Origin of the sequence: Mycobacterium sp. URHB0044, assembly GCF_000620625.1 — a bacterium.
GTDB lineage: Bacteria > Actinomycetota > Actinomycetes > Mycobacteriales > Mycobacteriaceae > Mycobacterium.
Window position 1 is genome coordinate 271,809 of record NZ_JIAW01000004.1, and the last position, 56,955, is coordinate 328,763.

Here is a 56,955-nt window from a genome sequence, read left to right on the forward strand (position 1 = left end):
AACCCAGCTCGGGCTCGGACATCGAGAAGGCACCGCGGACCTCGCCGGTCGCCATGCGCGGCAGGAACCGTTGCTTCTGCTCCTCGGTGCCGTGCTGGCGCAGCATGTACGCCACGATGAAATGGGTGTTGATGACACCGGACACGCTCATCCAACCGCGGGCCAGCTCCTCCACGCACAACGCGTAGGTGAGCAACGATTCGCCGAGCCCGCCGTACGCTTCGGGGATCATCAGCCCGAACAGCCCCATCTCGCGCATCTGGTCGACGATGTGCTGCGGGTAGGTGTCGGAGTGCTCCAGCTCCTGGGCGTTGGGGATGACCTCCTTGTCGACGAATTGCCGTACGGTGGCCACGATTTCGGTCTGGAACTCCGTCAATCCGACGGTCTGTGCGAGGCGTGTCATGCGCTCACCCGTTCGAAGATCGCGGCGAGTCCCTGGCCGCCTCCGATGCACATGGTCTCCAGCCCGTAGCGGGCTCCGCGGCGGTCGAGTTCGCGTGCCAACGTCGCCAGCATCCGCCCGCCCGTGGCGCCCACGGGATGCCCGAGCGAGATGCCCGAACCGTGCACGTTGGTGCGCTCAGCGTCGGCGTCGGTGAAGCCCCACTCGCGCATCACGGCCAGGGCCTGCGCGGCGAATGCCTCGTTGAGCTCGATCAGGTCGACGTCGGACATCGTCAAGCCCGCCTTGGCCAACGCCAGCGCGGTCGCCGGGACGGGGCCGATCCCCATGACGTTCGGCGCCACTCCCGCCACGCCCCAGGACACCAGCCGGACATAGGGTCGCAGGCCCAGTTCGGCCGCCTTCTCCGGCGTGGTGACGATGCACATCGATGCCGCGTCGTTCTGACCACTGGAGTTGCCTGCGGTGACCGTGGCCTCTGGATCGTCGCGCAGCAGTACGGGTTTGAGTCGGCTCAACGACTCGACAGAGGTGTCGGCGCGGGGATGTTCATCGGTGTCGACGACCTCTTCGCCCTGACGGGTGGGCACGGTGACCGGGACGATCTCCTCGGCCAGGATCCCGTTCTTCTGCGCCGCCACCGCGCGCTGATGCGAGGCCACCGCGAGCTCGTCTTGTTCAGCGCGCGGGATGGCGTACTGGCGGCGCAGATTCTCGGCGGTCTCCAGCATGCCGCCGGGCACCGGGTAGTTGCGCCCGCCCGCAGTGGTGCGGCCGCGAGCCAGGCCGTCGTGCACCGTGATGCCGCCGCGCGACCCACCCCAGCGCATGTCGGTGGAGTGAAAAGCGACGTTGCTCATGCTCTCCGCGCCGCCGGCGATGACGAGATCGTTTGCGCCGGTGCCCACCTGGAGGCAGGCCTGGATCACGGCCTGTAGGCCTGATCCGCATCGACGGTCGAGTTGCATGCCGGGAACGGTCACGGGCAGGCCGGCATCCAGCGCCACCACCCGCCCGATCGCGGGCGCCTCACTCGACGGGTAGCAGTGGCCAAGGATGACGTCACCGACCTCGTCGGGTGCCACGCGCGTGCGCTCGAGCAGACCCCTCAGCGCCGCGACGCCCAGATCAACTGCCGTCAGGGACTTGAACATTCCGCCGTACCGGCCGATGGGCGTACGAACGGGTTCGCAGATCACGGCTTCGCGCATCAGATATGCCTTCCCCCAGTCACTTCCAGCACGGTCCCGGTCATGTACGACGACAGGTCCGAGGCGAGGAACAGCGCGACGTTGGCGACCTCGTCGGGCTCGCCCGCGCGCGCCATCGGGATCTCGGCCAGCTTGGCATCCCAGATCCGTTGCGGCATGGCCTCGGTCATCGCCGACCGGATGAGGCCAGGTTGGATGGCGTTGATCCGAACACCTAGATGGGCAACCTCCTTGGCCGCGGCCTTGGTTAGCCCGACGATGCCGGCCTTCGCCGCCGAGTAGTTGGTCTGGCCGACGAGGCCCACCTTGCCCGAGATCGACGAGATGTTGACGATCGCGCCACGCTTGTTCTCCCGCATGACGTCGGCCGCCTTGCGCGTGCCGTTCCAGGTGCCCTTCAGGTGCACCGAGATGACCTGATCGAACTGCTCCTCGGTCATCTTCCGCATCGTGGCGTCCCGCGTGATGCCCGCGTTGTTCACCATCACGTCCAGTCCGCCGAACGTATCGACCGCCGCGACCACCAAGGCTTCGACGTCGGCAGCGTTCGTCACGTCGCAGCGCACCCCTATCGCGACGCCGCTGCCGCCCAACTTCTCCACCGCCGCCGCGGTGGCATCGGGATCGAGATCGCCGAGCACCACCCGGGCCCCCTCGGTGACATAGCGTGCGGCGATCGCGAAGCCGATCCCCTGCGCTCCCCCCGTGACCACCGCGGTCCGTCCGTCGAGCAATGACATGTGGCGCCCCGTCCAATCTGAGAGGTTTACGGAATCCAACATAAAATATGATATTTGTAGCCAGCAAGTCCAACCAGCCTCAGGAGAGCGCCCCCATGGCAGACCCTGCTGTCTCAGAAGCCGACTTCCGGGACATCCTCGACGCGACGCGGCACTTCATCCGGTCGGTGGTGATGCCTCGTGAGCTGGAGATCATGACCGGCAACCGGGTGCCCGACGACCTCCGCGACCAGGCCAAGCAGATGGGCCTGTTCGGCTACGCGATACCGCAGGAGTGGGGCGGGCTCGGCCTGAACATCGCCCAGGACGTCGAATTGGCAATGGAGTTCGGCTACACCACGTTCGCCCTGCGGTCGATGTTCGGCACCAACAACGGCATCGCCGGCCAGGTACTCGTCGGATTCGGCACGGACGAACAAAAGACGCGCTGGCTTGACGGCATCGCCTCCGGCGAGGTCGTGGCGTCGTTTGCGCTGACCGAGCCGGGCGCAGGTTCGAATCCGGCCGGCCTGCGGACCAAGGCCGTTCGCGATGGCTCCGGGGACGACGCAGGCTGGGTGATCACCGGCCAGAAGCGGTTCATCACCAACGCGCCGAACGCGGACCTGTTCGTGGTCTTCGCGCGCAGCAGGCCCGCAGACGCCGACGGCCCTGGCATCGCGGTGTTCCTGGTGCCCGCCGACAGCGCCGGCGTGGTGATCGGCGCGAAGGACGCGAAGATGGGCCAGGAGGGCGCCTGGACCGCCGACGTCAGCTTCGACGACGTCCGAGTGGGTGCCGAGGCGCTCGTCGGCGGCGCCGAGGACATCGGCTACCGGGCGGCCATGACGTCACTGGCCCGCGGTCGCATCCACATCGCCGGGCTCGCCGTTGGCGCCGCGCAGCGCGCACTCGACGAGTCGGTGAGCTACGCCGCCACCGCCACCCAGGGAGGCACGCCGATCGGCGACTTCCAGCTGGTGCAGGCGATGATCGCCGATCAGCAGACCGGGGTGATGGCCGGGCGCGCGCTGGTGCGCGACGCCGCACGCCTCTGGCTCTCGGGCGAAGATCGTCGCATCGCCCCGTCCGCCGCGAAGCTGTTCTGCACCGAAATGGTCGGCAAGGTCGCCGATCTCGCCGTTCAGGTGCACGGCGGCAGTGGATACATGCGGGAGGTGCCCGTCGAACGCATCTACCGCGACGTCCGACTGCTCCGCCTGTACGAGGGCACCAGTGAGATCCAGCGGCTCATCATCGGTGGCGGGTTGGTCAGGGCCGCGCAGCGGTCGTCCTGACCCCTGCAGAGCCGCTCAGCCGATGTAGCGGACGATCGACTCCGCCACCGCAGCGGGCTTCTCGGATCCCTCGATCTCCACGGTGATCGTCGTGGTCGCCTGGACGGAACCGTTCAGCTGATTGACGGCCGTGAGCTCACCGCGCGCCCGCACCTTCGCGCCAACCTTGACTGGCGTAATGAAGCGCACCTTGTTGTAGCCGTAGTTGATGGCCATGGCGATGTTGTCCACCCGGTACAACTGGTGCGAGAAGTGCGGCAGCAGCGACAAGGTCAGCAGGCCGTGGGCGATGGTGCCACCGAACGGGCCGTTGGCCGCCTTCTCGGGGTCGACGTGGATCCACTGATGGTCGTCGGTGGCGTCGGCAAACAGGTTGACGCGGTCTTGAGTGATCTCCAGCCATTCGGTGGGACCGAATTGACTGCCTCTTGCCGCCGCGAACTCAACCAGACCCTCGAAGACCTTCACCGCACTCCTTAGAAATGATGCCGTTTCACTATGTGTAGCGCGTGGGGTATCCGGGACACCAGGGGGTACCCCGCTCCGGCATCCGTAGGCAGCGAAACGTGGGCGGAATCGAGCTTCCGACGCGGTCTGCAGGCCCACTTGCAGAAGCGCGTGGGAAACTCATTGCCTCGATTCCCGCCACCCACCAACCCCTGCGCGACGTTTGCCATCATCTCGCGATGACTACCGGACTGCAGGCATACCGGAAACTGTGGTAAGAAACTAATTCGCTAGGCTCAAGTTCCGATGCTTTAACGAGCAAACAACGGTCAATACTAGATCAACGCAATGGCTCGAAACGGCCACGAACAAGCGATACTTAGCGGGTATTTGCTACCCGTTGGATGCGCATATGCAGCGGCGCGTACGACAGCTGGGCCGCAGGGAGAACGGACACGTATGAGTGTTTCCACGCTGGATGCCAGCGATGCCGCTCCCCTTTGCCTAGACGGCAGCATCGAGTGGTCCGACCCGGACACGGAGTGCACGCTCGTGGTGTCCGAGCCGAAGTCCGAGCCGACACTGTGGGCCGAATACGTACGCGGAGCGCAGGACAGCTACCGCAAGCACGGCGTGGAACGCGCACTTGACCAGGCGTCATTGCGCCATCCCAGCGAAACTTCGCTGTTCCTCGGCGCCGTCGACCAGTCCGGCCGAATGGTCGCAGGCGTCCGCGCGAAGGGTCCCTACCTGGATGCCGACGAATCACACGCCACCATCGAGTGGGCCGGACAACCCGGTTTGCCCACGGTGAGAAAGTTGATCGCCGATCGAATACCGTTCGGCGTCGTGGAAATTAAAACGGCGTGGGTTGGCGATGATCCGGATCGAAATCGTTCGCTCACCAACGCCCTCGCCCGCTTTCCTTTGCATTCGACGATGTTGCTCGATGCGAAATTCGCCTTGGCCACTAGTGGGGACCACGTACTGGCTCGATGGCGCTCCTCGGGCGGGGTGGTGGCGTCGCAGGTTCCAGCCACGCCGTATCCGGACGAGCGATACCAGACCAAGATGATGTGGTGGGATCGGAGCACGTTCTCCCAGCATGCGGTGCCTCGGCAGATCTCGCGGATCGCAGCGGAGTTCCGGCTCCTGGCACGGCACCTGGACCGATCCGGGGAGTCCGTGCCGGTGGCCGGAGGGCAGCAATGACGGTCCATGCGGACCGGGATCAGGATCAACACCGAGCAATCATTCTCGACCCCCTCGATGCCGCTCAGAACACGTTGCTGGCCGAGCTGCGAGGCGATGCAGGCGTCGTCTTCACCGAGCACCTGGACCAACAGCGTGCCGCCCTGCGGGGGTTGATCCCGCCTCCCGGCCAGGAGCTGATCGACGAACCGACTCGCTGGGCCTACTACCCGTGGCGCCGGGCGGTCGTCGGCATCCTCGGTTCTGCTGCCTACCGACGGCTGCGACTGGACCGGAATCGTCACCTCATCACCGCGGAGGAACAGGAGCGGCTCGGCACGCTGAGAGTCGGCGTCATCGGACTGAGCGTCGGGCACGCCGTCGCACATACCCTCGCGGCGCAAGGCCTGTGCGGCGAACTGCGGCTTGCCGACTTCGACGAGATCGAGTTGACGAATCTCAACCGGGTCCCGGCTTCGGTGTTCGACCAGGGCCTCAACAAGGCAATCGTCGCGGCCAGGCGCATCGCCGAGCTGGATCCCTACCTTTCGGTGACGGTAGACACGACCGGCGTCACGCCGGAGTCCGTCGACGAATTCCTGGACGGTTTGGACGTCGTCGTCGAGGAGTGCGATTCCCTAGACGCCAAGGTTCTGGTGCGCGAAAGGGCCCGGGCCAAGCGCATTCCCGTGTTGATGGCCACCAGCGACAGGGGGCTGATGGACGTGGAGCGCTTCGACCTCGACCCGACGCGTCCGGTCCTGCACGGCCTGCTCGGCGGTCTCGCCGCCGCCGACCTCGCGAACCTGTCCGCCGAGGACAAGGTCCCGCACGTGCTGCGGCTCCTCGACGCGGATGGACTTTCGCCGCGCATGGCGGCGTCGCTGTTCGAGGTGGGCAAGACGCTGTCCACCTGGCCACAGCTGTCGGGCGAAGTGTCGCTCGGGGCTGCCGTGGTTGCCGAGGCCGTGCGGCGGATCGGACTGCGCGAACACCTGCCCTCCGGCCGGGTACGGATCGACGCGGGTGCCGTGCTCGATCGAATCGACGACCCGCTCACCCATCCCGATCCCCCATCGGCCACCCCGGTCGACGACGATCCGGAGCCGCCCGCTGAGTTGTCCGGCGCCGTTGCCGCCGCAGCCCTGCGCGCCCCCTCCGGTGGAAACGCTCAGCCGTGGCACGTCGAGGTGGCCGACAGCTCCGTGACGCTTCGCCTCGCCACCGAGTACACGTCGACCATGGACGTGGGGTTCCGCGCCAGCGCCGTCGCGATGGGCGCGGCAACCTTCAACGCCCGCGTCGCCGTCGCGGCTCGTGGACACCGCGGCGAAGTCACCCTCGCACCGGGCGGCGAGCACACACCGCTGATCGCCACCGTGCGGTGGGCAAGCGGCGAGGAACCCGAACTGGCCGACCTCCACGAACCCATGCTGGCGCGGGAGACCAACCGCCACCACGGGACATCCGTTCCAATCGGCGACGACCTCGCGACCGCGCTGAGGACGGCCGCCGAACGAGAAGGGGCCAGCCTGCGACTCCTGACGTCGCGCAACGAAATCCAGTCCAGCGCCGCGCTTCTTGCCGCAGCCGACCGGATTCGGTATCTCACACCGCACCTGCACGCCGAGATGTTCGCCGAGATTCGCTGGCCACTCGACCCAGCACCCGAGTCCGGCATCGACGTACGCAGCCTGGAGCTGTCCCCTGCGGACTTCGCCGTGCTGAACGTGCTCCGGCGCCCCGAGGTGGTGGCCCAGCTCGCCGAGTGGGACGCCGGCGAGGTGCTCGGCGAAGACACCCGCGACAGGGTGAATGCCGGTGCCGCAGTCGGCGTCGTCTCGATGCGCGGCGACACACTGGCCGACTATGCGCGGGCCGGATCGGCAGTGGAGGCCGTCTGGATCACCGCGGGGCGGTACGGCTTGGCCGTACAACCGGTTTCACCGGTCTTCCTCTACGCCCATGGCCGCCGCGACATGGCGGAGTTGTCGCCGGCCTTCCAGCACGAGCTCGAGCGACTGCAATACAATTTCCGAGAATTGGCGAGCACACCACCGGACGAGTCGCAGGCACTGGTGCTCAGGTTTACCAGGGCCCCGCGACCGTCGGTACGCAGCCGCCGCCGCGCGAATCGCCAGTGCCTTCCTCCGCAAGGCTGACGAGATACCGGAGGAACGGGTGCCAAGCAGCCTCGACGTCGTCGTCACCGAAGTCGCAACGCGACTCATGGCGGTCGATGCCGCGACCTCGCCGGCGGTGAGCCAGCAGGTGCTGGGCGAGCTCGTCGCCCACTTCGACGTCAATGTCAGCTTTCTGCGCCACAATGACCACCGCATTCATGCCACCAGGCTGATCGCCGAGTGGCCGCCGCGGCCAGCGATCTCGGAAGTCGATCCGCTCGAACTGATCTACTTCGCCGACGCCGACCCGGTTTTCGCGCTCGCGGAGAACCTCCGCGAGCCGACGGTGTTTCGCGCCGAGTCGACCGAGGACTACCAACGCACCATCGAAGAGGGCAGGCAGGTGCCCACCACCTCCATGGCATGCGTGCCGTTGTTGTCCGGTGAGGTCACGACGGGGGTGCTCGGTTTCGTCAAATTTGGCATCCGCGAATGGAGTACGGCAGAACTCAATGCGTTGATGGCGATCGCGTCACTATTCGCACAGGTGCAGGCGCGTGTGGAAGCCGAAGACCAACTTCGGTACCTGGCCGAGCATGACGACCTGACGGGGCTACACAATCGCCGCGCGCTGCTGAGACACCTCGAGGCGCGACTGATGCCGGGGCAGCCTGGTCCCGTTTCGGCGCTGTTCATAGATCTGGACAGGCTGAAGGCCATCAACGACTACCTCGGCCACACGGCAGGCGACCGCTTCATCCGGGCGCTGGCCGACCGACTGGAGGAGGCGACCAGAGGCCAGGACATGATCGCGCGTCTCGGAGGCGATGAGTTCGTGGTGGTACCCGCATCGCCCCTGTCGACGGAGGCGGCTGAAGCGCTGGGCTCCCGACTGCAATCGATCCTGCGCGAACGGGTCACGATCGACGGCGAAATGCTCACGCGGACGGTGAGCATCGGCGTCGCCCTCGGCATGCCGGGGCGAGACACCACCTCGGATTTGATTCGCCGCGCCGACCAGGCCGTGCTCACGGCGAAGGGCGCGGGCGGGAACCAGGTTGCGGTGTTCTCCGCCGAGATGTCGCTGAAGTCGGAGTTCCGCAACGACATCGAGTTGCATCTGCAGAGCGTCATCGAAAACGGCGCGCTGTTCCTGCGATATCTACCCGAGATCGACATGCGCACGGGTGAGGTGCTCGCCACGGAGGCGTTGGTCCGATGGCAGCATCCGACCCGCGGACTGCTCTCGCCTGCCTCCTTCATCGCGGTCGCCGAATCCATCAATCTCGCAGGGGAACTCGGGCGGTGGGTAATGCGCACCGCATGTGCAGAGTTCGCCAGGTGGCGTTCCCGCGGCTTCGGCCTCGACACCGTCTTGCGGTTGAACGTCTCTCCGGTGCAACTGGTTTCGGATGGCTTCGTCGAGTCCGTGGCCAGCACCCTGCGCGAGTTCGATCTCGAGCCGGGTTCGGTGTGTCTGGAGATCACCGAGAGCGTGGTGGTCCAGGACCTGGAGACCACCAGCATCACGTTGGCAGGTCTCAAGCGGGCGGGCGTCCAGCTCGCTATCGACGACTTCGGCACCGGCTACAGCGTGTTCTCACATCTCAAGGCCTTGCCCGTCGACCTGCTGAAGATCGACCGGGGATTCGTCGCGGACCTTGGCGCCAATCCCGACGACCTTGCGATCGTTCGGGCCATCATCGCGCTTGCAGAGGCGTTCGGACTTCAGCTGGTCGCCGAGGGTGTCGAGACAGAGGCCGCCGCGGTCACGCTGCTGCGCCATGGCTGCCACCGCGCGCAGGGGTTCCTGCTGTCGCATCCCCTCAGCGGGGAGGACATGGAGGCGCTATTGGCCAAAGGACGGGTGCCCGTGCACTTTTCGGTAACGCCAAGCGTCTGACGGCACTTGCCGGGACTCGTGCAGATGGCCGCGCAGCTGGCGGCCCGACGCCGCGCAAACCGGCCGATCGACGACCGGCGCTGCCACGGTGGTGACCAGCTCGACGCGCGCGAAGCGGCTGGCGGTCCGCCCGACGAGGCACACCTGCTTGCAGTCATCCGAGGACGGGTCGTCGTTCAGGCGCACGCTCGGAGCCTGTTCGTGCTCGGGGGGTGACAACGTCACGCCGCGGCGGGTGCGCACGGCGAATGGGCCGTCGGGCGTGTCGAGCACGACGCCGACGATGATGTCCTCATCCCAGACCAGCCGTTGCAGCGGACTGGCCGCGAGCACCTCGACATCGCGCTCACCTGCCTGCGCGGCCATCCAGCCGAGCAACTCGTGTTCGCCGAGACCGTCGTACCAGTCCAGTTCGCCGAGCGGCGTGACCGCGACGAACTCACCATCGGACGAGCGCATCCTCGGGTGTTTCACATCGACGACGAATGAGGACAACAGTCCGTACGGCGAACCGAGGCATTGGCCATCCCACGTCCGGATCGCGGCACCGAAGAAGGGCTCGACGGTGCGCTCGTCGGCCGTCCACTCGCTTGCCACCCGCGTCGGCACCCGTGCGGTGTCCGCGCCGTGAGCCAGCGGGACGAGGCCCTCGGTGAGGGCCGAGAAGTACTCATTGGTGTCGACGTCGACCGTCTCGTGCTGCAGCCACCCGCCTAGGGATCCGACACGCCGACGGGTGACCAGCGACGATCCGTCATGGTCGCGACCGGGTGCCGTGCTCGCGACGATCACGTCCGCACCGGCGTCGACGGCGGCAATGGCGCTTGCCAGGCCACCGACCCCGGCACCGATGCAAACCAGGTCGACTTCTGTGTCCCACATCTGCGTTGACTACCTCGTCTCTGCTGGAGCGGAGCGGTGATTCTGGTGTGGGCGCAGCCGCAGACCGAGAGTCATCACAACGCGTACTTTACATACCTTTGGAATGTTCTGCTGCCCTGGTGATGACTTAAAGTCTGGAGCAAAATTGGTCACCGTCCCCCGGGGCGTCAAACAGGAGAAATGCCGGGAATCGAGTAATCATCGGTCGGCTGGAGATTGGGAAGGCGTAGTGGTGACCGAGCAGGTCGACGGACGGGGCGGGACGACGCGGCTGCAGATCCTGCATGCCGCGGCTCACCAGTTCGCCGCCCGTCCCTACAGCGAGGTAAACCTCGATGACATCCTGGCCAGTGCGGACGTGACCAAGGGCGCCCTCTACTCCCACTTCCGGTCGAAACACGCGCTGGCCGCCGCGATCGTCGAACACCGCGGCGAACTGGACAAGGTGGCGTTCGAACAATCGTCGAATCGCGGACTCCGAGGATTCGAGACCATGATCGATGTCGCCTACATGATCGCCGTGGCCGACATCTCCGAGGACATGTGCCGCGCCGGTCTCAATCTGCTCGAGTCCATCGGCCGCTTCGACGGGCTTCAGGCAAAGGTTCTCGACAACTGGGTAGTCGCCTTCGCGGCGATGACACGCCGTGCCATCGCCGAAGGAGACGTGGTCGCCGGAAGCGACCCAGAGCACGTGGCACGGTTGATGGTCGCGTTGTATCTCGGCCTGCGTCAGACGAGCAATCTCGACGAACCCGACACGTACATCGGTCATTTCGAGTCGGCCTGGCTAATGGTCCTGTCCGGCTTCGCGAACCCTGAAAGCATCGCTTACTTCGCGGGGTTCATCCGACGCCGCTCGGCACTCGCGATCAAGAATACCGTCCCTTTGCACGCCGACAATCTATGATCCGATGGACGCCGAAGGCGCGGTCGATATCAGCTGATGGAGGTGCACGAAGATGGTGCGCCAGGCCAGATCCGAAGCCACCCGGCGAAGGATCATCGATTCAGCCGTAGAGCTCATCAACGAGATTGGTTATCCCGCTAGCGGACTGGCCGACATCATCGAGCGTGCGGAACTCACGAAGGGCGCCCTCTACTACCACTTCGACTCGAAGGAGGCGGTGGCCACCGCCATCATCGAGGAAGGCACCGCCACGGTGGTCGGCGCCTACCGCTCCGCCGCCAGAACGAGTTCCCCCGCGCTGGAGAACATCGTGCACGGCATCTTCACGGTTGCCGATGCCATCAACGCCGACAGCGTCGCTGAGGCGGCGTGTCGGCTGCTGCGCACCTTCGGCGGATTCAATCCGGTCGCCAAGGCGACGTACGGCATCCTCCAAGACGAGCTCGCCGTCGGCGTGACGTCCGCCCTCGAGGAGGGCGACCTCCGGTCCGACATCGAGGCCGACACGATCGTCGCCGCGGTCCTCGCCTCGATGCTGGGAGCAGAAATGGTCTCGAGCGCGTTGGCCGACGGCCGCGATCTGCGCCGGCGTTTCGCACTCAACTTGGAGGTCCTGCTGCCTGCGATCGTCCGTGCCGACTCGCTGAACTACTACCGGGAGTTCCTCGCTCGTCAGTCGATGCGCAACTCGCCGTCGAGCCGATAGCCGGCCGTCAGAGCCCGTCGGACCACAGCTTCTCGGTGAGATCCTGGAACGTGGCGAGCGCGACGGGATCATTGCCCCGAAGCAGCGCCGACTTGCTCATCCGAGCGCGCACGATCGAACCGTCCCGATGGCGCAACGCGACGACCAGGCCGGCGTGGGCGCGCAGAACGGACAACACCGATTCGTCGGTCGGCATCGTGTGAAACAGTCGTCGGAACGTCGAGTTCGTCACTTCGTCGACGTCCCTGCCCACCATCTCGCCGAAGGCGCCGTTGGCGAAGAGCACCGAGCCGTCCTCGGCGATCGCCAGGACGGGCACCGGAAATCGCTCCAACACCACCAACGCGGGCAATTCGGTCAGGAGTGCCATCGGCGACTTCGCGGTCTCCCCTTCTCGACGCCTCTCCACGAGTCGATTATCGCCCCCGGCCCACGACGCGGGTCTGAGTTGGGTAACTAGGTTTACTCTGTCCGTACCAAGTTTCGACAGACGGGGAACCCATGGACCTGACGTGGTCGGCGGCCGACATCGCCTTTCGCGACGAGGTGCGCGCATTTCTGGACGACAAGCTGACTCCTGATCTACGGCGGGCCGGTCGGCTGATGACGAGCGTCTACAGCGACCACGACGCGAGCCTGGAGTGGCAGCGAATTCTGCACGATCGCGGCTGGGCGGCGCCGGCGTGGCCCGTGGAATACGGCGGCTGCGACTGGAGCCTGACGCAGCACTACGTCTTCAGCCGAGAGTCGACGCTGGCGGGCGCACCGGCGTTGTCTCCGATGGGAATCCGCATGGTGGCGCACGCGATCATCGCCTACGGCACGCAGGAGCAGAAGGACTTCTTCCTGCCCCGCATCCTGACCGGCGAAGTGTTCTTCTGTCAGGGCTACTCCGAGCCGGAGTCGGGTTCGGACCTGGCATCGCTATCGATGGCCGCCGTCTCAGATGGTGATGACCTCATTTGCACCGGCAGCAAGATCTGGACCACCCACGCCCGCGAAGCCAACTGGATGTTCGGTCTGGTGCGCACGTCGCGCACCGGCAAGAAGCAGCAGGGCATCACGTTCGTGTTGATCGACATGGCTTCGCCCGGCATCCAGATCCGGCCGCTCGTCATGACGTCGGGCGAGGAGATCCAGAATCAGGTCTTCTTCGACGAGGTGCGCGTGCCGAAGACCAACGTGATCGGCGAGATCGACGACGGGTGGACCGTCGCCAAGTATCTGCTCGAGTTCGAGCGCGGCGGCGGTGCGCATGCACCCGCGTTGCAGGTGATGGCCGAACACGTGGCGACCGCCGCGGCAGGCCAGCCGGGTCCCGGCGGCGGCCCGCTGCTCGACGACCCGGCGTTCGCCACCAAGCTCGCCGACACACGAATCCGTACCGACGTATTGGAGATCCTCGAGTACCGGGTGCTGGCCGCGATGGCCGGCGGCGGGCACCCCGGCTCGGCGTCGTCGATGCTCAAGATCCTGTCGACCGAGCTCAGTCAGGCGCTCACCGAACTGGCGATGGAGGCGGCGGGGCCACGCGGCCGCGCCTACCAACCGCACGCGACGTGTCCGGGCGGGCCGGTATCCGAATTCGAGCCACCGCCGGACGGTTACGTCAGCGGTGAGCCGTGGCAGGCGGCGGCACCGCTGCGGTACTTCAACGACCGAGCGGGCTCGATCTACGCGGGTAGCAACGAAATTCAGCGCAACATTCTGGCGAAGGCAGCTCTGGGACTCTAAATGGACTTCACCCTCTCCCACGAACAGGAACTCCTGCGCGACGGCCTGACCCGGTTTCTGGCGACGCGCTACGACCTCGAGAAGAGCCGGTCGGCGGCGAAGACGGGCGCAGGTTGGCAGCCCGACGTCTGGCGTGCGCTCGCCGAGGAGCTCGGCGTCCTCGGCGCCGCCCTTCCGGAGGACGTCGGCGGAATCGGCGGCGGGCCGGTCGAGATGATGATCATCGCGGAGGCACTTGGCCATGCCTTGGTCGTCGAGCCGTACGTGGACACCGCGGTGGTGGCCGCGGGTCTGCTCCGCCGCGCGGGCGGCGACACCGCCACCGCCCTGCTCGCGCGGATCGCCGACGGCCAGGCAATCGTGGTGCTGGCCGCCGCCGAAGCGGAATCCGGGGACCGCTGGCAGGACGCCGCGACCACCGCACGCCGGGACGGAGCCGACTGGGTCCTCGACGGCGCCAAGATCATGGTCTGCCACGCCCCGCTGGCCACGCATCTGCTGGTCACCGCCCGCACCGGCGCAGGTCTGTCGCTGTTCTGCGTCGAAACCGGCACGGCCGGCATCGAGGTCCACGGCTTCCGCACGGTCGACGACCGTCGGGCCGCCGACCTGGTCTTCAGCGGGGTGCGGCTGCCCGCCGACGCGCTGCTCGGCGGGGACGGGCAGGCGTGGCCGTCGGTCGATCATGCCCGTGACGAAGGTGCGGCCGCCGTGTGCGCGGAGGCGGTCGGTAACATGCGAAAGGTGTTGGCCGACACCGTCGAATACTGCAAGCAGCGGCAACAGTTCGGGCAGCCGATCGGCAGCTTCCAGGTGCTGCAGCATCGGATGGTCGACATGCACATGGAGCTCGAGCAATCCATCGCCGCCACGTACCTGGCAGTGCTGAACCTCGAAGCCGAGGCCGCGGTCCGAGCGCGTGCGGTGTCGGCGGCCAAGGCCACGATCGGCAGAGCGGCACGGTTCGTCGGCCAGAACGCCGTGCAATTGCACGGGGGCATGGGAATGACCGAGGAACTGGCGATCGGGCACTACTTCAAGCGGCTGACGGCCGTGCAGTACGAGTTCGGGTCGACCGATCAGCACGTCGCGCGGTATGTGGAGCTGACCAGGGCGTGAGTCTTCGCGGATGGGTGTTGTTCGCTGCGATGAGCGTGATCTGGGGTATCCCCTATCTGCTGATCAAGGTTGCGGTGGAGGGTGTTTCGCCGCCCGTTCTGGTGCTGGCGCGGACCGCGATCGGTGCGGCCGTGCTGTTGCCGCTGGCCCTGTCGCGGGCCGCGTGGGCTCCGGTGCTGCGGCACTGGCGCCCGGTTTTGGTCTTCGCGTTCTTCGAGATCATCGCCGCCTGGTTGCTGCTGACCGACGCCGAGCGCCGCATCTCCAGTTCGTTGACCGGTCTCCTTATCGCAGCGGCACCGATCATCGCCGCGGTGCTCGACCGGTTCACCGGTGGCGAAACGACATTCGGGATCAAACGGATCGCCGGTCTGGCGCTCGGGATCGTCGGTGTCGCCGTGCTGGCGGGCCCCGAACTCACGGGCGGCAGCGCCTGGCCGGTGACGGAGGTGTTGTTGGTCGCGGTCTGCTACGCGATCGCTCCCCTGGTCGCCGCGCGCTATCTGGGCGACGTGCCGACACTGCCGATGACGGCCGCGTGCCTCGGCTTTGCCGCGCTGGTGTACGCCGGGCCGGCGGCGGCGACGTGGCCCGACCAGATGCCAAGCACGCGAGTTCTATTGGCACTCGCCGCACTTGCCGTGATTTGCACCGCACTGGCGTTCATCGTCTTCTTCGCGCTGATCCGCGAGGTCGGTGCCGCCCGCGCACTGGTGTTCACCTACGTCAATCCCGCGGTGGCACTCGCGGCAGGAGTGATCGTCCTGAACGAGCCCTTGACTCCGTGGAACGTCGCGGGACTGGGCCTGATCCTCGCCGGGTTGGTGTTGGCTACCCGGCGGGCCGACGCGGAGCCGGTTGTGTCGGAACCGACTCAAGCCGGGCCACGCTGAACCGGTCGGCGACCGTCAACGCACCCGGAGGGCAACGCCTTCGGTGACGGCGAGCAGCTGCTCGTAGGTGAGCGGCATGACCGAGTCCGCAGTCCCGGCCGCGGTCCAGATGACGGCGTACTGAGCGAGTGACTCGTCGACGACGGTGCGCAGCCGGCTCGGATGACCCAGAGGTGCGACGCCGCCGATGACTTGGCCCGTCGCGTTGCGGACCATCCGCGGATTCGCCTTGGCGATCGTCTCGGCGCCCAGTGTCTTGGCCAGCAGCTCGGTATCGACGCGCTGCGCGCCGCTGGCCATGACCAGCAGGGGTCCGCCGTCGCAGTCGAAGACCAGGCTATTGGCGATCGCCCCGACCTCACAGCCGAGCTGCGCGGCAGCGGCGGCCGCGGTCTTCGCGTCGGCGTCGAGAATGCGGATGGCCGGCTGCACGCCCGCCTCAGCGAGTGCTTGCGCGACGCGCGAGTTCCGTTCGTTCACTTCGGATCCCGGGAGTTCCTCATTGGCACACCTCGTCATCGACGTACAGAGTCGGTCACAAGCTACTTCAGTGCCGACAATAACCGAGGCGCTGGCGCGTCACAGCGCGCCACGCTTCGCGACCCATCGGTGCTGAAAGTCCAAGACCGTTGCCGCCGTGTCGAAATCAGCATCGTAGTGTAGAACCGTCAGCCTGTGGGCCGCGGCCATGGCCGCGGTGAGGAGGTCTGCCACACCCACAGATCTATGTTTGCCCGACATCGCCAGCTGGAACTGAGCTTCGAGCGCCGTTTGCCAATGTTGGTCATTGGTTGGCAGATACTCGTAAACGGCCCTGCGTCGGTCTCTCACGCGAGCGAACTCTCGGGCGGATCGGACACTGTAAAAGGCCTCGGCATCGAGGACCGGCGTGGTAGCTACCAGGCCGGAGTCGATGACGGGAGCCAACAGTTCGGCGACGGCTGGAATCCCCATTCGTGCGGCGGCACTGGTGTCGACCAAGTACCGCGCCGTCACCGCCACACGTCGTCCCGTGCGCCGCGGTCTGTCATCTCGGCCATACCACCCGACATGAGCCACTCGATTTCACGTGCCCGTGCGGCGCGGGTTGCGGCCAACTGCAATGCAGACCGTACGGTGTCGGCGATTCCGGTCGTGCCGAGTTCCCGCTTCGCGGCCTCAAGGAGCTCGTCCTCGATGTCGATGAGTCGCTTGGTCACCCGAATGCCTCCTATATACATCACGCACTCCGCGTATATAGTAGCCGCAGCTGCGCGCAGGCATCCTGGAAGCGGTTCCAAGAAGCACCATCGGGCTGCAAAGGCGTACTCATGGGGCCCTTCGTGCGCATGCGAATCCAGTCAATCGCATTGTGGACGCCCTTGGCGAGGTCGAGCTCCGGCACCTGCAAAGCGCCCCGACACCTCAATAACTGCTCCTCGTAGCGATCGTCCCAGCAATCCGTCCGCCACCCAGGCCATCGATCATCGATCGCATCGAACAGACCCCGCGCCTCAGAGGTGGTCCACACACCTACCGACCGGGCTGGCACGTCGACATGGACGCCGCTCTCTGGAATCGCAAGACGGCGCATCCTGGTAAACCCCTTGCCCGGAAGGGTTTTCAGCATCGACGGCCCCTGCCATCCGGCGCTGTAACCCCACCACAGCGGCCACAGCCGCAGGGCTCCATCTTCGCCCACGACTGATACGACATGGCAGAGTCCGTCTCGTCCGCGGGCGCGCTGCAATGGTTGGCCGACCCTGCCGGTCTCCCATCTCCGCTCGGCTTCGACGTACGCGGCCAGCTCATCTGTCCCTCCGTACGCCCAGCCGACCGAGTAGTCGGGCCAGGTGATTCCGAGTGCGGCCAGCATCGCCCGCCGCTCCGGCATGGTCGTCATGAGCTCGTCGCCGAAGAACAAGAGCCGGCGTGCGTCGAGGTCGACCAGCGCTCCGCCTTCCGCCCACGTGGGACTGGTCCACTCGTCCCGTGGGCACCGCCGGTGCAACGTGATGTAGCTCAAGGCAAATTCCGGCCCGAACGCGAGCGCATCGAGCATGCAACAGCCAGCCGTATTCGAATAGTGCAGCTGCCACTGACCGTTCTCCACGATCACCAGGTTGGCTCGATTGCCCATCGTGATCACTCCTCGTCGCAGTTGTTGCGACGACCATCACTCGGAGCGACGACAAGCCAGGAGCGCTAGTGGCGACTCATCCACAGAGCGCGTTTCATCCACAACCGGACGCATCAGGCCTTGGCGAGTTGCTTCTGCTCGTACAGCCGCGCCCACTCCTTGCGCGGCCGGATCGACACGTCGACGTCGGTCGCCTTCGCCCGCAGCGCCTTCACGGTGGCCTGCTCGCGAGGGGTGCGCGCGAACGGATCCCAACCGAAGAAGCGGCAGGAGTTCTCCCACGTGATCTTGTTGATGTCCGAGTCGTCGGCGCCCGCTGCGTTCAACTCGGCGAGCACCTGTTCGGGCGCGTCGGGCCAGAAGCAGTCGGAGTGCGGGTAGTCGCACTCCCATGCGATGTTGTCGATGCCGATCTCGTGGCGCAGCTTCAGCGAGGTCTTGTCGGTGACGTAGCAGGCCAGCGAATGGTCGCGGAACACGTCGCTGGGCAGCTTGTCCCCGAAGTCGCGGCGCAGCCACTTCTGGTTCGTGTAGTGCCGGTCGCTGCGATCGAGATAGAACGGGATCCAGCCGATGCCGCCTTCCGAGAAGGCGAACTTCAGGTCGGGATAGTTGCGCATCGCGGGGCCCCACAACAGATCCTGCGCGCACATCGCCGACACCTGGGTGGCCAGGATGATGAGGTTGTCGATCGGCGCGTTGGGCGCCATGCTGATCGCCCCGAAGCCGGTGCCGATGTGCAGGCACATCACCACGTTCTCCTCCGAGAGCGTCCGGAACACCGGGCCCCAGTAGTCCTCGTCGTGATAGCTGGGCAGCCCCTCCAGGTGCGGAAGCTCGGGCATCGTCACGGCCCGGCAGCCCTTCGCCGCCACCCGGCGGATCTCGTTGCACATCCCCTCGGGCGTCCACGTCGGCAGGATCGCGATGGGGATGAAGCGGTCCGGGTAGGAACCGGCCCACTCGTCGATGTGCCAGTCGTTGTACGCCGACACCATCACCAGCGTGACGTCCTCCCGCGTCATGTTCAGGTGCCGGGCGGAGAAGCCGGTGAACGTCGGGAAGCACATCGAGGCGAGGATGCCGTTGCGGTTCATGTCGCGAACGCGTTCGTGGACGTCGTAGACGCCGGGCCGCATCTCGGCGAAACCCGCGGGATCACGGCCCCACTCCTCTGCCGGCCAGGACACGACCGCGTTGAGCCCGCTGACGCCCTGCGGCCGGCCCTGGTACATCCACTGGTCGACGCCCTTGTCGTCGGTGACGACGATGGGTGCCTCGGATTTGTACTTGGCAGGGACGTGGTTGAGGAACATGTCCGGCGGCTCCACGACGTGGTCGTCGATGCTCACCAGGATCAGGTCTTCGGTCTGCATACCCAAGTAGTACCGTCTAGCGGTGTGACCGTCTCTGCGCTTTCGGACAGAGGTTTATCCGAATCGGCCAAGATTCCCCGGCCCGTGATCGAACTTCGCCGAGGTGGCCGTGCGCTCGCCGGTAGCTACCTCTACGAGGGCGACGGGCTCATCACCGGCTGGCACTCCCACGAGGTGCACCAGATCGAGTACGCGGTGCACGGCGTGGTCGAGGTGGAGACCGACTCCGCGCACTATCTGCTGCCTCCGCAGCAGGCGGCCTGGATCCCGGTCGGGCTGGAACACCAGGCCGTGATGAATCCCGACGTCAAGACCGTCGCGGTGATGTTCGACCCGCAACTCATTCCCGACGGCGGTGACCGGGCGCGGATCATCGCGGTGTCGCCGCTGATCCGCGAGATGATGATCTACGGGCTGCGGTGGCCGATCGACCGTGCGCATGGCGATGACGTCTCGGACGGCTTCTTCCGCACCCTGGCCGATCTCGTCTCCGAGGCCCTCGACCACGAGGCGCCGTTGAGCCTGCCGACGTCGGACCATCCAATCGTCGCGGCGGCCCTGGCCCATACCAAGCAGCACCTCGACTCCGTGACCGCCGACGAGGTATGCCGCGCCGTCTCGGTGTCCGAGCGGACGTTGCGCCGCCTGTTCGCCGACACGCTCGGACTGTCGTGGCGCACTTACCTGCTGCACGCGCGCATGTTGCGGGCCATGGCGCTGCTCGCGGCGCCCGAACAGTCGGTGCAGGAGACCGCGACGGCGGTCGGGTTCGACAGCTTGAGCTCGTTCACCAGGGCGTTCACGCTGTTCAGCGGAGAGACGCCATCGACGTACCGCAAAAGAGTTGGCGGAGCAGGGATTTGACGGAACCTCGGCCTACGACTCGATCGCTTGGTCGTTGCCGCTGCGTCGAGTCAGTCCGTCCCGCAGGAGTGTGTTGACGGAGTTTTGCCATCGTTGCAGCTGCTCGGACGTGTTGAAGGGTTCGGGGAGATGGCGTTCGATGTGACCACGCAGGATGAGCGCGCCGAGGGCCAACACGAGGGAGTTGAGGGCGGCCCACGTCAGGTCGAGGTCCGGGCCCGTCTCACCGTGTTCGCTGCGCCGGACCCAGCGGGCGGTCCCCTGCGCCACCAGGGTGTCGAACACCGCGATTCCCAGCGGGGTCCCTTCGACGATCGCGTGACCGATGTAGTCGGCCACGTCTGGCTGCTCGGCGATGAACTGGGTCACCTTCTTCCCGACGTCGGCGATCGAATCGGCGGGCGGCTCGGGGATGGGTTCGGACAACGTCGCGCTCACCACAGCCAGCACATGTTCGTCGACGGCTTTGATGAGGCCGGCCTTCGTCACGAAGTGGTGCTGTACCAGTCCCAGGGACACCCCGGCCGCAGAGGCAACGCTGCGCAACGTCGTGGCCGACGTGCCGACGGTCGCGAAGCTCGTCAGAGCGGCATCGCGTATCCGCTCGAACGTCGAGGGCTCGTCCTGACCGACTCGATCAGTCTCCGACTGCCCGGTCACACCACCAGAGTAGACAATACGCGTGTATCGTTTTCCGATACAAACGTATTGTCGACCCGCCGGGTGATGTGGAGGCCATCGCAGTGCACGACGGAATGCGGCCCGCCGACACGGCCATCCAGACCAGATCGCGTGAAACACGAAGTTCGATGTCGTTCGAGGGGTCGTCGAACTTCGCGTGCACACGAGATCCCGACCGGTGGACGACGACTGCTGACGAGGGCGCCAAGGCGCTCTGCCGCGCCTGTCCCCGCCGTTGGCTCTGCGCGCAGGACGCCTGCCGGACACCCGGGGCGGAAGGCCTGTGGGCCGGCATCTTCATCCCCGAAGCAGGTCGGGGTCGCCAGTTCGCATTGAGGCAATTGCGCTCCCTGGCCGAGAGCAACGGTTACCCGGTTCGCAGGGCGGCGTCGTAGCGCGAATCGTCTGCACCACGGCCGTCGACCGGTCCCGCCCCAGTACCCTGTCGACGGGATGACTGCCGAACGGATCGACCTGATTCACGAGCTGGTGTCGTCGGCCGCCGCCGCCGTGCCCGACCGGGCCGCGATCATCTCCTCCGATGGCACGGCGACGACCTTCGCCGAGTTCGACCGTCAGGTGTGCTCGGTCGCGGCCTGGGTCGGCCGACGTACGCGCCGCGGCGACCGCGTAGCCGTCATCGCGGACAACAGCGCCGCGTACGCCCTGCTGTATTACGCCGTTCCACGCAGCGGCCGCATCCTGGCGCTGATCAACCAACGGCTCAGCCCCGGGGAGCAGGCTGCCCAGCTGGCATCGGCCCAGCCCACCGTCCTCTTTGGTGATGCGCGCTATCTGAAGGCGCTGCCGAAGGACACCTCGATCACGCACGTCGTGGCGTTCGACGAGCCGGATTGGCAACGCGCGAACGATGATTGGGAGGGTTGCGCCGAGACCGTCGCGCCCGACGACCCCGCCTGGCTGTTGTTCACCAGTGGATCCACTGGGCCGGCGAAGGGCGTGCTGCACACCCATCGCTCGATCACGGCCGCGGTACGGGGCACGATCGCCGGGCGTTCGGTGCAGTCCGGTGGCATCTACCTATTGCCGTTTCCGATGTGCCACGTCGCCGGTTACAACATGTTGGTGCACCACGGCGCGGGCTCCACGGTGCTGCCCGTCGCGGCGTTCCGTCCCGACACCTTCGCCGCGGCAATCAACAGCCACGGCGTGACGTCCTGCTCGCTGGCACCGACGATGCTGCACGCACTGCTCACTCATCTCGAGGAAACAGGAATCGAGCTGCACACGCTGCGCGACATCGCGTACGGCTCCGCCGCGATTCCCGCCGATCTGCTCCGACGTGCGCTGGGGCGTCTCGACGTGAACTTTCATCAGGGTTACGGAATGACCGAAACCGGCGGCAACGTCACGTTTCTCGGTCCCGCCGAGCACCGTGCCGGAGCGCGTGGCGACACCTCGATCCTGTCCACCGCGGGGCGCCCACACGGTGGCGTCGAGATCCGCATCGACTCCGAGAAGGACGGTGTCGGTGAAATTCTCGTTCGCGGTGCGCAAGTCGCGGCCGGTTACTGGCCGGGTGACGTGCCGGCGACGGTCGACGGTTGGTTGCGCACCGGCGACGTCGGCCGCATCGACGGCGATGGTCGTCTCGTCGTGGTCGATCGCCGCAAGGACGTGATCATCACCGGCGGCGAGAACGTGTCGTCACGGGAAGTGGAGGACGTGCTGTCGAGTCACCCGGACGTCGATCAGGTGGCCGTCGTCGGCGTGCCCGACGAGTATTGGGGCGAGGCGATCTGCGCCGTCGTCGTGACCCCTCCGAACCGGCGACCGTCGACCGAGGACCTCACCGCGCACGTCCGGTCGCGGATCGCCGCCTTCAAGCGCCCACGGCACGTGTTGTTCGTCGATGCTCTCCCGTTGACCAGTAACGGCAAGGTCGCGAAAGAGGCTGTGCGGCAATATGCCAGGGCCGAGCTGAGCTAAAGGAGGCGTCCGCTTACGCCTCGTGGCCCGGTTCGACGTCGCGCAGGTCGGAGAACGACAGCCAATCCTCGAAGCCCTCGGGCGACATGCCCGCCACGGGGTCGAGGAGATGTCCGACGTGATCGCCGACGTCGAAGCGGTTCAGGACAAGACCGACGAACCACGCCGACGCGTCCTCGAGGATGGGTAGCCCCTCCGGTCCGGGCCGCCACGCGCACCGTTCGAACTTGTCGATCCGATCGCCCGTCTGCCCACCGAACAACTCGGCCACGTCTCGATGGCGCCGAGATAGGACGTGGACGGCCAGATGCGTCGCGTGCTCAGCGACCCGGTAGGTGCGGTTGCGGCGCGAAAGCCCGATCAAGAACAGCGGCGGGTGAATGCTGGTCTGACTCGCGAACCCGACCAGGCACCCCGCCTGCGCTCCGTCGGCAGCTCGGGTCGTCACCACGAACATCGGGTAGTCCAGCGTGGCCACCAGCCGTTCGAACGCCTGAGTGCTTGGTTCGGTCGTCATCGTCGAGATTCCGCTGCAGCCGATTCAGTTGGCGAGATCGAATGCCTTGACGACCTTGGTGGGCCGGACTCGGACGGTGATCTCGCCGGGAACGGCGTTGCGGCGGCCGAACTCGTCGGCGCGTTCGGCGCCCATGTAACGCGCGCCCGTCCTCGTCGCGATGTCGAGCGCCTCGTCGAGATCGTCGCTGGTGGTCGCCTCGCCCTGGATCTGCACGAAGCCATACGGTGGGTGCGGGTCGTCGACGCACAGGACCACGCGCGGATCACGTGCCAGCGCACGGCCTTTCGCCGTGTCCTTGCCGGTGTTGAATACCAGGTCGCCGCCGTCCACCACGAACCACACCGGCGCCACCAACGGTCGGCCGTCGGCGGCCAGGAATCCGAGCATTCCGGTACGCGTACCGGAGGAAAGGAAGGCGATCACGTCTTCGGAGAGTTCGGCCACCCGACCCACACTAGTCCGGCGACTGCGGATCCGGACGGCGGCGGTTTACGTCTGGCCGTGCTGCTCGCGAAAGGCGATGGTGAGCTGCACACGCGACTTCACGTCCAACTTTCGGAACACGGCCCGAAGATGGGTATTGACCGTGTTCGGGGAGACACCCAACTCCGCCGCGGCGGAGCGGTTGGTGTGCCCTGCGCTGATCAGCTCCACGACACGCAACTCCGTTGGGGTCAGGGCCGCCCAACCCGTCTGCGGCCGGGGCGCCGGATCGAGAATCCGGACTCCGCGGATGCCTTGGCTACGAAGAAGTTTCGCGACGGCGCGACCGCTCGACAGGGCTCCCACCCGTCGATAGATCTCTCCCGCCTCGACGAGCGCCGGGACACCCGCGTCGGGCCGGCCATGGCTCAGCAGCGCCGACCCGAGGTCCTTCAGCGCGTCGGCGAGGACGAGCGGGCGGGGTGATTCCCGAAGGACCCCGACCGCGTCGGCGAGCACACCCGGGTCGTCGGCCAGCAATCCACGGACGTGCAGTGCCGTTCCCGCCAAGGTCGGTACACCCGGATTGCGTTGTGCGACAAGCTCGGCGATATGGGCGGCCTTGCGGGCGAACTCCCGGTTCGCGGCGTCGAGGCCGATGCGGGCCAGCATCCGCATCCACGGGGGTGACCAGGGCCAGGGATCGCGGGACTCCTCTGCCCCGTCGAGAAGCGGCGCCAAAATCGCCAGGCCGCCGTCGTAGTCTCCGGAGGTGGCCTTCAGCCAGCCCTGCATCAGGCGCAGGCGCGGGACACCGCGTCCATCCGTGCCGTCGTCGTCGTCCTCGGCGGAGGCGAACAGCTCCGCCGCCTTCGGAAGGTCGCCGCGGTAGGTCGCCACGGCGGCCAGCACCATGCGTGCGTTGAGCCGAAACCCGTAGTTTCCGGTCTCGTCCGCGAGCCTCAGCAGCGTGCGGGCACCCGCCTCGGCGGCGTCGAAACGGGCCAGGTTGTGGTCCTGCCACATCTGCGCGTAGAGCATCGAGGGCAGCAGGCCGTCGTCATCGTGGGCGTCGCGGATCTTGGCCAGCATCGCCTCGGCGTCGTCGTAGCGGTCGAGATGCTGAAGCGTCCTGATCTCCTCGTCCTGGTACGCCGAATCCGACAACCGCCGCAGGTGGGTGAAGTGGTCAAGGGCTAGTTGGTGTCGACCCTCATTGCGCGCGGCCTCGATCAAGGCCACGACGGCGAGCCGCTGAGAGTAGGCGTCCTGGAGTCGGTGACCCTCGCCGAGCGCTACCCGTGCCATCGCCTCGGCGCTCGCCGCCGACCGTGTCCGGGATGCCGCAAGTGCCTGCGCCGCCGAGAGTTGAGCGCGCAGCACCGCCGAGACACCGTCTCGAACCAAGGCACCGCCGGCGCGCCTCTCCATCTGGACGCAGTCACCGGCGCACCAGAGCGCCCGGCACGCCTGCAGTTCGATCCTGGCGATGGTCTCGGGTTCGACCGCGACTGCGAGCAGCCGGTCCGCCACGGCCAGCGCCTCCCCTTCCCGCTGCACGTTGACCAAGGTCTCGACCGTGCGCTCGCCGGCGAGCAACCACGACGGATGGGTATCGGACGTCAGCGCGAACGCCTGCTGCGCCAGTTCGGCTGCCTGATCGGGCATCGAGGCCATGCACTCGCGGGCCGCCTGTTCCAGCGCGAGGACCGCTTCTTCGTCGTCCTGCACGGCGCTCGCCCGGAAGTGCGGCGCCGCCACCAACACCGACTCTCCAGCGCCGACGACGTAGCGGGCGCAGGCACGGTGTAGCGCCCGGCGATCGTCCGGCCGGATGTCTGCGTATACGGCTTCACGAACCAGGTCGTGGGGGAAGAACACCTCGCCATCGGCGCTGCCGAGCAGCCCGTTGTCGACGCCTTCCCGCACCAACGTTGCCACCTGTGCCTCCGAAACACCGCCGAGCAGATGCGCCGCATCGGTGGTGCTCAAAGCGCGGCCCCACACGGCGGTCAGCCGGATCAGGGCGCCCGCCTGCTCCGAGAGTCCATCGAGTCGACCCCTGACGCCGACCGACAACTCGGCGTGCAGATCGCCGACGCGTTGCCCCCGCTCGTGCCGACGCGCGAGACCGTCGATCACCTGCGCCGCCCAGAAGGGGTTTCCGCCGACCCCGCCGAGTAGACACCGAATGTCCGCCGACGGTTCGGCGCCCAACCGGTCGGAGGCAAGGCCGTCGATGTCGTCGAAGGTGAGTGGACCTAGCGCGATGCGCGTGATGGTCGTGGCACCGTCGGTGCCCGCAATCATCTCTTCGAGTGGATCGCTGGGGACCCACCGGCTGGCGACCGCCCACACCACGGGCGACCCGGCCAGCCGCGCCGGCAGGACGCGCAGCGCGAACCTGGTCAGCCGGTCGGCCCACTGGACGTCGTCGATGGCGATGAGCACCGGAGTGTGCACGGCCAGCTCCTCCAGCACCGCGCTGATCCGGTCGATCAACCACAGCGGTTTGTCGTACAGCGGTGCGAGGCTGGCGAATGCGTCGCCTGACAGCAGCGGTTGAGGGCCGGATCGCAGGGACACCAACAGCGGTGCGCCAGGAGCAATCTGGTCGCCTTGTTCGGCCTTGCCGCCACCCACCTTGAATCCCGCCCGGGATGCCTGTTCGACGACGGCGCGAAGAACCGCGGACTTGCCGATGCCCGGCTCACCACTGATCACCACCAGCGCGCCCTGCCCGGTCCTGGCCGCGCGACGCAACGCGTCGAGCGCGCGCGACATCGCGTCGCTGCGTCCTCGGAGCGCGAACCGAGCCATCAGCCGTCCATCCCATCACGCCCCGTTACGACACCGTCGACGCCGCTCAGCCGGGCGATCCGGCCACTGATCCGCAGCACGGGGATGCTTTGGAGAACGCGGTTGCGCACGAAAGATTCCCCTGGCAATTGCCTGACAGCGGACCGTTCGACCACCTCATCGTCTGCGGCCGCCAAAGATCATCAATTCATGCGATGGGCAGGACGAGCCATCGGTGATTGAGTCATCGCTGCTTGCGAAGTTACTCGCAAGTAAGTTGCGCCGAGTACGCGCTCACACCACCCAAGGGGTTCGCATGCAAGTTGCCGTCCGTCCACACGTCACCGCGGGCGTCGCGCTCGTCGGGGCCAGTCTGATCGCCGCCTCGACCATCTCACCGATGCCGGACATCCACCTGCCGGAAGTGCACCTACCGGCGATCCACACCGCGAACGTCCATCTCGCCGCGCTGGTGAATCCGCTCGAGGTGTACGCCCAGGTCTTCCAGGATGCGCTCGCCAACGCCGGCACCCTGGCCGACAACGCACTGCCGGGGCAGTTGCTCAAGCAGCTGATTGCGAATCAGGTCAGCAGTGCCGCCACGCTCGCCGCGGCCGTGCAGACCACGGGTGGGGACATCGCCACCGCGTTGACCACTCAGGTGCCGCAACTGCTGCAGACCGCCGTCACACAGCTCGCGGCGGGCAACGTCTCGGGCGCGGTGAACAGCCTGCTGCAGGGTCCGCTGGCGGTCGTGCTGCCCGCGGTGGATCTCCTTCCCGCGCTGCAGACGATCCTCACCAAGCCGCTCCAGAATCTGGTCAACGTCGTCAACTCGTTCACCTCCGACCCACTGGCCACCGAACTGCTGCTCAGTGGTTTCATCGCTCCACTGATCAGCACGCCCGCGGCCGCGGCAGTCGCCTTCCAGAACGTCCTGAGCGCGGTCGGCACGCTCAACCCCGTGGCGGTTGCGAGTGCGATCCTCGCCGCCCCCGCCGTGGTCGCCGACGGACTACTCAACGGCGGCTACGGCCCCGATCTCGGCGCCCTGGTGTCGCCGGGATTGACGGTCAAGGCCGGCGGTCTGCTCAGCTCCCCCGGCCTCGTCTTCAACGACGACGGCAGCTTCTTCGTCAACACCGGCGGCCCCCTCGCCGCGTTGCAGCAGGTGCTGCAGAAGATCGCCACGGCGATCGCGCCGCCCGCACCGGCGACTGCCCAGGTCGCGAAGACCGACATCGCCAGCGTTCCCTCGGCGGGCGCTGCGACGCTCACCCTGTCGACGCCCAGCATCCCGGCGAAAGCGACCCCGTCCACCGAGACGCCGTCCACTGAGACCGCCGGCGCCGCAGAGCCTTCCGCGCAGAATCCTGAGGCACCCGCGCCTGCTGCCGATACGACGAAGGCCCCGACAACCGAATCCTCTGGCACCACAGCGGGTTCGGCAACCAAGACCGAATCAACGGATGCTGCCGGCGGCAAGACGCCGACGGACAAGGGCGCCGACGAGACGACCGGCAACAAGGTGGAGCCGCACACCACCGCCGGCTCGGCCACGACCAAGTCAGGCGACACCGCCGCCGCTGGTGGCGAGACCGCGACAGAGCACGCGGGTACGAAGACCGCGACATCCGAGAGCAGCGCGGACAAGGGTGCGGACTCCGCGACGAAGAAGGCGAGCACTTCCAAGTAACGCGAGCGACAGGCCTCCTCCATCAGGGCGATGGAGGAGGCCTTTCGTCGTCGTATGACCCTTGCACGGACGATTGATACGAATCAGTAGATCCGCCCATTAATAACCAATATTGCAGTCCGACAGGAGGTGATACGATTCACCAAACACGACGTCGAACATGAATCGAGGCACCACCATGGGTCAGCTAGATGGCAAGGTCGCATTCATTACGGGTGTCGCCCGTGGCCAGGGCCGTTCGCATGCGCAGACCCTTGCCCGCGAGGGCGCCAACATCATCGGCCTCGACATGTGCGCGAAACCGTCGACCACGGCGTATGACGGCGCCACCGAGGAAGACCTGCAGGACACCGTGCGATTGGTGAAGGAGGCCGGCGGCGACATCGTCGCGGAGGTCGCCGACACCCGTGACTATGACCAGGTCAAGGCCGTGTTCGACAGGGGCATCGAACAATTCGGCCGTGTCGACATCGTCATCCCCAATGCGGGTATCTGCTCGGGCGCCAAGACGTGGGAGATCAGCCCGCAGGATTGGCGCGAGATGATCGACATCAATCTCAACGGCGTCTTCCACACGGTCAAGGCCGCGGTGCCGACACTGATCTCTCAGGGCGACGGCGGAAGCGTCGTCTTCATCGGCTCGACCGAAGCGCTCAAGGGTGCCGAGAACATCTCGTCCTATGCGGCGTCCAAGCACGGCGTGACCGGATTGATGACGTCACTGGCGCGCGAGTTGGGCCAGTACGGCATTCGGGTCAACTCCGTGAACCCCACGTGCGTCGACACCCACATGATCAACAACGACTTCGTCTACGGCCTCTTCCGTCCCGACCTCGACAAGCCCACCCGCGAGGACGTCGTCGACACCTTCTCCGGCACGCACATCCTGCCGGTTCCGTGGATCGAGCCCGGCGACGTCAGCAACGCGATTCTCTACCTGGTGACCGAACCAGGCCGCTTCATCACGGCCACCACGCTGGTGATCGACGCGGGGTTCATCGTCAAGTCCTGATCGCCGAAGGGCTACTCTGCGGCATGGTCACCATGAAGGACGTCGCCGCAGCCGCCGGCGTTTCGCAGGCATCGGTGTCCTACGCCTACAGCGGCTCACCGCGCGTGTCGGCGGCTCAGCGCGAGCACATCCTGACGGTGGCTGCGGCGATCGGCTACACCGGGCCGAACGTCGCCGGAAGCAGTCTGCGCCTTGGCCGTATCGGTGCTGTGGGCGTCCTGATTCCCGGCTCACTGTCGCTGGCCGTGGAGGATCCATCCACGATGCTGCTGCTGAAGGGCATCGTCGAAGTCGGCGAACTCGCCGACGTCGCACTGACCCTGTTGCCCGTCGACGCACCGCAGGCCGACGGTGGCCCGATCAAACCGGCGATGCTGCGTGGGCTGGTCGACGGCGTCGTGATGCACGCCCTCGTGGCCGATCATCCGGTGGTGCAGGCCGTACTGGCCCGCGGAATCCCCGCGGTGGCCATCGACTCGCCGCGCATCGCCCATCTCCCGTACGTCACAGTCGATCACGAGCTCGCGGGAATCCAGCAGATGGACCACGTGCTCGACCTGGGCCACGAACGCATCGGTGTGATCACCGACCGGCTCGCTCCCGGATCGTCGTCCGGCTTCCGGTACTGGTCCGACGCCGCGGTGTCCAAGGAGCTCTACCTCCGTGAGCGGTTGAGCGGCTATCGGCGGGCGATGGACGATCGCGGCATCCGCGTCACCGACGTTGCACTGGTGGAGGCGGCGAACATCGACATGGCCAGCGGCATGGCCGCAGCCGAGCTACTCCTTCGAGAGTTCGCCCCGACGGCGATCGTCGCGACGTCCGACGTGCACGCCGTCGCTGCCCTGAAGGTGTTGGCCGCCAACGGTGTTGCCGTACCGGCGCAGGTCTCGGTGATCGGATTCGACGATGCACCGATCGCCGACTTGATGGGCCTGACGACGGTGCACCAACCGCTGCAGGACAAGGGCCGAACGGCGGCGAGAATTCTCCTCGACCTGATCGCGGGGCACACGCGCCGGCGTTCGATCAAGAAGACCGACGTGGTGGTGCGGTCCACGACGGCATCGCCACCTCGATAGCACCCTGGTCCCCACCCGAGACCACGGCCCCACACAAGACAAGGCCGCCGGGACGTTGCGTCCCGGCGGCCCCGTTATGGTCGGCCGACCCGTCAGTCGGCTGTTCCGACCGGCTCACGAGGTGGCGTGCGGTGGGGGTGCCGCGGCTCGGCCACCGGCGGAGTCGGCTCGGCCAACGGCACGTCACCCGCGAACGATGCCATGTCGTGACGAGCGCGGTGCTCGCGCAGCAGATCCGCGATCGCGATGGCATCGCCTTCCGGCGCAGTGGATTTGCGGTAGGGCTTGGCGATCCACATGTACAGCAGACCGGCGGCGGCGACGATCAGGAACCCGATGAGGGCGATCCAGCGGTCGAAGAACGGCAAGCTCGGGTCACCGTTGGGCCTGGCGAGAACGATCATCGAGAACACGCCGTAGACGAGCGCCCCGATTCCGACCGGCCAGCCCCACTTGCCAAGCGACCACTGTCCGCCCGGCTTCCAGCCCTTGGCGCGGGCGCGCAGCGAGGCGAACACCACCATCTGGAAGGCGAAGTAGCCAGCCAACATCTGGAACGCCGCCACCCGGAACAACGCGTCGGGCAGGAAGTACAGCAGCACGAAGAGACAGATGGGCAGGAAGGCCACCAGAATCGTCGAGTTCACCGGAACCTTGCGGCTCGAGATCTTCTTGAAGATCGCGGCGCCGGGGAACATGTCGTCGCGGGCGAAGGAGAAGATCAACCGGCTGCCCGCGGCTTGCTGACCCATTACGCACGCCAGGAACGACGTCAGCGCGATGACGAGGAAGATCTTCGTCCCGACTTCGCCGAACGTTGCGGTGAGTATCGCCGTAATCGGGTTGGCCACTTCGCCATTGACGATGGCCGCCAGGTTCGGTGCGGCCAGGATGTAGCCGACGAAGGCGAAGAGGGCGGCACCACCGCCGAGAACGACGGTCAGGACCATCGACCGTGGGATGGCGCGGCCGGGATTGGGCGTCTCCTCGGCAACCTCGCCACACGCCTCGAAGCCGTAGTAGAGCACCAGGCCGATGATGGCCGCCGTCATGAAGGCACTGAGGTAGTCGCCGTCACCGCCGGTGCCGAAGGTGTTGAACAGAACCGAGAAGTCGTTCTTGCGCGCGAAGATGAGCAGGTAGAGCCCGACCACGACGATGCCCGCGACTTCGGCGGCGAGGCCGATCTTGGCGATGGTGGCCAGCGTCTTGGATCCAGTTGAGTTGAGCCCCAAGCAGATCAGAACGACGATGGTCGCGATGACGAGCTTCTCGAGCGGTGTCGACGAGATGTTGGAATCGGCGTTGAACAGCGCAAGGACGAAGTCGGCGCTGAACATGGCCGTGGTGGTGCAGCCGACGATGACGCCTGCGATGTAGATCCACGACATGATCCAGGCGTACTGGCCGTTCCACAGTCGCCGCGCCCACTGGTAGAGACCGCCGGCAATGGGGAACTGCGACACGATCTCACCGAAGACCATCGCCACCAGCAGTTGGCCGAACGCGGCGATCACCAGCCAGAGGATGGACGGTGGACCGGCGGTGGTGAGCGCCTGGGTGAACATCGACAGCACGCCCACCATGGGTGACAGGTAGAGGAATCCGAGCGCGAAGTTCGACCATTGGCCGATCTTGCGATCGAACTTCTCTTCGTACCCCAGCACGCGCAGATGGGCGTCGTCGCCGGAGAGCGACGTCCTCCCACCGTTGGTTTCTGACATTTCGATTCCCTTCAAGACTGGGTCTTCTCGTGATCGCTACGGGCCGCGTGTGATTGCCGCCACAGTTGAATTGTGGTTGAACGGAAGGGACCGAGGCAGACCCATTGTGTGCAAGGGATGTTCACGTGATTTCACGCAGTGACTAACGGACTGGAGCCGGTCACGGCGCGGTAATGCGGCCGAAACGTGCAGGTCAATGCCATTGCGGCGGACCTCCTTACGCTTCGACATGCTCTGCCAGCCGAACGCTACTGCCTGGCCGCCCACGCGATGCCCTGCTTGGTCAGGCGGCGGACGTCCTCGCCTGCCAAGTCTTGCGGTGCATGTCCGATCGAGTGGTAGAACACCCGACCCGCACCCCACTGCCGCACCCATGCCACCGGGCTCTTGAGGCCGTCGAGCCACGCGAAGTGCTCACCGGTGAAGGTCGTTTCGGCGAGGACGGTGTTGTTGGGGTCGGTGCTCATGTAGTACTGCTCCGACGCCACCGCGAAGTCGTTCACCCCACGGCTCACGGGGTGGTCGTGATCGATCACGTTGACGTCGTAGGGCTGCGGATAGCCCTCCCCCGCCGGGTGCGCGAGGAAGTCCCCTCCGAGCATCAGGTGGTAGCGCAGGCTGGACCTGAATGCCGCCGCCGCCCCGTGCCACGCCACGACGCCGGTCCCCGCCTCCACGGCGGCCAGCAGGTGATCTTCCTGGGAGTCGGAGAGGTCCTCCGTGGTGAGCGCGTTGTTCCACCCGAGAATGATGAGGTCGTAGGCGGTCAGGTCGCGGTCCAGCGTGAAGATGTCCTGCGACTCCTCGACGTCGAACCCCAACTCCCCCACCAGTTCTCGGGTCCACTCGGCGATGTTGTATGGCCGGTGCCCCGGCCAGCCGCCGTAGAGGTACAAGACGTTGGTCATCGAAATGCGTCCTTCCCGTGCGTGAGGTCAGCGACCGTGCTCGACGACACCATTTCTCTGGGCTTGAGCAACGATTCTGGCAGCAGAAGTTCGGCGACGCGATCAGCGGTCATCAGCCCCTCTTCCACGACGAGGTCGGGGATCGACCTGCCGGTGTGCAACGCCGTCTTGGCGACCCGCGCCGACGCGGCATAGCCGATGTATGGGCTGAGCGCGGTGATCACGCCGATCGAGTTCGTCACCGAGTCGTGCAGCCGCTGCTCGTTGGCGCTGATCCCGGTGATGCACCGGTCGATCAGCGTGCGGCAGGCGCTGTCGAGGTGGGTCAGAGACTGAAACAGGCTGTGCGCGATGATGGGCTCGAAGGCGTTGAGCTGTAGCTGGCCCGCCTCGGCGGCCATGCTGATGGTGACGTCGTTGCCGACGACCTCGAATGCGACCTGGTTGACGACTTCGGGGATGACCGGATTGACCTTGCCCGGCATGATGCTCGAACCCGACTGCACCGCAGGGAGATTGATCTCGTTGAAGCCCGACCGCGGCCCGGACGAGAGCAGGCGAAGATCGTTGCAGATCTTCGACAGCTTCAACGCGGTGCGTTTGAGCACGCCGGACATCTGCACGAACGCGCCGACGTCCTGCGTGGCCTCGACGAGGTCGGGCGCGGTCGACATCACGAGCCCGGTGATGGCGTTCAGCTTGGCGCACACCAGGGCGGCATACCGGGGATGGGCGTTGAGTCCGGTCCCGATGGCGGTGCCGCCGAGATTGATCTCCGAGACCAGCCGCGCCGCCTCCAGCAGCCGCTCGGCGTCCTCGGCGACCATGACCGCGTAGGTGCCGAATTCCTGGCCGAGTGTCATGGGCACGGCGTCCTGCAGTTGCGTGCGACCCATCTTTAGGACGGATTCGAACTCTGCGGCCTTGGCACCGAATGCCGCAGCGACGTCGAGCAGCGTTGCGTGCAGCGCGGCGATGTGGACTTGCAGCGCCACCTTGATCGCCGTCGGGTAGACGTCGTTGGTGCTCTGACTGCGGTTGACGTGCTCGAGGGGATGCAGCACGTCGTAGTCGCCGCGGGCGGCGCCGAGGATTTCCAGCGCGCGGTTGGCGATGACCTCGTTGGCGTTCATGTTCGTCGACGTACCCGCGCCGCCTTGGATGACGTCGACGACGAACTCGTCGTGCAAGGCGCCGGAACGGATCTCGACGCAGGCGGCGACGATCGCGTCACCGCGCCGCGCGTCCAGCAGGCCGAGCTCGCAGTTGGCCATGGCCGCCGCCTGTTTCACCGCTGCGAGGGCGGATACGAACTCCGGGTAGGTGGACAGCGCGATGCCCGAGATGGGGAAGTTGTGCAAGGCGCGCGCGGTGTGGACGCCGAAGTAGGCGATGGCCGGCACCGCGTACTCGCCGAGCGAGTCGCGCTCCTGACGTGTCGAACCGTCGACGTCGAACGCGAGTGACACGCTCACCGCCAGGTACGGGTCGGCGCCACCATCGCAGCGCCCGGCAGACCGGTGTAGAAGCCGTCGGTGCTGCACGTGGTCAACTCCATCTGCATGCCCCACGGCGTTTGGAAGTAGAACCAGCGTTGGCCGGCGACCGGCGCCTGCGGGTCGACCCCGTTCGGGCCCTCCTGCACCGTAACGCCGGGAATCGACCGGACGTAGGCGTACCCCGCGTTGATGTCGTCGACGTAGAACGCCAGATGGTGGCCACCGACGTCACTGTTGCCGGGCGGCACCGACTGTTGCTGCGGCGCAACGTACTCGAAGAGTTCCACGTTGTGGTGTTGACCGAGGCGCAGCATGGCCAGCGAACACTTCGCCAACGGGTCGACGTTGAGGCGCCGGCGCATCCCGTCGGACTTCTCGTCGGCGAACGGTCCGTCGGTGAAGATCAGTTCCGCTCCCAGATGGTCGACGAAGAACCGGACGGCCTCCTGGAGGTCGGGCACCGTGAAGGCCACGTGGTCAACGGCACGCATCGTCGGTATCCGCGGTTGCACACTCGATGTCATGGATCGTTCTCCTCGATGAGTGCGGCTACGAGACCGTGGCGCTGAACTGGTGATCGGACCACGGCAGCGGGTCCCCGCCGTACTTCGCGGCGCGAACGTCGGCCGACCGCGCGTGTCCTTCGAAGTTCTCCAGTCGGGCGGCGCGTCCGGCGATCCGACCGAGTTCGGCGCTCGAGTCCACGTTGTCGATCTCCTGGTAGGTGACGGTCTTGAGGTACTTGCCCACCCACAATCCTCCGGTGTAACGCGCCGCGCCCAACGTTGGCAGAACGTGGTTGGTGCCGATCGCCTTGTCGCCGTACGACACGCACGTCTGCTCACCGAGGAAGAGCGCGCCGTAGTCGTGCATGCCGGTCAGCGCGGCACGCGGCTCGGCGGTCAGAATCTGGACGTGCTCGCTGGCGTAACGATCGGCCATCGCGAACGCCTCGTCCAGGGTGTCGACCAGGTGCACCTCGCCGTGCTGGTCCCATGACACCGCTGCCACGCCTGCGGTCGGCAGGTTCTGCAGCTGTCGCGACACCTGCTCGATCGTCTCGCGCCCCACCCGCTCGGACGTCGTGATCAACACACACGGCGAGTCGGGCCCATGCTCGGCTTGGCTCAGCAGATCCGCGGCGACGACGAAGGGATCGGCCGTATCGTCGGCGACGATCAGCACCTCGGTCGGACCGGCGAACAGGTCGATGCCGACTTCGCCGAACAGTTGCCGTTTCGCTTCCGCGACGTAGGCGTTGCCGGGGCCGGTCAGCAGGTTGACCGGGGCAATCGTCTCGGTGCCCAGGGCAAGGGCGCCGATGGCCTGGACACCGCCGAGCACGTAGATCTCGTCTGCGCCGGCCAGGTGCATGGCGGCCACGCTGATCGGCGGTGCGCTGCCGTTGTTGGGCGGCGTGGTGGCCGCGACGCGCTCGACGCCGGCCACCTTCGCGGTGACGACCGTCATGTGCGCGGACGCGGTCAGCGGGTATCGCCCACCCGGTACGTATGCGCCGGAGGCCGACACCGGCACGTGCTTGTGCCCGAGCCGCACACCGGGAAGCGTCTCGATTTCGACGTCGAGCATCGAATCGCGCTGAGCGCGAGCGAAATTGCGCACCTGGCGCTGCACGAACTCGAGGTCGTCGATGACGGTGGTCGGCAGGCTCGACACGATGGCCGCCACCGCCGCCTCGTCGAGGCGGAACGTCTCGGGGCTCCAGCCGTCGAAAACCTGGGAGTACTTGCGTACCGCCTCGTCGCCGTTGGTGCGGATGTCATCGAGCACTTCTGCCACGGTCTCCACGACCCGAGGGTTGCTCTTGCTCGGCGCGTGCACGTTGGCGGTCGGCGCCTTGAGTGTCTCCGGCACTGTGTATCTCCTTGCGCTACTGGACTTCGAACGTCGCTGGCGTCTAAGCGCTGCCGACGTAATTCCAGTCTCGGCGACGCCCACACCCGCGGACAGACGCATCATGTGCAGCGGATCGGCGATCCGGTGCACACTTCAGACCCGTGCCGCGGCGCGGGCGGTCGCCGGAATCCGGCGGGCGGCCCGCTCGCCCTCGTGCACGGCTTCCATCATCGTTCGGCTGGCGATCGCATCGCCGATACGCTCCACCCGGACTCCGCGGTTCTTCAGCGCGAAGTACAGGTCGGCGACCGGGCGGTGCCACCCGGCCAGGATGACGGTGTCGACGTCGGCGATGGTGGCGGGTCGGCCCTTCTCGGTGAGGTGCACGGTGCTGCCGTCCACCGCCGTCATCGTCGTGAACGGATGAGTGGTCAAGCCGGACTGGTGAATTCGCGGAACGGCGAGGTTCGCGCTGAACGGTCCCAGCTTGGCGCCGACGTAGGGCAACGGCGTCAGGATCTCGACCTGGTGGCGTTGGACTTGCAGTTGCAGCGCCAGGCCGATGCCCTTCCACCCGCCTTCGCCGTCGTCGACGATCACCACGTGCCGACCGACGGGCCGGTCGTGTTCGAGGACGTCCCATACGGACAGGACGTGTTCCTGGTCCAGGCCGGGCGTGAACGTGATGCCCTGGGCGAGGTTGCCGACGATGTCGTCGCCAGGCGCCGAGCCGGTGGCCACGATGACGTGGTCGGGGTCGAGCGCGAGGATCTCCTCAGCCGTCGGCGACCAGCCCAGCCGCAGGTCCACGCCGTACTTCCGCGATCATCACGTCGAGATGATCGACGACACCGGCGATCTCACCGCGGCCCTCGATCTTTGAAGCGATCCGCAGTTGGCCGCCGGTGCGCGTGCGCCGCTCGACGAGGATCACCTCGTGGCCCTGGCGCGCAGCGGTTTCCGCGGCCTTCATGCCCGCAGGCCCGGCGCCGACGATCACGACGCGACGGCGGAAGGTCGCCTGCACCAACGTGCCGATGCCGAGCTCCTGCTCGTAGCCGGCCGCCGGATTGTGCACGCACGACGAGTGGGTGACGTCGAAGAGCCGATCGATGCAGCCCTGATTGCATCCGATGCAGCGTCGGATCTCGTCGACTCGGCCGTCCCTCATCTTGTTGACGGTCTCCGGGTCGGCGATCTGCTGGCGCGTCATCGCCACCATGTCGGCGTGCCCGAGGCGCAGGATGTCGGCGGCGTCCAGCGGCTCGATGATGCGCCCGACCGCGATGACGGGAACGTCGACGACCGACTTGACCGCTGCGGCGAGACCCTCCCAGATGCGCTTGGGATGCTGCATGTCCGGCACGTTCTGGTGCGCTTCGTTGTAGGTGGCCGCCTTCACGCAGATGTAGTCGATCTTGCCGGTGGCCGCGCACGCCCGCGCGATCTGCTGGGCGTCCGTGACCTCCAGTCCGCGGGGGCTGAAGTCGTGGCCCTGCAGGTTCATTCCGATGAGGAAGTCCGGTCCGGTTTCCTCCCGTACCGCGTCGATGACGCGCAGGACGATGCGCATCCGATTCTCCAGGCTGCCGCCGTACTCGTCGGTGCGGTGGTTGGAGAAGTTCGACAGAAACGAAGCCAGCAGATATCCCCCGTAGCCGGAGTGGATCTCGACGCCGTCCATCCCGCCCTGCTTGGCGTGCCGTGCACTGACGGCGTGCGCCTCGACGATCTCGTCGATGTCCTCGGGTTCCATCTCCTTGGGCATCTCGAGGTTGAACGGGCACGGCGTATTCGACGGAGCCCACAGTGCACGTTCGGTGAACGTCGAATGCCCCTGTCGGCCACCGTGTCCCAGCTGCATGACGATTCGGGCGCCGTACCCGTGGACGGCGTCGCTGATCTTGCGCAGGCCCGGCACGATCTCCGGCAGCCACGCACGCGGCTCCCCCGGCACGTCCTGTGAGGTCGGATGGATCTGCGGGAAGGCCATCCCGATCAGGCCGACGCCGCCCATCGCCCGCTCGCGGTAGTAGGCGACGTGCTGATCGGTGGGCAGGTAGTCCTTGGCCATGCCGGTCCCGTGCCCGGTCATGACCACCCGGTTGCGAATCTCGGTCCTGCCCAGCGTGATCGGCTCGAAGAGCGGGGCCAGAACCGGGTCGACGCCGAGCGTCGACGTCACGTGAGCACGCCTGACTGGCCCAGCCGCAGGGCGAGCGCCGCAACGGTGATCGCGGGATTGACGGCGGCCGACGAGGGGAACGTCGAACTGTCGGCGATCCAGAGGTTCTCGACGTCGTGGGTCCGTAGGTCCGCGTCGACGACACTGGTGGCCGGGTCGTCGCCCATGCGGGCGGTGCCGCACTGATGCGACGTCGCTTCGACGCCGAGGCTGCGGGTCAGCGCGATGGGGAAGCCTGCCTTGCGCACCACCTTCTTCATCCGCTTGATCAGCTCGCGGTGGGCGGCGAGGTTGGTCTCGCGCCGCGTCAGGCAGATCTGGTTCGACGAGCTGAGGAAGACGCGGTTTTCCGGCAGCGGGAGGTCCTCGGTCTGCAGGAACAGGTCGAGGGTGTACTCGGTGACCGTGTCGAGGATCGGCATGGGCACCCAGGGCTTGCCCATCTTGGCTTGTGGTCCGCGCAACTTGCCGAGGCCCTGCACGTTCCCCAGCGGGAACTCGGTCGTCGGCCCAGCGGTGTACCAGTCGTTGATGCCGACCGTCTTCTGATAGACCGCCTCGTTCTTGCGGCGCGGGTCGATCGCCAGCAGGAAGGTGGTGACGTGTGCCATGTAGTTGCGGCCGACTTGATCCGAGGAGTTCGCCAGGCCCCGAGGGTGCGCCTGTGAGGCCGACCGCAGCAGCAGCGCCGCGGTGTTGACCGCCCCGCACGCCACCACGAAACGCTTGGCGCGGACCTGTATTTCGCGGCCGTGGTGCCGAATCCGGGCAGCCGTGACTTGCTTGCCGCTGGCGTCGGTGTCCAACCGCAGCACCTCGGCGTTGGTCATCAGCCGTACGTTCTTCGAGCGCGCGCTCAGGGCCGGACGCACGGCGGCGACGTCCGCGTCGCCCTTGGCGTCCACCATGCAGGCGAACGAGTCGCAGGTGTAGCACAGCACGCATGACCCACCCAGGTGTCGGTCGAGGGCTTGCGGTGCCGAAAACGGATGTAGCCCTTGCTTTCTCGCGCTTTCGACCAGCCGTGCCATCGCCCCCTCGTGCGGGACGCCGGGAAAGGGATAGTCGGCGGTGCGCCAGGGGTCGGTCGGATCCTCCCCCTTGTTGCTGTGCACCCAGAACATGTGTTCCGCCTGGCCGTAGAACGGCTCCAGCGCGGCGTAGTCGATCGGCCAGGCCGGCGACGTGCCGTCGACGTGCTCGATGGGGCCGAAATCGCATTCCCGGAAGCGCGGCAGCGTTGCGCCGTACAACTTGGTGCTGCCACCGACGTAGTGATAGTTCCCGGGGACGAAGTCCTTGCCGGTCGTGGCGTCGCGCCACGCCGCGGAGTTCTTGTAGCGGCCCTGGGTGTGAACGGCGTCGAAGGACCAGTTCTCCCGCTCAGTCGGGAGGAAGTCGCCCTGCTCGATGATCAGGACGTCGGCACCGCTGTCCCGCAGGGCATACGCGAGAGTGCCACCTCCCATGCCGGAGCCGACGATGGCGATGTCGGTCTCGAGGATGTCGGGTGGATCGGTGACGATCTGCGAACGCAACGCCGCGACTGCGGTGGACATGATGGCTCCCTGGACTGAGGGCTCACGGATCAGACCGTGACAAAGAACTTCAAGACTCAACCTAGAGGCGTGCAGGCCGCCGGGCGAGGCGCAGAGTGTGCAGCCGTCGCCGAGCGCCTGCACACTCTGTGCAGGCTCCGAAGTGGAAGAAGCTCAGCCGTTCTTGCGCTGGAGTAGGTCGTGCCCGCGCACCGCGAAGATCAACGCTTGGCGGGTGTCCGGTTCGTCCAGGGAGCGCCCGAGCAGGGCGGTGATGCGTTCGAGGCGGTAGTACAGCGTGCGGCGCTGGACGAACAGCTCTTGAGCGGTCTGACTCTTGTTTCCGTCGCAGGCGAGATAGGTCCGCAGCGTGGGCAGCAGCGGATTGGTCGCCTTCGCATCGTGCTTCAGGATCGGCCCCAACTCGTCTTCGATGTAGCGGGCCAGTTCGGGGCCTCCTGCCAATGAGGCCAGCAGTCGCAGCACCCCGAGATCGTCGAACCGGTGCACGCCCTTGTCCGGGCGGGCCGCGGCGACCGACGCCGCGTTGCGCGCCTGCTCGATGGCGGTGACGAGTTGGTCCGCGCCGACCGGGCGGCTGATCCCGGCGCGCACGTCGAGGGTGGCGAGCCGCTCGACCACGCGCTTCTCCGAGCTGGTCCGCGACAGGCCCATGATCGCCAGGGTGTGGTCGCCGAGGTCCGCGACGACGGCCGGGACGTGGAGCGCCCGGCACAGCTCCTCCATCGCTTCGTCGCTGGTGGGACCGGTCGGTTCCTCCTTGACCACGAAGACGGCGACCAACGCCCGGTCGCGCAGGTCGCGGCCGATGCGCAGTGCACGGGCGACGAACGCGTCGCCGGAGATGTCGCCCAGCAGCAGCCTGCTCACCAGGGCGTTCTGGCGTTGCGCCGACTTGGCGCCGCTCTCTCGCGCACCCAACAGCGCGATCGCGATGCCGTCCGTTGCCCGGTCGAGGGCGTACCCGGCGGTGCCGACCATCGCGCCGCCGCCGTGCAGCACGTGCAACCAGCCCCAGCGCTCGCCACGAAGCACGACGGCCCGCCTGGTGCAGTTGTGCGCTTCGTGCCCGTTGGCGCCGTCGGTGCTCGCGGCGTCGTGATCGATGCGGGAGTGGTGCTCCCACTGGGTGAGCACCTCATCGCCGGCGGGTGAACCCCCGGAATAGGCGACGACCTGACGGGTGGCGTCCTCGAGGACCACCGGAAAGCCCACCTCGGCGGCGAGCGCATCGGTGAACAACACGTGGTCGCGGCCGGCGAGCAGCAGCTGCATGAAGGTCGCGTTGAGCCGCTCGTAGGCGCTGAGGTCCAGGACGCGCTGATCGACGATCGACTCGTGCACCTGTGCCGACACCTCGACGAAGGGAAGTTCCCCATCGAGTCCCACGACCGGGAAGCCCCGCTCCTGGGCGGCCTCGACGAGGGCAGGCGGCATGGTGTCGAAGGCGCGTCCGCTGAGCTCGATGATCAGCACGGCGGCCTCTGCGTCGGCGATCTCCGCGATGTACTGGCGTTGGCGTTCAGGGGTTGAGCCGATGCCGAGCCCGGCGGTCAGCAGCATCTCACCGCCCCTGAGAAACTGGGCGATGTCGGGTATCTCGGTGGGGTGCACCCACCGGATGGCTCGGCTCAGACTCTCCTCGCCGGAGTACACCTTCCAGGGGATGCGATCGAACACCTCGAGCCGAAGCGCTGCCTCAACAGTCATCGCCACAGACGCGTCTCCGTTCACCCTGTGCATGCGATGTGGAATCGGCTGCACATCGTGAGTCTAACGCCGAGCGACCGGGGACCGTCACACTGGACGTGACGGTCGTCGCAACTCCATTGCCGGTGCGCCGGCCAAAGGTCATGACAGAGAGGACATCCGATGCCAAAGCTCAACGGCGGGCAGGTCATCGCCCGCATCCTGAAGGAGTACGGGGTGCCGTATGTGGCCGGCATTCCCGGACACGGCATCTGGGGCCTGATGGACGCGTTCAACGAGGACGAATCCAAGATCCCGTTCATTCAGACCTATCACGAGCAGAGCGCGGTGCACCTCGCCGACGGCTACTACCGGGTCTCGGGCAAGCCGATGTGCGCGGTCACGTCGATCGGCGCGGGCGCCGCCAACACCGTGTTGGGCATGGCCACCGCCTACAGCGACTCGACCAGCGTGCTGGTGATCACCGGCGGCCCGCCCCGCCACATGCGCGGCCGGGGCGTCCTCCAGGAGCTCGAACGCCAGAAGGACAACGGATTTCCCCAAGTGGCGGAGGCCGTGTCGAAGCGCAGCTGGATCGCCAACAGCATCGAGGATCTGCCGTTCGTGATGCATCGGGCGTTCAGCGCCATGCTCACCGGACGGCGGGGGCCCGCGCACATCGAGGTGCCGTGGGATCTGCACGCCGAGACGGCCGAGGTCAACTTTCACGACCTGGCCCGCCGGCTTCCCGTGGGATTGCAGTACCCCGACCCCGAGGCCATCTCCCGCGCGGTGGAGGTGCTGGCGACGGCCAAGCGTCCCGTGATCGTCGTCGGCGGCGGCGCCATCAGCGCGAACGCCACCGACGAGGTGCGCGCACTGGCCGAGGGCCTGTCGATCCCGGTGGTGACGACGTGGAACGGCAAGAGCGCCTTCCCAGAAGACCACGACCTGTTCGTCGGCAGCGTCGGCCAGACCGGCACCATCCACGGCAACTACCTCGCCGCCAACGCCGACGTCGTCGTCTCGGTCGGGTGCCGCTTCACCGACTGGTCGTCATCGAGTTACGCACGCGGCAAGTCGTTCTCGTTCCCACCGGCCAAGCTGATCCACATCGACATCGACCCGCACGAGATCGGCAAGATCTACCCCGCCGAGGTCGGGATCCTCGCCGATGCGAAGCCCGCGGTGGCGGCAATCGTCGACTCACTGCCCGCGCAGCCGGACCGCACGGAATACCTCGCCGAGGTTGCCGAGCGAAAGGCGGAGTGGGAGAACGAATTGTCGTCGCGTCGCGACAACGACCGCTTTCCGTTCACGTTGCAGCGTCCATTGGCGGCGTTACGTCAGGTGATGGACCGCGGCGGCATCGTGCTGGCCGGTTCGGGCAACACGCAGGGCGCCGTGAAGCAGACCTTCCCGGTGTACGAGCCCCGCACGCACCTGACGACGGGCGGGTTCTCCGCCATGGGCTGGCCCGTGCCTGCCGCGCTCGGCGCGAAGCTGGCCGCACCAGAGCGTCAGGTCGCGTGCATCACCGGCGACGGTGACTTCCTGATGACCGCCCAGGAGATCGGTGTCGCGATTCAGCACGACATCGCCGTCGTGTTCGTCGTGCAGGACAACTCCGGGTACATCTCGATCCGCGGCGGCCAGCGCAACGCCACCGACCGGATCATCGGCACGGAGTTCAACCGCCCCGACGGCACGCCGTACAGCCCGAGTTTCAAGGACTTGGGCAAGTCGTTCGGGCTGGAGTCGTTCCGCGTCGACTCGGTGGCCGACCTCGAGCCGACGTTCAAGCGGGCGTTCGACGCGAAGGCTCCGGTCCTGGTCGAGGTGCCGACCGACCGCGATCTGGCCAGCCCGTTCGTGCCCGGCTGGCTGGACTTCCCGCCGTTGCCTCACATCACCGACGAGCGCGCCGACGAGTACCGCGCGATGCGCGCCAGCGAGCAACACCAGTAGGAACCGATCTCTCCGCCGCCGCCCGATGCACCGGGCGGCGGCGGATTGGCATCAGGACGCAGGTGTCGGCGCATCCGGGCGAATCAGCTCCGCGCTGCGTAGCTCGTCCCAGAAATCAGCTGGCACAGCCGTTTCGAACAGTTCCGCGTTGCGGGCTTGCTGTTGGGCGTTGCGGGCGCCGATGCAGATGCTGGTGACCGCAGGGTGCGCGTAGGCGAACTGCAATGCGGCGGTAGCGAGTTCGACGTCGTGGCGGCGGCATACCTGCTCGATCGCGGCTACCTTGTCCAGGACGTCCTGCGGTGCCGGGGCGTAGTTGAACCGCGCACCGGGCACCGCACCCGTGGCAAGGACGCCGCTGTTGTACACGCCGCCGAGAACGATGCCGACGCCCCGCTCTTCGCACATCGGCAGCAGCGTGTCCAGCGGTTCCTGCTCGAGCAATGTGTAGCGGCCCGCCAGCAGGCACAGGTCGGCGTCGGTGGCCTTGATCGCGTCGGTCATCACGTCGGTTTCGTTGACGCCGAAGCCGATCGCCTTCACCACGCCCTGGTCACGCAGTGACTCCAGCGCAGGAAACGCGCTGACGAGAGCGCGCCGGAAGTACTCGGGTTGCGCCGCCCCGTGGGTGTAGCGATCGCAGTCGTGGATGAACAGGGCGTCGAAGCGGTCGGTGAGCATCCGCTGCATGCTCTGCTCGACGGCGCGCATCACCCCGTCGTAGGTGTAGTCGAAGTCCGCGACCAACGGCGGGATGTCCTGGTACTGGCCATTGACCGTGGGGGCGCCCTTCGTGGGCGTCAGGACGCGCCCGACCTTCGTCGAGAGCACCATGTCCGCTCGGTCGTACGCACGGATGGCCTGACCGAGCCGATACTCGCTGAGGCCGTTGCCATAGCCCGGCGCGGTGTCGAAGAACCGCACGCCCTGCTGCCATGACTGCGAGACCATCTGGTGCGCTTCATCATCGGTGAAGACGCCGTTGAAGTTGCCGATCGGCGCGCCGCCGAAGCCCAGCGCGGTGAAGCTCAACCCCGATCGGTCGTGGAATCTGGTATCCGATACCCGCATGATGCGCCTCCTACCCGAGCCTGCCGACGGCTGCGGAGCTGAACTCCTTCGCGAGCGCCGCGAAGCGTTCGATCTGGGTCTCTTCGGTGCTTGCGAGCGGTTGCAGGATCACGGCGTCGGCGCCATGGGAGAACAGTCGCTCCACCGCTCGGCGGCAGTCATCCTCCGAGCCGGTGATGGCAACGTCAGAGACTGCAATCGCGGCCCCGTCGGCGCCGCCCAATTGGTGGGCGAGAGCGGGTTTCACGAGTTTCGCGCGCACGATGTCGTGGAACTTGGAATCGGACTCGAGCTGATCGGCGTCGGTCATGTTCGCCCAGACGAAGACCGTGATGCGGGTTCCACTCCCCACCGTTTTGCGGACCGCGGCGACGTACTCCGGCACGGACCCTTCGGCGAGGATCAGGCCGGCGCCGACCTTGGGAGCCAGTGCGATGCCCTTGGGTCCGCGCACCCCGAGGCTGACGACGGGCGTCTCCGAGGGCGGCTGCGTCAGCTGCACGGCATCGAGGTGCACGTGGTCACCGGAGAACGTCACCGATTCCCCACTGATCAGCCGGGGAAGGACGGCGGCGACCTCGGCCAGGCAGGTCATCAGACTGTCGGGGTGGGCGCCCACCTGTTCCAGCCAGGACGGCACGCCGTGGCCGATGCCCGGCCGAAAGCGGGAGGGGAACATGCGCATGACGGTGGCGAACTCCATCGCGAGATAGGCGACGTTTCTTGCTGCCGCGGGCGCGATGCCGAGTCCGACGTGGAGTCGATCGGTGCTCGCCAGGGCTGCCACCACCTGACTCATCCCGCCGGCGAGACCGAGGTCCTCGCATACCCACAGTTCGGCGAATCCCGCGCGCTCGACCTTCTTCGCCAGCCCGGCGATGTCCTCGCCAGGACGGCCATCGATCTTGAATCCCAATGTCACTAGAAGACCCTCTGCTCTCGTCTGGTTCGCCACGATTTCGGGCGCTACCTCAATTGCAGTGGAGCTTCGGCGCGCGGCACAGACACAAGGTGAGAAGCAAAGGCCCTGCACATTGCACTGATCCCGTTGGGCAGTGACATCGCGAATCCGAGGTCGACGGGCGGATCTCCCCCACGTTTCCTACCGTCACGCCAGGCGGGCGATGACGCCTGTGAGTTCGTCGAAGCGAGCGCGCTTGTCTGTGGTGAGGAGTGTGCGGCCGGTGGCGCGCGCCGTGGCGGCGATGATGAGGTCGTGCGGGCCGCGGGTTCGACCGGCGCGGGCTGTCTCGGCAAGTAGCTGGGCGTGGTGTTCGGCGACGGCAGTGTCGTAGTCGCTGACTGGTATGACTCCCAGAACCTCTGTCAGGAACGCCTTTTGTGCGGCCTGACGACCGGCGTCGGGATCGAGGTGGACTCCAGCGAGGTATTCGGCAATCGCGACGGCGGGGATTGTGATGTCTGCGTTGGCGGGCACCGTGGATCGTCCCCGGACTGCGGCTACGAGGACGCCTGTGTCGAGGATCAGGCGGTCCACGGGTCGCTGTCTTGTTCGGCCGACGCCGAGTTGCGTGCCTCAGCGACGCGTTCTTCGAACGCCTCGTCAAGCGCGTCGGTGTTGCGCCATCGGGTGATGACTTCGTTTAACGCGGCCCCGTTGGAGGCGGGTGCCGCCGTGATTGATGCGATGCGCCGGCCGGCTCGAGTAACGACGATCGTTTCGCCGTGTTCGACGGAGTCGAGAACGGCGGAGAAGTTTCGCGATGCCTCGGAAGCGGTGATCTCTCGCATGGCAATCATAATATCAGAATCAGAGAGTTTGATCTCGAATCGCGCGCACATGCGGCGGATTTTCGATGGCCTCGGCGGCGCGCGCGGTGATCGCCTCCCAGTCGTGTGCGGCGACGAGATGGCCTGGTGTGAGCCATGATCCGCCGACACAGGCCACGTTGGGCAACGCCAGGTAGTGCGCACTGTCGGCCCGGTCGATCCCGCCCGTCGGGCAGAAGGTGATGTCGGGCATCGGGCCGGCCAGCGCACGCAGCGCCGGCACGCCGCCCGACGAGGCGGCGGGGAAGAACTTCATCTCGGTGATGCCCCGTTCGAGCAACGTCAGAGCCTCGCTGGCGGTGACCGCGCCGGGCAGGATCGGCACCGGTTGCTCGAGCATGGCGGCCAGCAGGCGGGGGCTGGCGCCGGGTGAGACCAGGAAGGTGGCGCCGGCGCCGACGGCCTGGGACGCCTGCTCGGGCCGGATGATCGTGCCGGCACCGACGGCCATGTCGGGAACCTGCTGAGCCACCGACGCGATGGCCTCGAGCGCCTCGGGGGTGCGCAGGGTGATCTCCATGGTGTCGATGCCGCCGGCGAGCAGCGCACGGGCCAGCGGCACGGCGTCGGCGGCGCGGTCGAGCACGACGACCGGGATGACCGGCCCGCGGTTCATCACGTCGATGGCGGTCTTCGGCTGGTCGGTCATGGGCGTACCTCGGCGTGTAGGGCGGCGGATCCGTGCCGGTGCAGGTTGTCGGCGAAGTCGACGACCCGGTCGGTGAACGCGCGATCGCCGGCCACCTCGTCGCCGACGACGGTGGGATCGGTGACCAGTCGCCGCACCGCGGCGGGCACGGTCGTCCCTGCCACCGCGTCGCGGAGTTCGTCGGCGCGCGGGTCGCTGAGCGGGAGCGGATGACCGGCCGCATCGACCGGATCGATGACGTGCAGCGCCCATCCGGCGATGCCTAGCGCCGCCCACGTTGCCGTCGCGCCCTGCGCCGCGCGGGCGGAGGCGGTGCTCAGCAGGCGCGGCCCGATCTTCTGGGAACCGTCTGACGCGACTTGAATCGTGGTGTGCGGCAACGCGGTGTTGCGGAAGCGGGCCAGCACGGACTCGCCGTATTCGGCGACGTCGACACCGGGCGGCGCAACCAGCGACGGGCCGACGTCCTCGGCGAACAGTCGCCTGCACACGTCGGCGAGCATCGGGTCGGCGACGGCGTCGGCGATCGACCGATGTCCCAACCGCAACCCGAGATAGGCCAGCATCGAATGCGCGGCGTTGAGCATGCGCAGCTTCAAGTGTTCCCACGGCATGACGTCCTCGACCAGCCGAGCGCCCACCGCAGACCATGCCGGCGCCGGGCCGGCGAACCGGTCCTCGATGACCCACTGCCGGAACGGTTCACAGATGACCGGGCTGTCGTCACGGACACCGGTGCGACGTTCGAGCTCGGCGATGTCGGCGTCGGTGGTGGCCGGGACGATTCGGTCGACCACCGTCGACGGGAACGCCGCGGCCGTGCGATCGAAGGCATCGCCGTCGAGTCCCGCCGCCGCGGCGAAGTCCCGGACCAGCGCCTCGAGCAGACGTCCGTTGTCGGGCAGGTTGTCGCACGAAATCACCGTCAGCGGCCCCGCTCCGGTAGCCACGCGGCGTGCGATGGCGCGCGCGAGTACCGCGGGCACCGTCCGCGGACTCTCTGCGGAGAGGTCGGCGCGCACCTCGGGATCGTCGAGGCGAAGGCGCCCCGTGACGGCGTCGCGCCGGTAGCCCTTCTCGGTGACGGTCAGGGTGACCACGTGAACGGCGGGATCGCAGATCCGGTCGATCACGGCGGCGGGGTCGGCGGCTGCGTCGCGCGCCTCGCGCAGTACGCCGATCACGCGGGGTGCCGCCGCTGCGTGGCCGCGTTCCACCACCGTGTACAGCCCGTCCTGTGGGCTCAGCCGCTCGGCGGCGGCGCCACTGCGTTGGGTGAAAGCCGCTATCCCCCACTGGGTATCACCGGTGTGGCGCATGGCGTCTTCGGTGTAGACGGCCTGATGCGCCCGGTGGAACGCCCCGAGCCCGAGATGGACTTGTCCGACGGTCACGGACCGCGGATCGGGATCCGGTGCGCTCGACGTGCCGTAGTTCTGGTAGCTCAGCCTGGTCATGCCGGCACCCCGGCGTGGGCACGCACCGTCTCGAGTGGCGCGATGCCGCCGCTGCCACCCGTTCCGCCGACAGCCAATGATGCTGCCGCAGCACCCAATTGGACGGCGGTCCGCAGGTCGTCGCCGAGGGCGAGCCGCGCGGTCACGGTGCCGGCGAACACGTCGCCGGCCCCGGTCTGGTCGACCACCTGCGGCGCCGGATAGGCGGGTTGCCAGTGCACCGTGACGTCGTCGACGTGGACACCGGTGGCGCCGCAGGTCACCGCGACGGCCGCGGCGCCACCGGCTCGTAGTTTCGCGGCGGCGTCCGCGGGATCGGAAACGCCGAGCAGAGTGGCACATTCGTGGGGTGCCGATGGGGTGACGAGGGCGCAGTACGGCGCGATCTCGGCCAGCAGGGCCGCGGCCTCCTCAGCGGTGGTCAGGCGTGGCCGGAAGTTGGGGTCGTAGACGAAGCGCCGGGCACGTCGTGCGGCCTCGAGCACCGTGGCCCGAGCGGTCGCGGACAGCGCTGCGGTGATGCCGCTGACCAGGACACCACCGGCGTCCTCGAGCAGCGCCTTAGGCAGATCCTCCGGGCTGAGACCCGACCCTGCGGATCCGGTTCTGGCGTAGCAGAATTGACGATCACCGAGGGGGTCGGCGTGCTGGACGTAGATGCCCTGGAAGCCGTCGTCGCGGCGGATGAAGCGGGTGTCCACCCCGATCTCGGCGAGCCGGGTGTACACGGCGGTGCCGAGTTCGTCGTTCGATACCCGGGCGATGACCGCGACGCGGGCGCCTGCCGCGACGGCCGCGGCGGCGGTGTTGACCACGTCGCCCGACACCGCGAACGAGCACTCCACACCGGGCGCGATCGGCCCGTGCGTGCTGATCTCGATGAGCGGCTCACCGAGCAGCACGACGTCGACGCCGGGTCTGGGTGCGTTCACCAGTCGTGGACCGATCCATCGGTCCGGCGGTTGACCGGAAGGCTTTTCGGGTCGTACGGGAAGCGCGCGGCCGCCTCTTCGTCGATCTCGACACCCAGCCCCGGCGCGTCACCGGGATGCATCAGGCCGTTGTGGAAGGTCCAATCGGTGCGGAACACCTCACCGGCGGGATCGCGGTGACCCATGAACTCCTGCACGCCGAAGTTCGGAATCGCCATGTCGACGTGCAGCGCCGCGGCGAAGGACACCGGGGACAGATCGCCGGCACCGTGCGAACCACTGCGCACGCCATAGAGTTCGGCGAGCGAGAAGATCTTCCGCAGGTGCGAGATGCCGCCGGCGTGCGATACCGAGGTGCGGATGTAGTCGATGAGGCGCTCGGTGATCAGGTGCTGGCAGTCCCAGATGGTGTTGAACACCTCTCCGACCGCGAGCGGCGTGGTGGTGTGCTGCCGGATCAGGCGGAACGCCTCCTGGTCCTCGGCGGGCGTGGCGTCCTCCATCCAGAACAGGCGGTGCTCTTCGAGATCCTTGCCGAGCCGGCCCGCCTCGATCGGGCTGAGCCTGTGGTGCACGTCGTGCAGCAGGTGCACGTCGAAGCCGAAGCGTTCCCGCACCGCGCCCAGCATGTGGGGCGCGAATCTGAGGTAGGGGCCGGTTTCCCAACTCTCCTCGGCGGGCAGGTGCCCCGACGCCGGCTCGTAGAGTTGCACCTCCCCCGGATGGACGCCGTAGACGGTGTCCATGCCCGGGATGGCGCACTGGGCGCGGACGGCCCGATACCCGCGGTCGAGGTAGCCGGCGAAGTCGTCGAGCATCTCGTCGAGACTGCCGCCGCTGGCGTGGCCGTAGACCATCACGCCGTCACGCGCGGCGCCGCCGAGCAGTTGGTACACGGGCAAGCCGGCGACCTTGCCCTTGATGTCCCACAGCGCGACGTCCACGGCGGCGATGGCGGTCATGGTGACCGGGCCGCGACGCCAGTAGGCACCCTTGTAGAGGTACTGCCAGGTGTCCTCGATCTGGTGCGCGTCGCGGCCGATCAGCTGAGGGCAGAGGTGGTCTCGAAGGTACGACGCGACGGCGAGTTCACGGCCGTTCAGGGTGGCGTCGCCCCACCCGATCAAGCCTTCGTCGGTGGTGATCTTCAACGTGACGTAATTGCGTCCGGGTGCGGTGATCAGCACATCCGCGCCGACGATCTTCATTGCTGGTCTCCTTCGAGGAGTGCGAGTGCCACGTCCTAGTCCTTACATACAAGCTCTAGTTCGCAGGCTCTGTCAACAGGTGCGGTATGGAATAGACTGTCGCAATGACGACGGTCCCCTCCAAGGGCTCCAATCGGGAACGGGTGTACGCCGAGCTTCGTCGACGCATCGTGACGTTGGAGTTGGCGCCCGGCGCCTCGCTGTCGGAGAACGAGCTCGCCGCACAACTCTCGGTGAGCCGCACGCCGGTGCGCGAGAGCCTGATCCTGCTTGCCGACGAAGGCCTGGTCCACATCTTTCCCAAGCTGGGATCGTTCGTCGCCCGCATCGACCCCGTGAAGGTCGCCGACGCGCAGTTCGTCCGCGAGGCCATCGAGCTCGCCTCCATGCCGGATGCCGTGAAGCTCGTCGACGACGTCGCGATCGCCGAACTGCGTGAGCTGATCGCGGCCCAGAACGCCACGACCGACGTCGACACCTTCTTCGAGCTCGACGAACAGTTCCACCGGTCGCTGCTCGCCGCGGGCGGTCACGGCAACGCCTGGCGCACCGTCGTCGGAGCCAAGGCGCATCTCGATCGAGCGCGCCGGCTCGGAATGATGAGCGAGAGCTCGATTCAGTCCCTGACCTGCGAGCATGCCGCCGTCGTCGATGCATTGGAGTCGCGCGACGAAGAGCAGGCAACGGCCGCCCTGCGCACCCATCTGCGCAAGGTCTTCACCGACATCGAGAAGATTCGCACGCGCTCGCCCGAACTCTTCTCCGACGGCACCACGACCCGGCCGACCCGCCGCGTCGTCGCCGTCTGGCAATAGCCGTCTGGCATTAGCCGTCTCCCAGTAGCCCTCTCGAGCGGCAGTCCCACGTACCCGTCCGCCTGACGAGGCACGGACCAACTTTGTCGAAATCAGATGTTGACAAGGCTTGGCTGTCAGGGCTTGTATGTAAGTGATCGGGCTCACGTGCGGCCACCCCTACGAGCGAGGAACACAGCGATGACCAACTACGTGGAAGCGCCATCGGGGGGTGTCGCCGAACGGTCGACGCGCGATCTGACCAAGGCGGCGGTGTCGGGCTGGCTGGGCACGGCGATGGAGTTCATGGACTTCCAGCTGTACTCACTGGCGGCCGCCATCGTCTTCAACAAGATCTTCTTCCCCGACGTCAGCCCGGCCATCGGCCTGATCGCGGCGATGGCGACCTACGGCGTCGGCTACGTCGCGCGGCTGGCGGGTGCGATCTTCTTCGGACGCATGGGTGACCGGATCGGCAGACGGAAGGTCCTCTTCATCACGATCGCGTTGATGGGCGCCTCGACGACCTTGATCGGCGTGCTGCCGACCTACGCGGCCATCGGCATCCTGGCGCCGATTCTGCTCGTCGTGCTGAGGCTCATCCAAGGCTTCGGCGCCGGCGCCGAGATCGCCGGTGCCACAACGATGCTCGCCGAGTACGCACCAGCGAAACGCCGCGGCGTCATCGCGTCACTGGTATGCCTCGGCACCAACTCCGGAACACTCGTCGCCTCGGGACTCTGGGCGCTGCTGCTCGCCGTGCTGAGCGACGAACAACTGCTCAGCTGGGGCTGGCGCGTGCCCTTCCTGCTGAGCTTCGTCCTGATGATCTTCGCGGTCTGGGTGCGACGAAACCTCAAGGAAAGCCCCGTCTTCGAGGAACGGCCGGACGTCGTGGACGGTGTCGCGCTCTCCCGCGACGAACTCGAGGCAGCTGCGGCGAAGAAGCAAGCGAGTGTTCTCGAGGCCGGGCTGCACCAGCGCAAGGGCAAGGCGTTCCTGGTCGCGCTCGGCCTGCGGTTCGGGCAGGCAGGCAACTCCGGCCTGGTGCAGACGTTCATGGTGGGCTACATCGCATCGACCCTGCTGATGAACAAGTCGGTGGCGACCAGCGCGATCATGTACGGCTCGTTGCTCGGATTCGCCACGATCCCGGTCGTGGGATGGCTCGGCGACCGGTTCGGACGGCGCCCCGTCTACATCGCGCTGAGTTCGTTGACGATCCTGTTCGCCTTTCCGATGCTGCTCATGATCACCAGCGGCAGCAACGTCGCACTGCTGCTGGCCATGGTGATCGGCCTGAACATCGGTGTGCTTGGCCTGTTTTCATTGGAGAGCGTCACGATGGCGGAACTCTTCGGGTCCCGCACCCGGTTCACCCAGCTCGCGCTCGCCAAGGAGATCGGCGGCATCCTCGCCACCGCGATCGGGCCCATCCTCGCCGCCAGCCTGACGGCGGCGACCGGAAGCTGGTGGCCCATCGCCGCCATGCTCATCGTGTACTCGCTCATCACCCTGGTTTCCGCCGCGATCGCACCGGAGACCCGCGGCCGCGACCTCGTCCAGCTGCAGGACGCACTGTGAAGGCAGTCGTCGTCCACGGCGCCGGCGATCTCCGGGTCGACGAACTACCGGATCCCGTTCCGCATGCCGGCGAAGTGCTCATCGCGATGGAGTGGGGCGGGATCTGCGGATCCGACGTCGCGTACTGGCGGCACGGCGCGTCGGGCACCGCGGTACTCAAGGACCCGCTCGTCCTCGGTCACGAGATGGCGGGACGGATCGTTCGGACCGGGGCCGGCGTCAGCGGCCTGAACGTCGGGCAGCCGGTAACGGTTCATCCCGCCACACCGGTCGGCGGCGACGTGCTGCCGGATCGCCTCGCAGGTCGCACCAACCTGTACCCGCAGATCAGTTACTGCGGCTCCGCCGCGTTCCATCCCCATACCGACGGTGGGTTCAGTGAGCTGAAAGTGGTTCGGGCGGATCAGATTCGCCCCCTTCCGGACGACGTGGGAACCGATCAGGGTGCGCTCGCTGAGCCGCTTGCGGTCGCCATGCACGCCGTCAACAGAGCGGGCGACCTTCGCGGTCGCGACGTCCTGGTGAACGGCGCCGGTCCGATCGGGTCGCTGGTCGTCGCGGCGGCGAAGCATGCGGGCGCGGCCACCGTGATCGCGGCGGACGTCTCCAATGCCCCGCTCTCGATCGCCCGAGCGATGGGTGCGGACGTGCTGGCCAACCTCGGCTCCGGTGACGCGCTGCCGGCGGACGTCGAGGTGGTCTTCGAGGCATCCGGCTCCCCCGCGGCCCTCGGCGCCGTCCTCCAGGCGACGGCGCGTGGCGGCACCCTCGTCCAGGTCGGAAACCTGCCGGGCACGCCGACGCCGGCGAACCTGGGCAGCCTGGTCACCAGGGAGATCACGTGGATCGGGTCCTACCGGTTCGTCGACGAGATCACCGACGCCATCGCGGCGATGCGCAACGGTCTCGACGTCAATCCCCTGATCACCCACCGCTATCCGATCGACCAGGCCGCAGCCGCCATCGCCGTCGCGGCCGACCGCGACAGCGGCAGCAGCAAGGTGCTCATCCGGCTCGCACTCTGAATCATCCGGCGCAGAAGGCAAATTCAGCAGACGTCAATTTCTCGCGCTTCGTCACACTGGCCTTTGACGGGATGCGCTGCGGGATCAGTGTGCGGCCGTGGGTGAGTCGACGTCCCAACGAACGTTGATCTTGATTCTCCGCAAACACCTGGCTGTCAGTGTCGAAGAAATCGATTGCCAACGTGGGTAGTGAACGGCCACAATCGATTTGCCCGGCACACCCTCGTGACTCGAGCATTCTACGGTCTGCCTGGCGCCGAAGAAACTGCGGAGGGGATTCGAATCATGCGCTGTCGCAAGGGCGACGAAGTCACTGCACGCCGACAGATCGAAGGAATGAACGTACCGTTGGTGCCGGAGGGGTCCCGTGGCACGGTAGCGGCGACCACGTTGCTCGGTAGGCCGAAGAAGGTGTTCTTTGCCGTCTCCGACGGATGGGGACTAAAGCGGTTCCACGTGGACGTGCAGCGCGGCGACGTGGATTTGCCCGGCTGACAACCGGTCGCCCGCCAAGCCCCATCCCGCCGATACCAGAGCACTCCGGCCTACAGGTACATCCCGTCCGGAACCGTCGCGCGGTAGCGTCCGCTGCCGACCTCGGCCAACAGCGCCGCCGTGCTGAGATGCTCTCCATCGCCGGCCAAGACGGCGCGGCGGACGATCTCGCGGATGTCGCTCCCGCTGGTGCACTCAGGAAGAGCGGCCACGACGGCCGCCGTGTCCAAGGCCTCGCCGTCGGTGAGGTCACCGACCAGCGCCGCAAGGATGCGGGCAGCATCAGCGCGGGTCGGATAGCCGACCTCGACGATCGAGTCGAACCGCCCGGTGCGGATGGCCGCCTTGTCCAGGGTGGTGGCATCGTTGGTGGAGGCCAACGTCAGAATCCGGGCGTCGGATTGAATATCCATGGCCTGCAACAGTTCTGACAGGCCGCCGCCGCCGACTGCTCTGTCGTGGCACCACAGGTCGACGTCTTCGAGCACGAGCAGCACAGGACCCCCAAGGTGCTGCGCCTCCTCCACCACGGACGTCAGCAGTTCGGCCCCTGCCTTGGCTTCGACGTAGATGACGGTGAATTCGCCGACGAGCTCACCGGCGACGACTGCGCTCACCGCCGACTTGCCGGTGCCGGGCGGGCCGCACAGCAGCACGCCGCGCCGCGCGCCGAGGCCATGCGCGTTGAGCACGGCATGGCGGTCGCGCACGGCGACCACTCCCAGGTCGATTTCGTTCCACACCTCGTCGCCGACGATCACATTCTCGCGCGTCGCCGTCGACGGCAGGTCGATGACCGTCAGACTCAGCCCCTGCGCATCGGTGGCACGCGCGACCCGGCCCCGGTATGGGTTGAGATCGTTGGCGCGTACGGCAAGCCGGTCCAATACCGCACGGGCACGATCCTGGGCCTCCGCGGTCACGTACACCGAGACCTCGGCCGAGAGCAGGATCGCCGCGCGGGCCTCGAAGAAGATGACGCATCCGGCGTCATCCAGCAGCGTCCCGGCCGGAAAGTGCACACGCAGACAGAGCGGGTGGCGGTAGCGCTGGCCGCCGATCTCGGTCTCGGACCACTTCGGTGGATTGGCGTACTCGCCCGGGCCGATCTCGCAGACGCTCCCATGTTCATCGATCCACTCCGCCAGTGCCATCGCGGTGGTCAACCGGGACACCGGATTGAGTGGACGTTGCTCGTCGAGCAGGTGACCGCAGTCCGTCACGCCCAAGCAGCGGGCGGTGAACCGCTCTGCGGTTTCGGCAGTTTGGCGTTCTGCGACGCCGATCAGCAACTCACCCAGTGCGCGCAGCGCTGGCTGCACACCGCGGTCTAGGTTGTCGAGCCATTCATCGACGTCGGCGATGGGCAGGCGCGCGTCAGCGCCGCCGGTTGGCTCGGCGCTCAGATCGGTTGAATCGTCGTTGATGAGCGTCATCGCGTTGTCGGCATCCAGTCGTAGGCAGCCCTACAGAGTCGCACGCGACCGACGAGCGGTCAACCCATTTAGCTCTGAGGGTCGGCCTACGCGTTCAGAACGCCAGCAGCACCTTGCTCGATCTCGCGGCGTCGCCTGCGATCGCAAACGCCTCGAGGGCATCGGCGGCCGGATACTCGGCGGTGATGACGGCCGATACGTTCAGCGATCCATCGCCCAACGCCGCGATGACGTCGTCGATCTCGTCGTTGAAGCGGAAGCTGCCGATGAGGTCGAGTTCACGCGTGATCGCCAGCGACATCGGCACGGGCTGATCGCCGGTGGGCAGCAGTCCGACCATGACCACGGTGCCGCCCCGAACGGCTCCGCGGATGGCCGACGCCAATCCCCGGTGGTTGCCCGAACATTCGAAGACGACGTCGGCTTCGACCGCGGCGATCGCATCAACGTCGCCGGCATGCAGGACGCGGTGTGCGCCTGCCCTGCGTGCGATGTCGAGGGCGTGGTCGTGCACGTCGACCGCCACGATCTCGGCCGCACCGGCCCGCGCGAGCACGGCCACGATGAGCGCTCCGATGGGCCCGGCACCGATCACGAGCGCTGAGCGTCCCGCCACCTCCCCCGCGCGCCCGACGGCATGCCACGCGACGCTCGCGGGCTCCGCCAATGCCGCGGTGCGCAGATCGAGGCCGGCGGGCAGGGTTCGCAGCATGCGGCTGGGGACGGCGAGGTGGCTGACGAATGTGCCGTCGTTGTGCGGCACCTGCGCGGCGCTGCCCAGATAGGTGCATCCGGGTGACAGGTTCGGCCGATCTGCCGGGTACTTGGCGCCGCCCCCGCGGGGCGTCGCCGGGTGGATGGTGACCCGAGTTCCAGCGCCGGGACCTGTGCCGTCGGCCGCCGGTACCAGCACGGTGCCAGAGGCCTCGTGCCCCAGCCGCATCGGTGCCCGCAGAATGGATTCGCCTGCCGCACCGTGCTGCCAGTAGTGCAGGTCGGATCCGCAGATTCCGCCGTAGGCGATCCGGACCACCGCTTCGCCGGCTTCGGGCGGAGCCAC

At 67.0% G+C, this 56,955-nt stretch carries 55 protein-coding genes (2 of these 55 running past the window's edge); 20 read left to right on the plus strand and 35 right to left on the minus strand.

Annotation, left to right across the window (positions count from 1 at the left end; genetic code table 11):
• The 3 genes in view from N536_RS0110560 to fabG are tightly spaced (each overlapping or abutting the next) and all read right to left on the minus strand, a layout consistent with a single transcriptional unit that may run on beyond the window.
• Window positions 1–406: the beginning of an acyl-CoA dehydrogenase family protein gene (locus N536_RS0110560; protein ID WP_029113581.1), read on the minus strand. It extends 788 nt beyond the left edge of the window; the window shows 406 of its 1,194 coding nt (coding positions 1–406); the start codon lies at window positions 404–406; the stop codon falls past the left edge of the window.
• Window positions 403–1,617 (minus strand): acetyl-CoA C-acetyltransferase, encoded by a 1,215-nt coding sequence (locus N536_RS0110565; RefSeq protein ID WP_029113582.1) that lies wholly within the window; start codon window positions 1,615–1,617, stop codon window positions 403–405. The genes N536_RS0110560 and N536_RS0110565 overlap by 4 nt, the downstream gene beginning before the upstream one ends.
• On the minus strand, window positions 1,617–2,357 hold the full coding sequence (gene fabG / locus N536_RS0110570; RefSeq protein WP_029113583.1) for a 3-oxoacyl-ACP reductase FabG: 741 nt from the start codon (window positions 2,355–2,357) through the stop codon (window positions 1,617–1,619). Before fabG ends, N536_RS0110565 begins: the two co-directional genes overlap by 1 nt.
• Window positions 2,358–2,452: 95 nt before the next feature.
• Between fabG and N536_RS0110575 the strand changes: the two genes are divergently transcribed.
• Complete coding sequence (locus N536_RS0110575; protein ID WP_029113584.1) at window positions 2,453–3,634, plus strand: acyl-CoA dehydrogenase family protein; 1,182 nt, start codon at window positions 2,453–2,455, stop codon at window positions 3,632–3,634.
• Window positions 3,635–3,649: 15 nt separating this feature from the next.
• On the opposite strand, the gene N536_RS0110580 is transcribed toward N536_RS0110575, so the two are convergent.
• A complete protein-coding gene (locus tag N536_RS0110580) occupies window positions 3,650–4,102 on the minus strand; it encodes a MaoC family dehydratase (protein WP_029113585.1) in 453 nt (150 codons plus the stop codon).
• 438 nt (window positions 4,103–4,540) lie between these two features.
• On the opposite strand from N536_RS0110580, the gene N536_RS0110585 reads away from it, so the two are divergent.
• The 3 genes from N536_RS0110585 (at window position 4,541) to N536_RS0110595 (ending at window position 9,298) form a co-directional block, all read left to right on the plus strand.
• A complete protein-coding gene (locus N536_RS0110585) occupies window positions 4,541–5,293 on the plus strand; it encodes a hypothetical protein (RefSeq protein ID WP_029113586.1) in 753 nt (250 codons plus the stop codon).
• A complete protein-coding gene (locus N536_RS0110590) occupies window positions 5,290–7,434 on the plus strand; it encodes an Rv1355c family protein (RefSeq protein WP_029113587.1) in 2,145 nt (714 codons plus the stop codon). The genes N536_RS0110585 and N536_RS0110590 overlap by 4 nt, the downstream gene beginning before the upstream one ends.
• A gap of 67 nt (window positions 7,435–7,501) precedes the next feature.
• On the plus strand, window positions 7,502–9,298 hold the full coding sequence (locus tag N536_RS0110595; RefSeq protein WP_051574419.1) for an EAL domain-containing protein: 1,797 nt from the start codon (window positions 7,502–7,504) through the stop codon (window positions 9,296–9,298).
• Here the strand turns inward: N536_RS0110595 and N536_RS0110600 are convergent.
• The gene (locus tag N536_RS0110600; protein ID WP_029113589.1) at window positions 9,245–10,180 is read right to left on the minus strand and encodes a hypothetical protein; all 936 of its coding nucleotides are present in this window, start codon (window positions 10,178–10,180) and stop codon (window positions 9,245–9,247) included. The two genes, N536_RS0110595 and N536_RS0110600, sit on opposite strands and share 54 nt — an antisense overlap.
• A gap of 229 nt (window positions 10,181–10,409) precedes the next feature.
• On the opposite strand from N536_RS0110600, the gene N536_RS0110605 reads away from it, so the two are divergent.
• Together N536_RS0110605 and N536_RS0110610 are read left to right on the plus strand one after the other, a co-directional pair.
• On the plus strand, window positions 10,410–11,090 hold the full coding sequence (locus N536_RS0110605) for a TetR family transcriptional regulator (RefSeq protein ID WP_369798411.1): 681 nt from the start codon (window positions 10,410–10,412) through the stop codon (window positions 11,088–11,090).
• A gap of 52 nt (window positions 11,091–11,142) precedes the next feature.
• On the plus strand, window positions 11,143–11,796 hold the full coding sequence (locus N536_RS0110610) for a TetR/AcrR family transcriptional regulator (RefSeq protein ID WP_029113591.1): 654 nt from the start codon (window positions 11,143–11,145) through the stop codon (window positions 11,794–11,796).
• Window positions 11,797–11,803: 7 nt separating this feature from the next.
• Here N536_RS0110610 and N536_RS0110615 read toward each other — a convergent pair whose 3' ends face one another.
• Entirely contained in the window at window positions 11,804–12,166 is a 363-nt protein-coding gene (locus N536_RS0110615; protein WP_029113592.1) for a PAS domain S-box protein, read from the minus strand.
• A 131-nt stretch (window positions 12,167–12,297) separates the two neighbouring features.
• Between N536_RS0110615 and N536_RS0110620 the strand changes: the two genes are divergently transcribed.
• From N536_RS0110620 to N536_RS0110630, 3 genes are read left to right on the plus strand one after another with little or no spacing between them, the layout of a single operon-like run.
• Window positions 12,298–13,530, plus strand: coding sequence for an acyl-CoA dehydrogenase family protein (locus N536_RS0110620; protein WP_029113593.1), 1,233 nt, complete (start codon window positions 12,298–12,300; stop codon window positions 13,528–13,530).
• A complete protein-coding gene (locus tag N536_RS0110625) occupies window positions 13,531–14,649 on the plus strand; it encodes an acyl-CoA dehydrogenase family protein (RefSeq protein ID WP_029113594.1) in 1,119 nt (372 codons plus the stop codon).
• Window positions 14,646–15,542, plus strand: coding sequence for a DMT family transporter (locus N536_RS0110630; protein WP_029113595.1), 897 nt, complete (start codon window positions 14,646–14,648; stop codon window positions 15,540–15,542). Before N536_RS0110625 ends, N536_RS0110630 begins: the two co-directional genes overlap by 4 nt.
• 15 nt (window positions 15,543–15,557) lie before the next feature.
• Here the strand turns inward: N536_RS0110630 and N536_RS0110635 are convergent, their stop codons facing one another.
• The 5 genes from N536_RS0110635 to N536_RS0110655 all read right to left on the minus strand — a co-directional run bounded on the left by N536_RS0110635 (window position 15,558) and on the right by N536_RS0110655 (window position 19,037).
• Entirely contained in the window at window positions 15,558–16,061 is a 504-nt protein-coding gene (locus tag N536_RS0110635; RefSeq protein ID WP_036435947.1) for a YbaK/EbsC family protein, read from the minus strand.
• Window positions 16,062–16,121: 60 nt separating this feature from the next.
• On the minus strand, window positions 16,122–16,538 hold the full coding sequence (locus N536_RS0110640) for a PIN domain-containing protein (protein WP_231514478.1): 417 nt from the start codon (window positions 16,536–16,538) through the stop codon (window positions 16,122–16,124).
• Window positions 16,535–16,741 carry a hypothetical protein gene (locus N536_RS0110645; protein WP_029113598.1) on the minus strand — a complete coding sequence of 69 codons (207 nt, stop codon included), beginning with the start codon at window positions 16,739–16,741 and terminating at the stop codon, window positions 16,535–16,537. Before N536_RS0110645 ends, N536_RS0110640 begins: the two co-directional genes overlap by 4 nt.
• A gap of 20 nt (window positions 16,742–16,761) precedes the next feature.
• Entirely contained in the window at window positions 16,762–17,661 is a 900-nt protein-coding gene (locus tag N536_RS40690; RefSeq protein ID WP_081809156.1) for a hypothetical protein, read from the minus strand.
• Window positions 17,662–17,774: 113 nt separating this feature from the next.
• Complete coding sequence (locus tag N536_RS0110655) at window positions 17,775–19,037, minus strand: amidohydrolase family protein (RefSeq protein ID WP_029113599.1); 1,263 nt, start codon at window positions 19,035–19,037, stop codon at window positions 17,775–17,777.
• Window positions 19,038–19,061: 24 nt separating this feature from the next.
• On the opposite strand from N536_RS0110655, the gene N536_RS0110660 reads away from it, so the two are divergent.
• Window positions 19,062–19,901, plus strand: a complete 840-nt coding sequence (locus N536_RS0110660) for a helix-turn-helix transcriptional regulator (RefSeq protein WP_029113600.1) — start codon at window positions 19,062–19,064, stop codon at window positions 19,899–19,901.
• Between the two features lie 12 nt (window positions 19,902–19,913).
• Here the strand turns inward: N536_RS0110660 and N536_RS0110665 are convergent, their stop codons facing one another.
• Entirely contained in the window at window positions 19,914–20,561 is a 648-nt protein-coding gene (locus tag N536_RS0110665) for a TetR/AcrR family transcriptional regulator (protein WP_029113601.1), read from the minus strand.
• Window positions 20,562–20,710: 149 nt separating this feature from the next.
• On the opposite strand from N536_RS0110665, the gene N536_RS0110670 reads away from it, so the two are divergent.
• Window positions 20,711–20,977, plus strand: coding sequence for a WhiB family transcriptional regulator (locus tag N536_RS0110670; RefSeq protein WP_029113602.1), 267 nt, complete (start codon window positions 20,711–20,713; stop codon window positions 20,975–20,977).
• Window positions 20,978–21,035: 58 nt separating this feature from the next.
• Entirely contained in the window at window positions 21,036–22,532 is a 1,497-nt protein-coding gene (locus N536_RS0110675; RefSeq protein WP_036435948.1) for an AMP-binding protein, read from the plus strand.
• A gap of 13 nt (window positions 22,533–22,545) precedes the next feature.
• Here N536_RS0110675 and N536_RS0110680 read toward each other — a convergent pair whose 3' ends face one another.
• From N536_RS0110680 to N536_RS0110690, 3 genes are read right to left on the minus strand one after another with little or no spacing between them, the layout of a single operon-like run.
• Window positions 22,546–23,049, minus strand: coding sequence for a flavin reductase family protein (locus tag N536_RS0110680; RefSeq protein WP_029113604.1), 504 nt, complete (start codon window positions 23,047–23,049; stop codon window positions 22,546–22,548).
• Window positions 23,050–23,073: 24 nt separating this feature from the next.
• Complete coding sequence (locus N536_RS0110685) at window positions 23,074–23,496, minus strand: PPOX class F420-dependent oxidoreductase (RefSeq protein WP_029113605.1); 423 nt, start codon at window positions 23,494–23,496, stop codon at window positions 23,074–23,076.
• Between the two features lie 45 nt (window positions 23,497–23,541).
• Complete coding sequence (locus tag N536_RS0110690; RefSeq protein ID WP_029113606.1) at window positions 23,542–26,295, minus strand: LuxR family transcriptional regulator; 2,754 nt, start codon at window positions 26,293–26,295, stop codon at window positions 23,542–23,544.
• Between the two features lie 295 nt (window positions 26,296–26,590).
• Between N536_RS0110690 and N536_RS0110700 the strand changes: the two genes are divergently transcribed.
• The 3 genes from N536_RS0110700 (at window position 26,591) to N536_RS0110710 (ending at window position 30,064) form a co-directional block, all read left to right on the plus strand.
• Window positions 26,591–27,970: a hypothetical protein gene (locus tag N536_RS0110700; protein ID WP_029113607.1), complete on the plus strand. Its 1,380-nt coding sequence runs from the start codon at window positions 26,591–26,593 to the stop codon at window positions 27,968–27,970.
• 178 nt (window positions 27,971–28,148) lie between these two features.
• Window positions 28,149–28,982 (plus strand): mycofactocin-coupled SDR family oxidoreductase, encoded by an 834-nt coding sequence (locus tag N536_RS0110705; protein ID WP_029113608.1) that lies wholly within the window; start codon window positions 28,149–28,151, stop codon window positions 28,980–28,982.
• A gap of 23 nt (window positions 28,983–29,005) precedes the next feature.
• Window positions 29,006–30,064, plus strand: coding sequence for a LacI family DNA-binding transcriptional regulator (locus N536_RS0110710; protein ID WP_029113609.1), 1,059 nt, complete (start codon window positions 29,006–29,008; stop codon window positions 30,062–30,064).
• Window positions 30,065–30,156: 92 nt separating this feature from the next.
• On the opposite strand, the gene N536_RS38015 is transcribed toward N536_RS0110710, so the two are convergent.
• From N536_RS38015 to N536_RS0110755, 9 genes are all read right to left on the minus strand, one after another.
• Entirely contained in the window at window positions 30,157–31,788 is a 1,632-nt protein-coding gene (locus N536_RS38015; protein WP_064751533.1) for an APC family permease, read from the minus strand.
• A gap of 248 nt (window positions 31,789–32,036) precedes the next feature.
• Window positions 32,037–32,696 carry a ThuA domain-containing protein gene (locus N536_RS0110720; protein ID WP_029113610.1) on the minus strand — a complete coding sequence of 220 codons (660 nt, stop codon included), beginning with the start codon at window positions 32,694–32,696 and terminating at the stop codon, window positions 32,037–32,039.
• The gene (locus tag N536_RS38020; RefSeq protein ID WP_051574420.1) at window positions 32,693–34,165 is read right to left on the minus strand and encodes an aspartate ammonia-lyase; all 1,473 of its coding nucleotides are present in this window, start codon (window positions 34,163–34,165) and stop codon (window positions 32,693–32,695) included. Before N536_RS38020 ends, N536_RS0110720 begins: the two co-directional genes overlap by 4 nt.
• A gap of 2 nt (window positions 34,166–34,167) precedes the next feature.
• Window positions 34,168–34,719 carry a VOC family protein gene (locus N536_RS38025; protein WP_081809142.1) on the minus strand — a complete coding sequence of 184 codons (552 nt, stop codon included), beginning with the start codon at window positions 34,717–34,719 and terminating at the stop codon, window positions 34,168–34,170.
• Window positions 34,720–34,744: 25 nt separating this feature from the next.
• Window positions 34,745–36,070, minus strand: a complete 1,326-nt coding sequence (hisD, locus tag N536_RS0110735; protein ID WP_036435949.1) for a histidinol dehydrogenase — start codon at window positions 36,068–36,070, stop codon at window positions 34,745–34,747.
• A 135-nt stretch (window positions 36,071–36,205) separates the two neighbouring features.
• A complete protein-coding gene (locus N536_RS43320) occupies window positions 36,206–36,862 on the minus strand; it encodes an FAD-dependent oxidoreductase (protein WP_029113612.1) in 657 nt (218 codons plus the stop codon).
• Window positions 36,828–38,237, minus strand: coding sequence for an FAD-dependent oxidoreductase (locus N536_RS43325; protein ID WP_029113613.1), 1,410 nt, complete (start codon window positions 38,235–38,237; stop codon window positions 36,828–36,830). The genes N536_RS43320 and N536_RS43325 overlap by 35 nt, the downstream gene beginning before the upstream one ends.
• Window positions 38,234–39,796 (minus strand): FAD-dependent oxidoreductase, encoded by a 1,563-nt coding sequence (locus N536_RS0110750; RefSeq protein WP_051574401.1) that lies wholly within the window; start codon window positions 39,794–39,796, stop codon window positions 38,234–38,236. The genes N536_RS43325 and N536_RS0110750 overlap by 4 nt, the downstream gene beginning before the upstream one ends.
• Before the next feature lie 153 nt (window positions 39,797–39,949).
• Window positions 39,950–41,506, minus strand: coding sequence for a PucR family transcriptional regulator (locus N536_RS0110755; protein WP_036435950.1), 1,557 nt, complete (start codon window positions 41,504–41,506; stop codon window positions 39,950–39,952).
• Between the two features lie 162 nt (window positions 41,507–41,668).
• Here N536_RS0110755 and N536_RS0110760 point away from each other — a divergent pair, with 162 nt between their 5' ends.
• Window positions 41,669–43,453: a thiamine pyrophosphate-binding protein gene (locus N536_RS0110760; RefSeq protein ID WP_029113616.1), complete on the plus strand. Its 1,785-nt coding sequence runs from the start codon at window positions 41,669–41,671 to the stop codon at window positions 43,451–43,453.
• 51 nt (window positions 43,454–43,504) lie between these two features.
• Here N536_RS0110760 and N536_RS0110765 read toward each other — a convergent pair whose 3' ends face one another.
• The 8 genes from N536_RS0110765 to manD form a co-directional block, all read right to left on the minus strand.
• Window positions 43,505–44,524, minus strand: coding sequence for an aldo/keto reductase (locus N536_RS0110765; protein WP_029113617.1), 1,020 nt, complete (start codon window positions 44,522–44,524; stop codon window positions 43,505–43,507).
• Window positions 44,525–44,534: 10 nt separating this feature from the next.
• Window positions 44,535–45,446, minus strand: a complete 912-nt coding sequence (locus N536_RS40695) for an LLM class flavin-dependent oxidoreductase (protein ID WP_051574402.1) — start codon at window positions 45,444–45,446, stop codon at window positions 44,535–44,537.
• A gap of 186 nt (window positions 45,447–45,632) precedes the next feature.
• Entirely contained in the window at window positions 45,633–46,022 is a 390-nt protein-coding gene (locus tag N536_RS0110775; RefSeq protein ID WP_029113618.1) for a PIN domain-containing protein, read from the minus strand.
• Window positions 46,010–46,276 carry a type II toxin-antitoxin system Phd/YefM family antitoxin gene (locus N536_RS0110780; protein WP_036436014.1) on the minus strand — a complete coding sequence of 89 codons (267 nt, stop codon included), beginning with the start codon at window positions 46,274–46,276 and terminating at the stop codon, window positions 46,010–46,012. Before N536_RS0110780 ends, N536_RS0110775 begins: the two co-directional genes overlap by 13 nt.
• Before the next feature lie 19 nt (window positions 46,277–46,295).
• Window positions 46,296–46,964, minus strand: a complete 669-nt coding sequence (gene eda / locus N536_RS38035) for a bifunctional 4-hydroxy-2-oxoglutarate aldolase/2-dehydro-3-deoxy-phosphogluconate aldolase (RefSeq protein WP_051574403.1) — start codon at window positions 46,962–46,964, stop codon at window positions 46,296–46,298.
• Window positions 46,961–48,421 (minus strand): mannitol dehydrogenase family protein, encoded by a 1,461-nt coding sequence (locus N536_RS0110790; protein WP_029113620.1) that lies wholly within the window; start codon window positions 48,419–48,421, stop codon window positions 46,961–46,963. Before N536_RS0110790 ends, eda begins: the two co-directional genes overlap by 4 nt.
• Entirely contained in the window at window positions 48,418–49,353 is a 936-nt protein-coding gene (locus N536_RS0110795) for a PfkB family carbohydrate kinase (RefSeq protein ID WP_029113621.1), read from the minus strand. Before N536_RS0110795 ends, N536_RS0110790 begins: the two co-directional genes overlap by 4 nt.
• The gene (manD, locus tag N536_RS0110800) at window positions 49,350–50,561 is read right to left on the minus strand and encodes a D-mannonate dehydratase ManD (RefSeq protein WP_029113622.1); all 1,212 of its coding nucleotides are present in this window, start codon (window positions 50,559–50,561) and stop codon (window positions 49,350–49,352) included. Before manD ends, N536_RS0110795 begins: the two co-directional genes overlap by 4 nt.
• A gap of 104 nt (window positions 50,562–50,665) precedes the next feature.
• Here manD and N536_RS0110805 point away from each other — a divergent pair, with 104 nt between their 5' ends.
• The 3 genes from N536_RS0110805 (at window position 50,666) to N536_RS0110815 (ending at window position 53,964) form a co-directional block, all read left to right on the plus strand.
• Window positions 50,666–51,376, plus strand: a complete 711-nt coding sequence (locus tag N536_RS0110805) for a GntR family transcriptional regulator (protein ID WP_029113623.1) — start codon at window positions 50,666–50,668, stop codon at window positions 51,374–51,376.
• 180 nt (window positions 51,377–51,556) lie between these two features.
• Complete coding sequence (locus N536_RS0110810; RefSeq protein WP_029113624.1) at window positions 51,557–52,939, plus strand: MFS transporter; 1,383 nt, start codon at window positions 51,557–51,559, stop codon at window positions 52,937–52,939.
• A complete protein-coding gene (locus tag N536_RS0110815; RefSeq protein WP_029113625.1) occupies window positions 52,936–53,964 on the plus strand; it encodes an L-idonate 5-dehydrogenase in 1,029 nt (342 codons plus the stop codon). The genes N536_RS0110810 and N536_RS0110815 overlap by 4 nt, the downstream gene beginning before the upstream one ends.
• A 1-nt stretch (window position 53,965) precedes the next feature.
• Here N536_RS0110815 and N536_RS38040 read toward each other — a convergent pair whose 3' ends face one another.
• Window positions 53,966–54,145: a hypothetical protein gene (locus tag N536_RS38040; RefSeq protein ID WP_036435954.1), complete on the minus strand. Its 180-nt coding sequence runs from the start codon at window positions 54,143–54,145 to the stop codon at window positions 53,966–53,968.
• Window positions 54,146–54,249: 104 nt separating this feature from the next.
• Here N536_RS38040 and N536_RS0110820 point away from each other — a divergent pair, with 104 nt between their 5' ends.
• Window positions 54,250–54,459, plus strand: coding sequence for a hypothetical protein (locus tag N536_RS0110820; protein ID WP_155948539.1), 210 nt, complete (start codon window positions 54,250–54,252; stop codon window positions 54,457–54,459).
• Between the two features lie 50 nt (window positions 54,460–54,509).
• Here the strand turns inward: N536_RS0110820 and N536_RS0110825 are convergent, their stop codons facing one another.
• Window positions 54,510–55,895 (minus strand): ATP-binding protein, encoded by a 1,386-nt coding sequence (locus N536_RS0110825; RefSeq protein ID WP_029113627.1) that lies wholly within the window; start codon window positions 55,893–55,895, stop codon window positions 54,510–54,512.
• 94 nt (window positions 55,896–55,989) lie between these two features.
• On the minus strand, window positions 55,990–56,955 hold the 3' portion of the coding sequence (locus N536_RS0110830; RefSeq protein WP_029113628.1) for an L-idonate 5-dehydrogenase. 84 nt of this gene lie beyond the right edge of the window; 966 of the gene's 1,050 nt are visible here — the last part of the coding sequence; the start codon falls outside the window, past its right edge; the stop codon is at window positions 55,990–55,992.

Bases quoted from the DNA above. Each gene is read 5' to 3' on its own strand.
- N536_RS0110565 (WP_029113582.1), bottom strand. From the start codon at position 1,617: ATGCGCGAAGCCGTGATCTGCGAACCCGTTCGTACGCCCATCGGCCGG.
- fabG (WP_029113583.1), bottom strand. From the start codon at position 2,357: ATGTCATTGCTCGACGGACGGACCGCGGTGGTCACGGGGGGAGCGCAG.
- N536_RS0110575 (WP_029113584.1), top strand. From the start codon at position 2,453: ATGGCAGACCCTGCTGTCTCAGAAGCCGACTTCCGGGACATCCTCGAC.
- N536_RS0110585 (WP_029113586.1), top strand. From the start codon at position 4,541: ATGAGTGTTTCCACGCTGGATGCCAGCGATGCCGCTCCCCTTTGCCTA.
- N536_RS0110590 (WP_029113587.1), top strand. From the start codon at position 5,290: ATGACGGTCCATGCGGACCGGGATCAGGATCAACACCGAGCAATCATT.
- N536_RS0110595 (WP_051574419.1), top strand. From the start codon at position 7,502: ATGGCGGTCGATGCCGCGACCTCGCCGGCGGTGAGCCAGCAGGTGCTG.
- N536_RS0110600 (WP_029113589.1), bottom strand. From the start codon at position 10,180: ATGTGGGACACAGAAGTCGACCTGGTTTGCATCGGTGCCGGGGTCGGT.
- N536_RS0110610 (WP_029113591.1), top strand. From the start codon at position 11,143: ATGGTGCGCCAGGCCAGATCCGAAGCCACCCGGCGAAGGATCATCGAT.
- N536_RS0110615 (WP_029113592.1), bottom strand. From the start codon at position 12,166: ATGGCACTCCTGACCGAATTGCCCGCGTTGGTGGTGTTGGAGCGATTT.
- N536_RS0110620 (WP_029113593.1), top strand. From the start codon at position 12,298: ATGGACCTGACGTGGTCGGCGGCCGACATCGCCTTTCGCGACGAGGTG.
- N536_RS0110625 (WP_029113594.1), top strand. From the start codon at position 13,531: ATGGACTTCACCCTCTCCCACGAACAGGAACTCCTGCGCGACGGCCTG.
- N536_RS0110635 (WP_036435947.1), bottom strand. From the start codon at position 16,061: ATGACGAGGTGTGCCAATGAGGAACTCCCGGGATCCGAAGTGAACGAA.
- N536_RS40690 (WP_081809156.1), bottom strand. From the start codon at position 17,661: ATGGGCAATCGAGCCAACCTGGTGATCGTGGAGAACGGTCAGTGGCAG.
- N536_RS0110655 (WP_029113599.1), bottom strand. From the start codon at position 19,037: ATGCAGACCGAAGACCTGATCCTGGTGAGCATCGACGACCACGTCGTG.
- N536_RS0110670 (WP_029113602.1), top strand. From the start codon at position 20,711: ATGTCGTTCGAGGGGTCGTCGAACTTCGCGTGCACACGAGATCCCGAC.
- N536_RS0110675 (WP_036435948.1), top strand. From the start codon at position 21,036: ATGACTGCCGAACGGATCGACCTGATTCACGAGCTGGTGTCGTCGGCC.
- N536_RS0110680 (WP_029113604.1), bottom strand. From the start codon at position 23,049: ATGACGACCGAACCAAGCACTCAGGCGTTCGAACGGCTGGTGGCCACG.
- N536_RS0110690 (WP_029113606.1), bottom strand. From the start codon at position 26,295: ATGGCTCGGTTCGCGCTCCGAGGACGCAGCGACGCGATGTCGCGCGCG.
- N536_RS0110700 (WP_029113607.1), top strand. From the start codon at position 26,591: ATGCAAGTTGCCGTCCGTCCACACGTCACCGCGGGCGTCGCGCTCGTC.
- N536_RS0110705 (WP_029113608.1), top strand. From the start codon at position 28,149: ATGGGTCAGCTAGATGGCAAGGTCGCATTCATTACGGGTGTCGCCCGT.
- N536_RS0110710 (WP_029113609.1), top strand. From the start codon at position 29,006: ATGGTCACCATGAAGGACGTCGCCGCAGCCGCCGGCGTTTCGCAGGCA.
- N536_RS38015 (WP_064751533.1), bottom strand. From the start codon at position 31,788: ATGTCAGAAACCAACGGTGGGAGGACGTCGCTCTCCGGCGACGACGCC.
- N536_RS0110720 (WP_029113610.1), bottom strand. From the start codon at position 32,696: ATGACCAACGTCTTGTACCTCTACGGCGGCTGGCCGGGGCACCGGCCA.
- N536_RS38025 (WP_081809142.1), bottom strand. From the start codon at position 34,719: ATGACATCGAGTGTGCAACCGCGGATACCGACGATGCGTGCCGTTGAC.
- N536_RS0110750 (WP_051574401.1), bottom strand. From the start codon at position 39,796: ATGTCCACCGCAGTCGCGGCGTTGCGTTCGCAGATCGTCACCGATCCA.
- N536_RS0110755 (WP_036435950.1), bottom strand. From the start codon at position 41,506: ATGACTGTTGAGGCAGCGCTTCGGCTCGAGGTGTTCGATCGCATCCCC.
- N536_RS0110760 (WP_029113616.1), top strand. From the start codon at position 41,669: ATGCCAAAGCTCAACGGCGGGCAGGTCATCGCCCGCATCCTGAAGGAG.
- N536_RS0110765 (WP_029113617.1), bottom strand. From the start codon at position 44,524: ATGCGGGTATCGGATACCAGATTCCACGACCGATCGGGGTTGAGCTTC.
- N536_RS0110780 (WP_036436014.1), bottom strand. From the start codon at position 46,276: ATGCGAGAGATCACCGCTTCCGAGGCATCGCGAAACTTCTCCGCCGTT.
- eda (WP_051574403.1), bottom strand. From the start codon at position 46,964: ATGACCGACCAGCCGAAGACCGCCATCGACGTGATGAACCGCGGGCCG.
- N536_RS0110790 (WP_029113620.1), bottom strand. From the start codon at position 48,421: ATGACCAGGCTGAGCTACCAGAACTACGGCACGTCGAGCGCACCGGAT.
- manD (WP_029113622.1), bottom strand. From the start codon at position 50,561: ATGAAGATCGTCGGCGCGGATGTGCTGATCACCGCACCCGGACGCAAT.
- N536_RS0110805 (WP_029113623.1), top strand. From the start codon at position 50,666: ATGACGACGGTCCCCTCCAAGGGCTCCAATCGGGAACGGGTGTACGCC.
- N536_RS0110810 (WP_029113624.1), top strand. From the start codon at position 51,557: ATGACCAACTACGTGGAAGCGCCATCGGGGGGTGTCGCCGAACGGTCG.
- N536_RS0110820 (WP_155948539.1), top strand. From the start codon at position 54,250: ATGCGCTGTCGCAAGGGCGACGAAGTCACTGCACGCCGACAGATCGAA.
- N536_RS0110825 (WP_029113627.1), bottom strand. From the start codon at position 55,895: ATGACGCTCATCAACGACGATTCAACCGATCTGAGCGCCGAGCCAACC.